The sequence below is a fragment of the Chryseobacterium sp. 1B4 genome, assembly GCF_036631475.1.
Classification (GTDB): Bacteria; Bacteroidota; Bacteroidia; order Flavobacteriales; family Weeksellaceae; genus Chryseobacterium.
In genome coordinates this window covers 115,343-173,013 of the sequence record NZ_JAPNUF010000005.1, presented here as the reverse complement: position 1 = coordinate 173,013, position 57,671 = coordinate 115,343, and the positions used below count along the sequence as shown (strand labels likewise).

Below are 57,671 nucleotides of genomic sequence, written 5' to 3'. Positions count from 1 at the left end.
TATCTTTTTCAGATCCTGATTCTTCAAAATACGGAGGATTAGATATAATAAGATCAAACCGGTCTCTCGTTTCAAAAGTTTTAAAATCCTGATGATTATTTTTCAACCTTACACGGAAAGGGGAATTTTCAAAATTAAGCCTGGTAAGCTGGGCTGCATCTTCATTAATATCCAGTCCTAAAAATTCAGCATGAAGATTTCTTTGGGCCAGCATAAGAGAAATCAGTCCTGTACCGGTGCCTACTTCCAAAACACGGGAAGCCAATTCTACGTCAGCCAAAGCTCCAAGCAGGACACCATCTGTACCCACACGGAAGACGTCTTTAGACTGCTGAATTTCAAATTGCTTAAATATAAAAGGTTTCACTATAAATTGGTAGGCAGTGTAATAATGAATGTGGATCCCTTCCCTACTTCAGATTTCACAGAGATCTCACCTTTATAATCTTCAATCATTTTTCTTACCATAGAAAGCCCAAGTCCCATTCCGCTGTTTTTAGACGTAAAGTTCGGTTCAAAGATTCTTTCATACATGTTTTCAGGAATTCCTATTCCGTTATCCTGGACAGAGATCATCACTCTTCTCTGATGCTGCTCCACATCTACATTAATGATCAGTTTTCTCTGGTCGCTTTCCGCCTGCTTTGCATTGGTAACAAGGTTTGTTATGATTCTGGAAAGATAAATCCTGTCCATATTGATCATAATATTGCTCTTATTGGCGTGCATGAAAATACTGTCATCATTGAATACCCGGAGAATATCTTCAACTTCTGTATTAAGGTTGATTACTTCATTATTTTTTTCAGGAAGTTTAGCAAATTCCGAGAAAGCAGAAGCTACGGTAGCAATCAGATCAATCTGATCTACAATGGTTTTACTCATCTGTTTCACCCTCTCTCTGATATTCGGATCTTCCGGATCAAATTTCCTTTCAAAATTCTGGATGGTCAGCTTCATCGGAGTCAGCGGGTTTTTCACCTCATGGGCTACCTGCTTTGCCATCTCTCTCCAGGCTTCTTCGGAGGCCTTAAATCTAAGCCTCTCTTTCTGATCCTGAATCTGCAGAATCATTCTGTTATAAGCTCTCGCCAGCGCATTAAGCTCATCATTCTTATAATATCTGATAGGACGCATTTCGTTTTCAAACAAGGTAATACGTGTAATCATATCAGAGAATTTCGTAATGGTTTTTGCAAGGCTGTTAGAGGTAACCCAGCTGATCCAGATACTAAAAAGTATGAGGAATATATCGACCAGAAGAATATATTTTACATATTGATGAAGAACATCCAGGTAAGCAGACTCGTTATGATATAAAGGAATATAAACAATCCCGATTGGCTCAAGCTCATTATTTTTCAGCAGAAGATAGGAAGAGGTCAGCTTGGCATCTTTAGCAGCATCATACCTTGTCAGGTCAACTCTTGCATCAGTAGAAAGAATTTTATTAATGATATCAATGGAAATCGTCTTCTGGTCTATCAGGCTTTCATCTTTGTTGGAAAGCAAGTAATTCCCCTTCAGATCATAAATAACAATATCATGCTGGTTAATATCTGCAATTTCAAAAATTTTGTTTCCCAAAACTGTGGGAAGATCCTCTGTTTCCACCAATGTACGGCTTACCGCATAGTCCAGATACCGCATTACAGCATTGGTCTTCTCCTGCATGTCAATATTACTTTGCTGCATGGAGTTATTCCTTAACACAAAATAAGGAACAAGCGAAGTGGCAACAACACTTAAGAAGCATACCAGCAGAAAACCGAAAAACACCCGATTCCTTAAGCTATATCCTTTATACTTATTAATTGACATTCTACTTTTTAATTAACCTAGCAATATACTTACCAATGATATCAAATTCCAGGTTTACTTTATCACCAATTTTCAAATGTTTCATATTCGTAAATTCCCAGGTATAAGGAATAATGGCAACGGAAAACTGAGCATCTTCGCTTTTAGCAACAGTAAGACTGATCCCGTTTACTGTAATGGAACCCTGAGGCACCGTTACAAAACTTCCGTCATTTTCATATTTCATGGTAATGAAATAACTTCCGTCCTTATTTTCAATACTTACCACTTCACCGGTTTTATCAACGTGTCCCTGAACAATATGACCATCCAGTCTTCCATCCATCTTCATGCAGCGCTCAAGATTCACAACAGTTCCCAGTTCCCATTTCCCAAGATTGGTTTTTTCCAATGTTTCGTTGATTGCTGTAACCACATAATGATTGTCTTTAATTTCTACAACCGTAAGGCAGCAGCCGTTGTGCGCCAGGCTCTGGTCAATTTTCAGCTCGTTTGTAAAAGGACATGTAAGGGTAAAATCTATATTGCTTCCTTTTTCTTCAATCTTCTCAATAACACCAACTGCTTCAATAATTCCTGTGAACATATTATTTTTTGCTAAATTTGTAAATTATAATCTTCAAAGATAATCAAAATGAGCCCAAAAAACCATAAAGTACGAGTAGGAATTTCAATCGGTGATTTCAACGGCATCGGTCCGGAGATCATTATGAAGTCTCTGAAAGACAAAACTATTACAGATTTTTTCACTCCTGTAATTTTTGGTTCGGGGAAACTATTCACTTATCAGAAAAATATTTTTAAGCTGAATCTCAATTTCAACTACATCAATGAATCTTCACAGGCCCAGGCCGGTAAGCTTAATATGGTGAATCTCACCAAAGAAAACGTGAATGTAGAATTGGGAGTTCCCACTGAAGAGTCTACTAAAATGGCGATTGATTCTCTGGAAGCAGCTACTGAAGCCTTGATGAGAGGTGATATTGATGTGCTGGTAACCGCACCGATCAACAAGGATGAAATGGTAAAGATGGGCTTTAAACATGCCGGACACACAGGATATTTTGAGGAAAAATTCAGCAAAAAAGGACTTATGTTCCTCGTGACTGAAGATCTTAAAGTAGCTGTTTCTACACATCATATTCCTATTGCACAGGTTGCTGAAAATATTTCCAAAGAAAAAATAAAGAAGCAGATCAGAGTATTGAACCAAACGCTTGTAGAAGATTTCTGTATTCAAAAACCTAAAATTGCCGTATTGGGATTAAATCCGCACGCTGGCGATGGAGGTGTTATCGGAAATGAAGAAATTGAAATCATCAGTCCGGCCATCAAAGAACTTTCTGACAACGGAATACTGGCATTCGGACCTTTCCCGGCAGACAGCTTTTTCCAGCCAAACAAATACAAAAATTTTGACGCAGTGCTGGCAATGTATCACGATCAGGGGCTGGCTCCGTTCAAAACATTAGCGTATGAAGAAGGGGTGAATTATACTGCAGGGCTTCCTTTTATCAGAACCTCTCCGGACCACGGGGTGGCTTATGATATTGCAGGAAAAAACATCGCTGACGAACAAAGCTTTACGGAAGCCATCTTCACTGCTATTAAAGTTTTCAAAAACAGAAGTGAATACAGCGAACTGATGAGCGACCGCCTGCAGCCTAGAAAAATGGCTGTAGACAACGGAATAGATGAAGATCTACCGGAGGAAACTGAAGCATAAATCTTTAAAACAAATTTTAAATTAATTTGTTTCAGATTTTATTTGTTATTATAAAAAAAATGCATATTTTTGCACACTCATTTTATGGACAAGTTAAGAAACTATGACGTAAGCTTTTCCGGACTTAAAAACGGAAGACACGAGTTCAAGTTTGAGATAGATAAAACGTTCTTTCAATTATTTGACACTGAGCAGGAATTTACAAATCCCAGAATAGAAGTGAATGTATCGCTTGATAAACACACGACTTTCCTGGAGTTTGATATTAAAATTAATGGGCTGGTTGAATTGGTTTGTGACATCACAAATGAAAATTTCGACTATCCTATAGAGAATGAGATCAAGATTCTGGTGAATTTCGGGGAAGAATATGATGACAGCAATGAAGATGTGATTACCATTCCTACCGGAGAGCATGCTTTCAATGTAGCACATTTGATTTATGAAAATGTAATGCTTTCTATCCCGATGAAAAAGATCTCACCGAATGTAAGTGATGAAGATCTTAAAATTCTTGACCAGTTCAGTCCTAAAGATATTGAGGTAGCAGAAGAGGAAGAACATGAAAGCGATCCAAGATGGGATGCTTTAAAAAAATTAAGAGACAATAATTAAATAGAATAATTTAAATATGATGAGATGATGAATCTCATCGCTCATCAATTAAAAAAGTTATTAGAAAATGGCACATCCAAAGAGAAGACAGTCGTCTACAAGAAGAGATAAGAGAAGAACTCACTACAAAGCTGTAGTTCCTCAATTAGCTAAAGATGCAACAACAGGAGAGCTTCACCTATACCACAGAGCTCACTGGCATGAAGGAAAACTTTACTACAGAGGTAAAGTAGTATTGGAAAAAGAAGTAGCTGCTACTGAAGAAAACTAAGAGTCGCTTTTCGCTGAAAAAGCCTCATTTTAATACAAAAACCGCCCAATTTTGATAAAATTTGGCGGTTTTTTGTTGTTTTTTACGTTTTTTTGGTATCTTTGGCATCAAATCAAATATCAAATTTATGGACATTAAAGACATACAAAATCTTATCAAGTTTGTATCTAAGGCTGAAGTTTCAGAAGTGAAATACAAAACTAAAGATTTCGAAATCACTATTAAAACTCCATTAGCTGGAAGCGATGCTGTTTATGCACAACCTGCAGTATATCACACTGCTCCGCAAGCGGTAGCTGCTCCGGCACCTGTTGCAACTCAGGCTGCTGCACCTGCTGCTGAAAAGGCTGAAGCTGCATCTGATGACAGCAAATATGTAACGATCAAATCTCCAATGATCGGTACTTTCTATAGAAAACCATCTCCTGATAAAGATGTATTTGTAAATGTAGGTGATGAAGTTTCTGCCGGTAAAGTAGTTTGCGTTATTGAAGCCATGAAACTATTCAACCAGATTGAATCTGAAATCAGCGGAAAAATTGTTAAAATTTTAGTTGACGATGCTACTCCTGTAGAGTATGACCAACCATTATTCTTAGTAGATCCATCTTAATTAAATATTGATTAATGATGATTGATGATTGATTATAAAATCAATTTCAAATTTCAAATTTTCAAATTTCAAATCGTATTAAGATGTTCAAAAAAATATTAATAGCCAATCGTGGCGAAATTGCAATGCGTATTTTACGTACTTGTAAAGAAATGGGGATCAAAACCGTTGCGGTATACTCTACCGCTGATAAAGACAGTCTTCATGTAAGATTTGCTGATGAAGCGGTATGTATTGGTCCTGCAATGAGTAAAGACTCATATCTTAAAATCCCTAACATTATTGCTGCTGCGGAAATTACCAATGCCGATGCAATTCATCCAGGTTACGGATTCTTATCTGAAAATGCTAATTTCTCAAGAATCTGCCAGAAGAACGGCATCAAATTCATTGGTGCTTCTCCTGAACAGATTGAAAAAATGGGAGACAAGGCAAATGCCAAGGCTACCATGAAAGCTGCCGGTGTACCATGTGTACCAGGTTCTGATGGATTAATTGAATCTTATGAGCATGCTGTAAAGATCGCTGAAGAAACAGGATATCCTGTAATGATCAAGGCTACTGCAGGTGGTGGTGGAAAAGGAATGAGAGCCGTTTGGAAAGCTGAAGACCTTAAAGACCACTGGGAATCTGCAATTCAGGAAGCTGTAGCTGCCTTTGGAAACGGAGGTATGTATATGGAAAAACTGATTGAAGAGCCAAGACATATTGAAATCCAGGTTGCCGGTGACCAATTCGGTAAAGCTTGCCACCTTTCTGAAAGAGACTGTTCTGTACAGAGAAGAAATCAGAAATTAACTGAAGAAACTCCTTCTCCTTTCATGACGGATGAACTTCGTGAAAAAATGGGTGCTGCTGCTGTAAAAGCTGCTGAATTTATTGGATATGAAGGTGTGGGAACTATCGAATTCCTTGTAGACAAGCACAGAAATTTCTATTTCATGGAAATGAATACAAGAATCCAGGTAGAACATCCTATTACTGAACAGGTAATTGATTATGACCTGATCAGAGAACAAATTCTTCTTGCTGCAGGAACTCCTATTTCAGGAATCAACTATTATCCTAAATTACATTCAATTGAGTGTAGAATCAACGCAGAAGATCCTTACGCAGACTTCAGACCGTCTCCAGGGAAAATCACAGGATTAAATATTCCTGGCGGGCACGGAATCAGAGTAGACACTCACGTGTATTCCGGATATACAATTCCTTCCAACTATGACTCGATGATTGCCAAGCTTATCACGACGGCCCAAACCCGTGAGGAAGCTATTGCAAAAATGAGACGCGCCCTTGAAGAATTCTATATTGAAGGAGTAAAAACAACTATTCCTTTCCACAGACAGCTGATGGATAATGAAGATTATCTTTCAGGAAACTATACTACAAAATTCATGGAAGATTTTGTAATGGATAGAAAATACGATAATCACTAAAAAGAATTATCATTTATATAAAAGAAGGCGTCTGAAAAGGCGTCTTCTTCAGTTTTATACTATCCCATTCTAATAAAGCAGGAAAAGTTATTTTTGCAGTATCACTTAAAATCAACATAGGCCGATGACATCAGCAATACAAGAGAAATTAGCAGAAACACTTCAAATTTCTATGAAGCGTGCGGAGGAATTTTTGGACATTTGCTACATCGTAACTTATGATAAAAACAAAATGATAGAGCCTCAAAATGGAATTTTTGATCGTTTAGGTTTCATTTTAAATGGCGCTGTCCGGACCTATTACATCAACGAAAAAGGTGAGGACATCAGCTACCTTTTACAGGTGAACAATGATGTTATCGGCGATTATGCAAGCTATATCACCGGAAAAAAACAATGGCGGTTATACAGGCTCTTCTAAAAACCGAAATTTTATATTTTAATAAAAAAGAGGTCGAAATTTTAATTCAGAAAGATATTTTCTGGCTTGGGCTGGCAAAACGCATATCCGATTTAGCTTTTCTGGATGCAAAACAAAGGCTGGACGATTTGTTTTTTTATACACCGGAAGAACGCTATATCAATCTCCTGAAAAAATCACCCGAAATTCTGAACAAAATTCCGCAGAAATATATTTCGTCCTATTTAGGAATTACGCCACAATCGCTGAGCAGAATCCGAAAAAGAATTTACTAATTCCAAAAAATTAACTTAGGTGAACGTTTTTGGTTTTCCCGGTCTTTAATTTTGTATCATAATATAAATGCAATCACAATGAAAATAGCAATTATCGGTGGCGGAATTGGTGGTTTGACAACAGCTTTAGCTTTACAAAAAAATAATCTGGACGTTACCATTTACGAAAGCGCACCCGAAATAAAACCTGTAGGCGCCGGAATCATCATGGCTAATAATGCAATGCAGATTTTTGACAAACTTAACATTCGCCACAAAATCGAAAAAGCAGGTCATAAAATTTCAACTATTAAAATTACTGATCCACAGCTCAAAACCTTATCGGATGTACAGCTGAATACATTCGAAAGTAAATACGGAGTAAGCAATATTGCCATCCATCGTGCTGATTTGCAAAGGATTCTGGCTGAGGAAACTGGTTTTGAAAATATTAAACTTTCTAAACGCTTATCCAAAATCGAACAGGGAAATGGTTATCAACTCACTTTTGAAGACGGAACTATCGCTGATGCAGACGCTGTTATTGGTGCAGATGGAATTAAATCAGTAGTTCGTCATCAGATTTTAAACATTGGAAAACTGAGATCTTCCAAACAAAAATGCTGGCGTGCCGTCATCGAATTCGATTGGACAGAAAAATATAATCATCAGGCTTATGAGGCCTGGGGAAAAGGAAGACGCTTCGGTTTCGTGAGAATTAATGATCACAAAGTTTATTGGTACGCTGTGGTTAACGAGAACCTTGTTAAAAATCCCAATAATCTTGCTGAGCTTTTTGCTGAATTTAATCCTGAAATTCCCCGAATGATTTCCGGAACACCCAGCGAGAAAATATTTGTCAGCGATATTATCGATTTGGAACCGGTTTATCAATGGCAAAAAGACCACGTTTGCCTGATTGGTGATGCAGCCCATGCAACGACTCCTAATATGGGGCAAGGTGCCTGCCAGGCCATTGAAGATGCTTATATCCTCGGAAAACTTTTTGGTGAAGGGAAAAACGTGGATGAAGTCTTCACTCAATACGAAAAACTGCGTATGAAAAAAGCACATTACATCGTCAATATAAGCTCAGCCATCGGTAAAATTTCTCATTATGAAAACAGTCTGGCAGTTTGGCTCCGCAATACTTTACTAAAGGCAACACCTAGCTCTATAAACGAAAAACAAATGGAAAAAGTTTTTGATATTTCATACCAGAGCAACTTATAAGAAAACCCGAAAGCTGCTTATTGAACAGCATTTAAAAATATAATAGTCCTGACAGAACAGCAAATCAATATCAGAATGATTGGGAATCTTAAAAAAATGTAGAATTGCCTTCTCAGTATAAATTTTATTATTCTTAAAGATAGAATACCTGCAACTGTTTATCCGTTAAGAAAATATTTTCCATTAAGGATTCATTTTCCATCAAAATATACTCTAATCACCGCCTTATACTCTACTCTATTTTTGTTTATGGGTCTCATTAATATTGTGTAAATTTGTTGAAAACCAAAATATATGTCAACAGCAGAACAAACAAAAAACTCACAGTATTTTATTGACCTTGAAGACAAACATGGAGCACATAATTATCACCCGCTTCCGGTCGTTCTAGACCGCGGAGAAGGTGTTTTTGTTTGGGATGTGGAGGGCAAAAGGTACTATGATTTTCTTTCAGCATATTCCGCTGTGAACCAGGGGCATTCTCATCCTAAAATTGTAGGGGCCTTAGTAGAGCAGGCACAAAAGCTGGCTTTAACTTCAAGGGCATTCTACAACTCCAAACTGGGAGAATACGAACAAAAGATTACCGATCTTTTTGGATTTGATAAGGTTTTACCTATGAACTCCGGGGCTGAAGCTGTGGAAACCGCTGTAAAATTAGCCAGAAAATGGAGCTATGAAGTAAAAGGAATTGCAGAAAACGCGGCAAAAATTATCGTGTGCGAAAACAATTTCCACGGAAGAACAACCACTATTGTTTCTTTCTCCAATGATCCGGATGCCAACCAGAATTACGGACCTTTTACACCGGGATTTATCAAAATCCCTTATAACGATATCGCAGCATTAGAAGAAGTTCTGAGCAGAGAGGCAGAAAATATTGCAGCATTCCTGGTAGAACCTATTCAGGGAGAAGCCGGAGTATATGTTCCGGATGAGAACTTCCTGAAAAACGCTTCTGAGCTGTGTAAAAAACACAATGTCCTTTTTATTGCTGATGAAGTTCAGACCGGTATTGCAAGAACAGGAAAACTTATTGCTTGCCACCATGAAGATGTACAGCCGGATATCCTAATCTTAGGAAAAGCCCTTTCCGGAGGAATGTATCCTGTATCAGCTGTTTTAGCGAATGACCGCATTATGAATGTCATTAAACCGGGACAACATGGTTCTACATTCGGAGGTAACCCTATTGCCTGTGCTGTAGCCGTTGCTGCACTGGACGTAGTAGCTGAAGAAAATCTATCTGAAAGAGCTGAAGAATTAGGGAAACTTTTCAGAGCTGAAATAGAGAAACTGATCGAAAAGACAGACCTGATCACCAAAGTAAGAGGAAAAGGCCTTCTAAATGCCATCCTTATCAATGATACTCCCGAAAGTTCCACTGCGTGGAATCTTTGTTTACAATTGAAAGAAAATGGATTGCTGGCAAAACCTACCCATGGTAATATCATCAGACTGGCACCACCATTGGTAATTACTGAAGAGCAATTACTGGATTGCGTGAAGATTATTGAAAAGACTATTCTTGAGTTTAAATAAAAATGGCTCTTTCCCTTGCAATCATTACTTATAATGAAGAAGAGAACATCGTAAGACTTTTAGATTCATTAACAGACATCGTTGATGAAATCATCATTGTCGACAGCTTTTCAACAGATAAGACAAAAGAGATTTGCACTCAAAAGTATCCTCAGGTAAAATTCTTCGAGAAAAAATTTAACGGGTATGGTGAACAAAAAAACCATGCCCTTCATTTATGCTCCCATGAATGGGTTCTGTTTCTGGATGCAGATGAAATTCCTGATATAACTCTGAAAAAATCCATACAAAAGATTGTTTCTTCAGAAAGTACAGCATGTAATGTGTATAAAGCAAAATTTAATAATCATCTGGGAATTCATCTGATCAGATTCGGAGGATGGGGAAATGTATACCGTGAAAGGCTGTTCAGAAAAAAGTATGCACGGTATTCCGATGATAAAGTTCATGAGTTTTTGATTACTGATCAGAAAGCCTGTCTTATGGAAGGAAAACTGGACCATTATACCTACAAAAGCATCCATCATCATGTCTCAAAAATCAATAAATATTCTGATATGATGGCTGAGAAAATGTTTGAAAGAGGGATGAAAGTCAAAAGATTTAAGATCATTGTAAGTCCGGTGTTCGAGTTTATTAAGGTCTTTATTTTCAGACTTGGGTTTCTGGATGGATTTCCCGGTTTTTATATCGCTAAAACAATGTCTTACTATACCTTTTTAAAATATATTAAGCTTCGTGAAAAAATAAGACTGTCGGAATTGAAAAAACACGGTAAATAGTATGATCCTATACCTTATTCCTGTTGTATTGACGATATTTATCGTTGTGTATTTCCGTCTGTATCTTTTTGTATTTCCGCATAACAGACTGGTCATTCTCATGTATCACCAGGTTGAGAAAGAAAGCCATGAAGACCTTACAGTCAGCTTAAACAATCTTGAGCAGCAGTTTTCTTACCTGAGCCGTAAAAAGTATACTCCGCAATTTTTTTCAGAACTTACTATTTCATCAAAAAAGAATATTATCATCACCTTTGATGACGGATACAGAAATAATTTTGAATACCTGCCTTCTTTACTGGAAAAGTATAATCTGAAGGCAACTATTTTCATTCCAACCGGATTTATAGAAAAAGGATATAAAAATTATCCTATGATGACCTTCGACGAAATCAGAAGCCTGGATAAAAAATACTTTGAGATTGCGCTTCATAGCCATGCCCATGAAAATCTGAGCAATGCTTCTGCTGATTTTACAGAAAAAGATCTAAAAAAACATGGAGGTACTGGAAGCCCAAAACATCAGCTATTCCAAGGTTCTGGCATATCCTTATGGTAAATATCCACAAAAAAAGAAGATAAATCCGCTTTTTTTCAATTTTAAAAAAATTAGGAATTGATTTTGCAGTAAGAATTGGAAATAAGGTGAATTATTACCCTACCCGGCATCCCTACGAGCTGTGTAGAATTGATATAAAAGGCAAAGATTCGATCATAAAATTCAAATTAAAACTTATCTTTGGCAGATTAAAACTATTTTAAAAAACAATATTAAGGGAAGTATTTCTGTACTTCTCTATCAAACAAAGCGTTGTGATGAATATAAGTGGTTTAATCATAACATATAATGAAGAAAAAAATATACAGGATGTCCTTGAGTCTTTTGATTTTTGTGATGAAATAATAGTCGTTGACTCTTTTAGTACGGATAAAACTGTAGAAATTGCAAAGAAATTCCCGCATGTAAAAGTGATTCAGAATAAATTTGAAGACTTTACAAAGCAAAGAAATCTGGCTCTGGATGCTGCAACCAACGACTGGGTTTTATTTCTGGACGGTGATGAAAGAATTACACCGGCCCTGAAGCAGGAAATCATCGATGAGCTGAAAAAAACCGGGCAAAAGGATGCCTACTATTTTTACAGGAAATTCTTTTTTGCCCAGAAACCCATTCATTTTTCAGGAACTCAGTCTGATAAAAACTTCAGACTTTTCAGAAAATCGAAGGCCAGATATATGGCAGGGAAAAAGGTACACGAAACTCTGGAGGTGAAAGGAACCATCGGAATTTTAAAAAATAAATTACTCCATTACTCCGTTTCAGATTATGAATCCTACAAAGAAAAAATGATTCATTACGGAGTTTTAAAGGGGAAAGAACTGGCTGCAAGAGGGAAAAAGTACAGTGTTTTAGTTCAATATCTTAAAACAGCTTTTAAATTCTTTAAAGCCTATATAATGAGACTTGGCATTTTAGACGGAAAAGAAGGGTACCAGTTATCATACCTGCAATCTTTAAGTGTTTATGAAACCTATGAATCATTAAAAAAAGAGCAAAATTAGTTGAATGAAGATTTGTATCATTAGTTATGATTTTTGGGATTATGATAAGTATATTGTTGAAACATTATGCAAACGCGGTATTGATGCTCATCATATAAAGATCAGTACCGTTACTCATTCCAACTTTAATGAAAGGGCTGTAAATGCTCTCAGCAAAACTTTTTTAAATAAAAATCTTAAGACCGAAAAAAGACAGAAATACGTTCTGGATTCCCTTGAAAAATTAGGACATCAGGATCAGATTCTGGTGATGAATCCTGACACATTTGATCTTTCCACCCTTAAAAAATCCGTAAATATACAGACCGCCTGGTAACCTACCTTTATGATAATCTTGAAAGAGTTCCTGTAGAAGATAAGCTGTATCTTTTTGACAAAGTATTTTCCTTCGATCATATCGATGTAAAAAAACACGGATTCGAAAAATTAACGAATTATATTTACCTTCCGCATTGCTCGGAAGAAACTCAGCAACCTGAAATGGACCTTTTCTACATTACTTCTTATGATAACAGAAGGGTTTCACTCATCAAATTACTGGCTAAAAAGCTGATTGAACAGGGGCTAAAGTTCCAGATTATGATCATCGGAAAAAATCATGGAAGCATCAGCTGACCAATATTTTCATGACGGTACCTAAAAATCTTTTTTTGATTTTCAGTATCAAAAAGATTCCACATAATGATCTTCCAAAATATTATAAAAACTCTAAAGTTTTGCTGGACCTCATGCGTGAAGGGCAATATGGGCTCAGCTTCAGGGTTTTTGAAGCCATGGCTCTGGATAAGAAAATCATCACTGATAATGAAGCTATTAAAACCTATGACTTTTACAATCCCAATAATATTTTGATTTTAAACAAAAATATTAGTAATCTTGACAAATCTTTTTTTGAAAAGCCTTACGAGAAAATTCCGGAAGAAATCTACTACAGATACACTTTGGATAGTTGGGTGAACAAAGTTTTTGAAATAAGTGATAATGGCAATAATTTATGAAAAAAAACTTTTATTTATCGCTCCCGGTTATTATGGGTTTAATGATGTTGTCTTTGAAGGTTTGAAAAAATATAGTGGTTATGATGTCGTACATATAAATTCAACTCTAAACTACCAATACAAAAATATTTTAGAAAAAATATATAATTTTTTCTAAAAACATTTCTTAAAAAGAATCTCAAAAATATAAAAAAAGGGGAGCATATTCAACGTATTATTAATCTTCATGATTATGATGTATTGTTGGTAAACAGACCTGATGTATTGAGTAATGAGGATCTAAATTCTGCTCTTAATAAATCTAAAAAGTCTATTGTTCTCTTTTGGGACAGTATTCAGAAAATACCTTCTCAGGAATCATATATTCAAAAATTTGATATATGCTGCAGTTTTGATACCGATGACTGTAAAAATTATAATTTAAATTATGTGACCAATTTTTACTTTATCAAAGAAAAAAACAACTACAAATTTTGATGTTAGCTATTTAGCAACCTATGATAAGAGAATAGCTGAAGCCCAAATTCTTTTCGAATATTTTAATGATAACAATATTTCAGCAAAAGGAAAATTGTTTACATATAAGTCTATTCCTATAAAAGAAAAGCTTCCTAAGAATATCCAGATCATTCATGAAATTATCCCTTTTTCAGATTCATATAAATACTATTTAGATAGTAAAATCATTCTTGATATAGCACATCCCCACCAGAAAGGATTATCATTTAGGCCATACGAAGCCATTGGTTTAAATAAAAAATTGATAACAACCAATCAGGAAATCATTACATATGATTTTTATAATCCAAAGAATATTCTTGTCATTAAAGATATTTCAAACTTTACAATCCCCGAGAGTTTTTTATCGGAAGATTACGAACAAGCTGAGGATTGGATAAAAGAAAAGTATTATATTAAGAACTGGATAAAAACAATACTTTCATTTCATGAAAACTAAAATTTATTTTGTATGCCCCACTAATAAATTTGCGAGCGGAGGTGTAAAACAAATCTACCGACAAGTCGAAACATTAAACAAAAATGGATTCGAAGCTTATTTGTTATTGAAAAAAAAGGGAAAAAGGAAAGCTGGTTTAATAATAATGTTCCAATAAAGGTTAACCCATATTTATTCAAGGAGCTCAAATATCTTTATAAAGGAAAAAAGATCAATTTTTAAAAAATTAACCTTAAGCTTTTAAAAACCCAAAGTGTTGATATTGAAAAAGATGCCATTCTTGTTTTTCCTGAAATTTATGGCCCGAATATTCATAAACTAGCACCTGAAAATTCCAAAGTGATATTTAATCAAAATTGTTATTATACATTTGGTTACTTTTCAATCTACGAAAACTATCGGGAGACTCCTTACACTCATTCTAAAACTCTGGCAACCATAGTAGCTTCAGAAGATGCTGAAAGATATTTAAAATATACTTTTCCCAACTCTACCGTTTTCAAAATGCGGCTAGGTATTGACAATCAAATATTTAATTACAGTGAAACAAAAAAGAAACAAATTTGTTTTATGCCGAGAAAGCTTGGTGATGATGTAACTCAGGTTATTTGTATACTCAAACAGAGAAATGCATTAAAAGGATGGAACCTCGTTGCTATAGATAATAAAACAGAGCAGGAAGTAGCAGAAATCATGAAAGAAAGTGCTATTTTCCTAAGTTTTAATCATAAAGAAGGGTTTGGGCTTCCTCCTGCTGAAGCTATGTCTTGTGGTTGCTATGTAATTGGATACTCCGGTCAGGGTGGAAAAGAATATCTAAAACCTGAGTTTTCTATGCCTGTAGAGGATGGCAATATTATCGAATTTGTGCAAAAAATAGAAGAAGCTATAAAAATATATGAGGAAAATTCTCAGGAAATATTAAGTAAAGGAAAACTTTCTTCTCATTTTATCTTAGAAAATTATAGCTTAAAAAATGAAATAAATGATACTGTGAATATTTGGAATAATATTAATAAATAATATTAATAACTGTATAAGATAATCACTATCCTATTTTAATTTAATTCTTTCTTATCACAGTCTTTATGTAAACAGAAATCCAAGTTTTTCATAAAAAAACCGCCTCATGCTAGGGCGGTTTCTTTGTTTTAAATATCAATATTTTTAGTATGCGTAGAATTCAATTCCTTCATATACATATCCGGAAGGTCTCACACTTGATCTTGAATAGTAGTGATCCTTACCATTCCAATATCTGTAGATAGGGACTGTATTAGGCTCCTGAGTAGCAAAAGCGTTAAATTCAATTCCTTCATCTACATATCCCTGGTAATACCCCGGAGTTCTTGTATAATAGTGATCTCTGCCGTTCCAGTATCTGTAAATAGGAATAGTGTTCGGAGCTTTATATAAGAAAGCATTAAACTCTGTTCCTTCAAAAGAATATCCGCTGTAGCTTCCCGGAGTTTTTGTATAGTAATGGTCTACTCCGTTGTAATATCTGTAAATTGGAATTGTATTAAATTCCATGTACACTTTATTGTCGATCAGATATTGGTCTACATAAGCTTTAAGCTGAGCTTTTTTAGCAGCATCCTTTACTAAGTCATAAATAATAACCAATCCGTTATTTCCGAAATCTACAAGGACTGAATTGCTCGCATTAGAACTGTTCTGCCAGTTGGAAATATTGATCTTAGGATTGGTCTGGTCAAGATTCAGGTCTCCCACAAGGCCTTTTGAAGGGTCTCCTCCTCTAGTTTTATAAGCTAATTTTTTAGAATAGTTCATGGACGATTCTGAAGTATTCACGTCATTGGTAACATCTACATCAAAGATATCCTTCATTCCTACCTTTACACCAATTCTTGCGGCACGGTCACGGCTTTGGCTTCTTGTTTCCGCCTGGAATAAAACATCCAGTTTCGCTCCTGTATAGATATCAACTGCTACGTGTGTTCCATAATCCTGTACAATCTGCTGCGGGGTCTTTGTCTGCAAATCCTGAGCAAATTCCGGAGTCAGGTAATCTCCCAGCATATCAGTAGTAGCATTGAATCTTACTTTTTTGTTTAATGGTAAGGTTATAGCTTCCGTAGATATACTTTCCTTCAAACTTATTGTTGGTAGTTACTGCAGAATTGAATCCTACTGAAAGTGTTTTCTTGAACAATGGAATACCGGCAGTAGCGTTAACTTTGGTGGAAACCATTTTAGAATATGATTCTGCATTTTCACCATATTCTTCAGTGTATTCCTGTGAGAATGTATTTTCGCTGATCAATCTGCTTGCCTGCTCCATTTTAAAACGATCAATGTCGATCACTTTAAAACCAGCAGCAGTAGCATTGGCATATTCACCGGCAACATTATAACCATGTCCCAGTACATCGTAAATTCCGTCTCCTGCAAATTTAGCAGCTGACAAACGATTGGTTTTAGCAGAATTTTCCGAAGTTACTTCAGGATTCAGATCTTCTGAAGAACATGAACTCATAAAAAGCATCAGTAGACTACTGAAGCAAAATAAAATTTGTTTTTTCATAGGTTATTTAAAAGTTTTCGCAAATATAATATTCAACAATCAGTGAAAAAGGATTTAACAATGATAAATATCATTGTTAAGTAAATTTAATGTATAAAGTCAATAACTTTTAGCCAATTTTAATAACAAAAAATCAGAATAGGAAAACTCCTACTCTGATTTCAGTACTTTAATCTGTAAACTAATCAAACTTTTAAAGGCTAGCCACATTACAATGTATTCAATAATACAATCCTTAATTTACAGGTGCATAAAACTCTAAATTCTCTCGAATCCAATAGCTAGATGGACCTAAATTTGGGGACGTAGAAAGATAATGATGTCCTCCGTTTATTCCTCTATAATTATATACAGCAACTCTTCCTACTCCAGGTTCTTTATAAGCATAAAATGCAACCCCCATGTATATATTCCAGTACGAACTAGGTTGCATAGAACTATTTTGAGAAAAGTAATGCTCTGTACCTGAAGTGCTTTTATAAGAATAAATTGGAACTGTATTGGGGGCCTTATATTTAAAAGCTCTAAAGGTTGGCCCTTCATTTGTCCAATAACTAGAAGGTTGTAAATTAGTCTCAAAGGAAAAATAATGGTCGCTACTTGGTTCATTCTTATAAGCATATAACAGCGAGCTAGTAAAATCTAAAGAAACCTGATTATCAATCAAATACTGATCTACATAAGCCTTAAGCTGGGCTTTTTTGGCTGGATCTTTTACTAAATCGTAAATGCGCATCAACCCATTATTTCCAAAGTCTACTAATACAGCATTGTTTATTGTAGAACTGTTTTGCCAAGTTGAAATATTAATTTTAGGATTGGATTGATCAAGGTTCAATTCACCGACTAACCCTTTTGAAGGATCTCCGCCTCTTGTTCTATATGATAATTTTTTAGAAAAATTTTTGTTAGATTCTGACGTACTAACTTCATTGGTCACATTCACATCAAAGATATCCTTCATTCCTACCTTTACACCAATTCTTGCAGCACGGTCACGGCTTTCATTAGTTGTTTCCGATTGGAAAATAATATCCATTTTAGCCCCTGTATAAATGTCTACAGCAACATGGGTTCCATAATCCTGTACAATTTGTTGTGGTGTCTTAGCTTGTAAATCCTGTGCAAATTCAGGGGTTATATAATCAGCTAACATATCGCTTGTTGCATTGATCCTAAGTCTTCTGTGTTTAATTAAAAGATTGTAACTCCCATAAATATACTTAGCATCGAATTTATTATTAGTCGTCACAGCAGAGTTAAATCCAACTGAAAGGGTTTTCTTAAATAATGGGATACCAGCAGTTACATCTACTTTATTGGATATCATTTTGGAATATGATTCTGCATTTTCCCCATAATCTTCTACATATTCCTGTGAAAATGTATTCTCAGCTAACAACCTTCCTGCTTGTTCAGATTTAAATCGATCAATATCAACCACTTTAAAACCAGCAGCACTAGCATTCGCATATTCTCCAGTAGCATTATAACCATGTCCTAAAATATCATAAACACCATCTCCTGCGAATTTCGCAGCAGATAAGCGGTTAGCTTGTGCCGGGCTATCCTGAGTGGATTCATTATTCAGATCTTCCGAAGAACATGACCCCATGAAAAGCATCAATGAAGCACCGAGACTAAATAAAATTTGTTTTTTCATTGTATTATTTTAAAATTCCCACAAATATAAACTTCAAAATCTAGCGGAATATAAAAACACAACTGACATATATCATTTACCAGTGATTTTATATCACGCATAAAGCCCCATGAATAATTAAAAAACCAACCTCTAACTAGTGATTTAAATAAAAATATAAATTATGAAAATCAACTTTTTCATTCTTGTAAAAAACATGTACATTAAATTCGACATTTATTATTTATGACTTAATATCCATAGTACAACCCATCACAGATTACAATCCATGAATTAAAATTATGATCAGAAATATAAGAGTGAGAACTTTAAAACAGTATTTATCTGTAGAAATACATAAAAAAGTTAGATTCAAAAAAAGAATACCAGGTCATAAATCATCTCTTAAACGCATAATTTTAAGTAAATTTGCAAAATTTAAATTGAAATGGAGAAAGTAAGAGTACGTTTTGCTCCAAGTCCTACAGGACCGTTACATTTGGGAGGCGTAAGAACCGCATTATATGATTACCTTTTTGCTAAAAATCAGGGTGGTGAGTTTGTATTGAGAATTGAAGATACAGATACCGCCAGATATGTAGAAGGAGCTGAAGAATATATTGAAGAAGCATTGGAGTGGTGCGGAATCATCCCTGATGAAAGTCCTAAGAAAGGCGGAAAATTCGCTCCTTACAGACAATCTGAAAGAAGAGATATCTATGACAGATATACTGAACAGGTCCTGAAAACAGATTATGCTTATATCGCTTTTGATACTGCAGAAGAACTGGATGCAATCCGTGCAGAATATGAAGCCAGAGGTGATGTTTTCTCCTATGATAATAAAACGAGAAACCGTTTGAGAAACAGTCTTGCTCTTTCAGAAGAAGAAGTTCAAAGATTGCTGGACGAAAAAACACCTTATGTGGTACGATTTAAGATGCCTGTTGACAGAGTATTGAATCTTGAGGATATTATACGTGGAAAATTCTCTGTCAATACAAATACCTTAGATGATAAAGTTCTGGTAAAGAATGATGGGATGCCAACGTATCATTTTGCCAATATTATCGATGACCATGAAATGGAAATCTCACATGTCATCCGTGGAGAAGAATGGCTTCCTTCTTTGGGACTTCATACCTTATTATATGAAGCCATGCAGTGGGAAGCTCCAAAATTTGCGCACCTTTCTTTAATTTTAAAACCTGAAGGAAAAGGGAAATTAAGCAAAAGAGACGGAGATAAATTCGGATTCCCGGTATTTCCCCTTGATTTTAAAGATCCTGCTACTGGCATAATTTCTAAAGGGTACAGAGAAAACGGTTATCTTCCTGATGCTTTCATCAATATGGTAGCGCTATTGGGATGGTCTCCGGCAGATGATAAGGAAATTCTTCCTTTGGAGGAAATGATTAAGGAATTTGATCTTCATAAAGTACACAAAGCGGGAGCAAGATTCAGTAAAGAAAAAGCGGAGTGGTTCAATCATCAGTATATTCAGATGAAGTCTGACGAAGAACTTCTTCAGATCCTGAAAAATACAGACTTTGATCTTTCCGGTGTATCTGATGAAAAATTATTAAAAGTCATTCACCTGATGAAAGAAAGAGCAACTTTCCCTAAAGATATCTATGAAAACGGAAAATTCTTCTTTGAAGCACCAACTTCCTATGATGAAAAAGCTTCCAAAAAGCATGGAATGATGAAACATCAGCTATTTTAGGTGAATTGGCTTCAAGGTTTGAATCTGCAGATTTTATTGCTGAGCCCCTGAAACAAACTGTGCATGACTTTGCTGAAAATAAAGGATTAGGCATGGGTAAAGTGATGATGCCTTTACGTCTTGCCTTAGTAGGAGAATTGAAAGGCCCGGACGTACCGGATATCCTGGAAACCCTTGGTAAAGAGGAAAGTATCTCCAGAATAAACATTGCTATAAATAATTTTAAATAGAATAACCATAATTTTTCATACATTTGAAAGATTTAATTTACTTCAAGAAATGGAATATTTAAGTTTCGAACTTCCTATCAAAGAATTGATGGACCAATACCAGACGTGTTCTTTAGTAGGAGAAGAAAGTGGTGTTGATGTAAAATTAGCATGCAGCCAGATTGAGGATAAGATTTTAGAAAAGAAAAAGAAATCTATGGAAATCTTACACCTTGGCAAAGAGTACAACTGTCCCGTCACCCGGATCGTCCTTATACATTAGACTACATCCACGGAATGGCAGATAAAGGCAGTTTCTTAGAACTTCATGGAGACAGAAATTTCGCTGATGATCCGGCAATGATTGGAGGATTGATTACCCTGGATGGTCAAAGAGTAATGATCATAGGGACTCAAAAAGGAAGAACGACAAAAGAAAGACAGCACAGGAGATTTGGAATGCCAAATCCGGAAGGATACAGAAAAGCTTTAAGGCTAATGAAGCTTGCTGAAAAATTCAATATCCCTGTGGTAACCTTAGTAGATACACCGGGAGCTTACCCCGGACTGGAAGCTGAAGAAAGAGGACAAGGAGAAGCTATTGCAAGAAATATTTTTGAAATGGTACAGCTGAAAACTCCAATCTTCACTTATATCATCGGGGAAGGAGCCAGCGGCGGAGCACTTGGGATAGGTGTCGGAAATAAAGTATACATGCTGGAAAACACATGGTATACGGTAATTGCACCGGAAAGCTGTTCTTCTATCTTATGGAGAAACTGGGATCACAAGGAAGATGCAGCCAATGCATTAAACCTTACTCCGGCAGATGCCTTAAGAGAAAAGTTCATTGACGGAATTATTGAAGAACCACTTGGTGGCGCTCATTATGATCAGGAAACAACTTATTTGAACCTGAAAAATTCAATTTTACAAAATATCAAAGCTTTCTCCAAATTCACAGGACAGGAGCTTGAAACCCAGAGACAGGACAAGTTCATTGCGATGGGACAGTTTAAGGGATAAAAATAAAAAAGGTTAAGAAAATTTCTTAACCTTTTTTTGCTTTAGTCTTCTTCTATTCTATTAATTTAATTCTATTCAACATTCAGTGCAATTTCTATATCCTGGGTGATTTTCTTCAAGGATGAATACTTTGCATCACATACCATTGTTGTCAGCACATATTCCCCTTTATCCACAAGAATAAAATTTTCACCTTTGGCAGGAACGCTGAGATTGTAATATTTTTTTCCGCTAATTTTTACAATAAGATTGCAGGATGACCTGTTTTTAATATTGACATACGCTTCGCTTTTATTGATATCATTATTAAATAAATGGGTAAGCATGGCAGCTCTTCTTTTATTTTCTTCACTTGGACCAGCTTTTGATCCTATAGAAGCACCTGCGCTTTTTGCTGCTCCTGCAGAACCTGCCGACGCATAGGTTGCCCGCCTTTCTTCTTTTAAAGCTTCAATAGCGGCAGCCGTATTTTTAGAGACCGTCTTACCGTTTACGGTAGTTGTATTATTCGCAGCTATGGTTTTACCGCTGTTCAGCTCATTGTTCTTTACAATATTCTCAATTTTTTCCTTACTGATAGGCTTAATGGTTGGTTTTGCTTCAGGGGAATTATCCGCCATAATAATATCAATCAGTTTTCTTTTGAAATAGTCTGTTTTGGCATGTCCGGGATTCTGTTTTAAAAAGCCGGCAATTACTCTTGCCTCTTTTGAAGTCTCAGCTTCCTGTTCTGTATAGATAATTACGGTTTCTTTCTCAACAACAGCTTTAGATTTTGTTTTTTTCTTTTTTGGGAAAAACCTAGAGCAAAAATGCATATAAATAGAAGGAAGAAGATTTTTTTCATTAATCAAACCTTTAAAATAGTATTAAATATATTAATAACGTGAAAAGTCATTTTTTAGTTTATCATTAAAATCATTATCTTTGCACTGCTCTAAAATTAAGCTAAAAATTAATACTAATCTTTAAATAAAAAATAATAGATATTATGTCTTATACACCAGTTGCTGCAGACGTAGCTAAATTAAGAAACCAAACAGGTGCAGGTATGATGGACTGCAAGAAAGCTCTAGTTGAAGCTGAAGGAGACTTCGAAAAAGCGGTAGATATCCTTAGAAAAAAAGGACAGAAAGTTGCTGCTAACAGAGCTGACAGAGAGTCTACTGAAGGTGCAGTAATCGCAAGAGTAAACGAAGACAACACTTTAGGTGCTGTAATCTCTTTAAACTGTGAAACTGACTTCGTTGCTAAAAATGAAGCGTTCATTGAGCTAGCTTACGAATTAGCTGAAATGGCAATCTTCGCTGCTACTAAAGAAGAACTTTTAGCTACTGACTTCCACGGAATTACTGTTGCTGAGAAATTAGTTGAGCAAACAGGAGTTATCGGTGAGAAAATTGAAATCGGTTCTTTCGAAAGAATCCAGGAGCTTTCTTAGGAGCTTATATCCACGCTGGAAACAAAATTGCTGCTATCACTTCTCTTTCTGCTAAAGTAGACGGAGCTGACGAAGTTGCTAAAGCTGTTTCTATGCAGGTTGCTGCAATGAACCCAATTGCTCTTGACGAAAACGCTGTTTCTCAGGAAACTATTGACAGAGAATTAGAGATCGAAAGACACAAACTTACAGAAGAAGGTAAGCCTGCAAATATTATCGATAACATCCTTAAAGGTAAAATGCAGAGATTCTACAAAGACAACACTTTGGTACACCAGGATTTCATTAAAGACGGAAGTATCTCAGTTGCTGATTATGTAAAATCTGTAAACGCAGACTTAAAAGTAACAGGATTTGTAAGAGTAAGTTTAGCTTAATCAACCTTTCCAAAAAGATATTGCATCCCGGTGAACTTCACCGGGATTTTTTTATTCTTAAACACATTCGTAATCAAAAACAATTCAGTATCTATATTATTATATAGCAGTAACCAGCCAAACTCTTAATTACAAGTTTCATACCCAATATCGCTTTTAGTTAAAAAATGATGCCGGTTTTTTAACATTTATTTAAATTTTATTAAAAGTAATTCATTTTTTATTTTATTTTTGTAGAAATCCTAATTCCATACTCATGAAAAGATTTCTACTCAGTCTGGTATTAATTTTTTTGACAATTAATACACTCTTTGCACAAAGGGATACCGAGCACTGGATTGCTCCCTATTATGACAGTTACGGAAGCTATACCAATATGATATATCTTTCCACTGACTCGCTGACACCTTTTGATGTAACGATCTATAACAACAATCTTCCTATTACTACAGTTACGATCAGCAAAGGTAACCCACAAACCTATAAGGTTGCCAACGGCCTTATTTCAACAGGCACAACAACTGATGCATTTACTGTTATCAATAAAGGACTTTATCTGAAAGGAGCAAAACCATTCTACTGCAGTTTAAGGCTTGCCCAGGATATCCACGGGGAAATTATTACCAGCAAAGGAAAGGCTGGAATCGGGAAAACTTTTTTTGTGGCTCAAAGTCCCAATACTGATACCAACCCTTATTATAACTTTACAGCCGGTATCCTTGCCACTGAAGATAATACCAACGTAACCGTAACATGGAACCCTACTGCCGGAGTAGTTTTTATCAACGGAGCTCCAACCAGTAATTCTCATACCTTTACATTACAGAAAGGACAATCTTTTATTTTCGCAGGCTCCGGATCACAATCTGCTAATAAAACAGGCTTCATGGGAGCCAAGGTGGTTGCAGATAAACCTGTAACTCTTACCAACGGGAGCTGCAACGGTAACTTCTCAACCCCAACATCCGGTACTGACCCTATTCTGGATCAATCAGTTCCGGTTGAAAGACTTGGAAATACATTTGCTATAGTAAAAACCAGATCTACAGCTCCTAACCTGAATATGGAAGGGGGACTTATTATTGCTACCGAAGATAACACTGAAGTTTATTTAAACGGCGGAACCACTCCTGTTGCAACCCTTGCTTCCGGACAATGGTACAGAATCAATGAAACAAGTTATGTAAGTCAAGGTACCGGACATTCCAATATGTTTATTTCAACTACCAAGAATGTATATCTTTACCAGTTTATAGGAATCGGATCAAACGCTGCAACCAACGGGTTCAACTACATCCCGCCATTAAACTGCTTCCTGCCAAGAATAATTGATGAAATTGGTAAGATTAATGAGATGCCTCTTGGTCCAGGCGGAGCAAGTACTACACAAGGAGACTTAGTTGTAAAATTAAATATTCTGACTGAGGCAGGAGCTACAGTAATGGTAAACGGTTTCCCTCCTCTGGCTGCAGACGGACCATTCCCGTTAACAGGAAACAGCAATTGGGTTACCTATGGAATAACAGGGGTAACAGGAAACCTTAAGATTACTTCTACAAAAGCCGTAACAGCGGGTATTAACGGAGGATATAGCACAGCAGGATACGGAGGGTATTTTGCCGGATTCTCATCCATTCCTGTTATTGCCAAGAAAGCAGGAGAATGTGTTCCGGGAATTATCCTGGAAGTAGATGACGGATATGAAACATACCAATGGTACCGCGACGGAGTAGCTATTTCCGGAGCAACTACTTATACTTACACCCCTACACAGTCAGGAAACTATACCGTAAAAGTAACAATGGGTACGTGTCCGCCTGTGACAACTCCGATCTATAAAGTACAAACCTGTTTGAAAGAAACAACTCAGGCATTAAATGCTTGTTCAACAAAAATTATAACCCCTACATTTACTTCTTCCACACAAACAGTGGTTCCAAGTACAGTAGTAATTTTAACTCCTCCTACGAAAGGAACAGCTGTAGTGAATCCAAACGGAACAATCACTTATACACCTAATCCCGGATATTTAGGGCCAGATAAAATAGTTTATAAATTCTGTGGAAACTCAGTTGAGTTTACAGATTGTGAACAGGTGACATTAAACCTTACTGTAGTACCATTCGTTGTTACGGATACCTCTATTAAAGCTTGCTGGTATGATGTAGCACCTTATGCTTATTTCGATCTTACGAAAGCTAAGGTAACAGACTATAACGCTGTTATAAAAAAATACTACCGTACCCTGAATGATCTTACTGCAGGTGTCAATGAAATCACAACCCGGAAAACTTCCCATCAACAGGAGGATTTGTATATGTAAAAGTAACAACTGCCGAAGGATGTACAGCAAATGCGAAAATTGAACTGATTGTACTTCCTATCAAAAAGTCACCGGTACTTGTAGATCAGTATATCTGTATGGATGCAAAAACTAATCTGGATGCAGGTCCTGGATACGATTCGTACCAATGGAGCACAGGTGCTACCACTTCAGGTATCAGAGATGTAGGCGTTGGAGAATATACAGTAATTCTTGGTAAGAGCGGGTGTTTCCTTACACAGACAGTAAAAGTTAAAAAAGTTGAAGATCCGGTAATCCAAACCGTTGAGATCAATAACAATACAGCAACTGTAATTGTAAACGGCGGTAAAGCTCCTTACAAATATGCAGTTGACGGAACTGCTAACTGGCAGGATTCAAATACCTTTACGGGCTTGACAAGAGGACAGCATACTTTTTATGTAAAAGATTTTTATAACTGTACCCCTATTGCTGTAGAACTTACCATTCCTAATCTGTTAAATGCCATTACCCCTAATGGAGATAATGTAAATGATTATATTGATTACAGTGAGCTTGCTTATAAAGAAAACCTAAGCTTTGTAGTGTATGACAGATATGGAAATATGGTATTCACCGGAAACAGATTCAATAATTACAGATGGGACGGAAAACACTTTGATAAGAAGCTGGGAACAGGAACATACTGGTATCACATTACATGGAATGAATCCAATAAGGAAAAGACTCCAATAAAATATACAGGTTGGATTCTTGTTAAGAACAGAGAGTAATAATTATTTTAAACCATATTGGTAAGCCACGATTTCATAATCGTGGCTTTTTTATTAATAGTATCCCTGCATCTTCAGTAATAATCTTGTACTGAATAGTATAAAAGTTTCTCCATCAGACTATAATAAATCATTTCTTCAGCATTCTCAATGAAGAGATAAAGAAATTAATGAAAAATATACAACTAAATGATTCTTTATAATTAATTTTTCAATCAAAACCACATATAATAAATCTATATACAACGAAATACTCAATTAATTGAACAATTACTATAAATCAAGGATTTATTATAATACATTTGCAATAAACCCACCACCAAAAAAAACACACATTGATTAGATTTATATTTCTAGCAATTACGACCTGGCTTACTTGCATTCTAACATTCCCTGCAAAACCATTCTTGTTTAGGCGGGATATTGTTCTTCTTTTTCAAAAATGATTTCATTTTTTATAAAAATCTATCTCTTCAAAAATTGATATTGGCATTGTATTACAGAACGAAACGGTATTTCAAACTATACCTTATTAAGTCTCTGCTATTGCAATTTTTATCTGCCTGCGAATCAAAATTATTTACAAAAAACACTGAAGATATGTTAAAAACATTAGTATTTAAGAAACTGCAGACAATAGCTGCACTCCGCCAAAAAACACTTATTTTCTTACTCATCATACTCACACTGAATACGGTCTATGCTCAAAGAGATACAGATCACTGGTTTGCCCCGATGATGAAAAGAAATATAAATGCAACAAAACAGCAGGGTTTATATTTTTCAACAGACTCTGCAGCTCCTTTTCCCATACAGATCTATAGCAACAATACTTTGATAGGAACAGTTACAGTAAGCAAGGGTAATCCACAGGTATTTAATGTTCCTTTTCAAAACATGATGACGACTTCTGTGGCAGATTTATTTAAACCTGTCCAAATGGGATTGTATACAAAGGGAACCCAACCCTATTTCGTAACCTTTAGATTTTCGTCAGCAAATCATGCAGAGATATTAACATCTAAGGGTAAGGCCGGAATAGGAAAAATCTTCTATGTTGCGACAGCTCCTATAACAGATGCGAACCCCGCCGCCGGTATAAATTTCACTACAGGAATACTAGCTACAGAAGACAATACCACGGTTACAGTCTCCGGATATTCGCCAGATGTAATATTTGCTAATAATATGACAGGTACCACGAATCCTACCATGACTTTTACTCTTAATAAGGGACAATCATACATCATTGAAGGTGATGGGACTTTAGCTCAGAACCGTAAAGGTTTTATCGGTGCAAAGATTACTGCAGACAAACCGGTTTCTGTTACCAATGGTAATTTCAACGGACAATTTACTCTTACTCCCAGTTCTTTTTTGGGTTTCGGAACGGATATTATTATGGATCAATCTGTTCCGGTGGATAGACTTGGCAATGAATTCGTGCTAGTAAAAGGAAATGCCAATATCAGTGAACGAATGGAGGATGCGCTGATCATCGCAACAGAAAATAACACGCAGGTATTTATCAATAATGCCGCCACGCCTGCAGTAACCCTTGATGAGGGACAAAGTTACAGGGTTAATGAGGTATCAAACACAAACTACATCAACCAGGGTAACAACCATTATAATATGTACATCAGAACGACTAAAAATGTTTATGTATATCAGCTGCTAGCAGGTGTTGTCAATGATAGCGAGGCTGCTACAGGCGGATTCAATTATATTCCTCCCCTCAATTGTTTCTTACCCAGAAAAATTGATGAAATCGGAATGATTAATATTCTTCCTCCTTCTACCAATACTGTGAAACTAAATATTCTAACAGAAACCGGAGCTACTGTTATGGTTAACGGGAATCCCCCTGCTGCTGCACAAGGTCCCTATCCGGTAAGCGGAACCAGTAACTGGGTTTCTTATTCGATTCCTAATATTACGGGAAATATAACAGTGACTTCCAATAAAGCAGTAACCGCAGGAATTGCCGGCGGAAGCGGTGCTGTAGGATATGGCGGATATTTTGCCGGCTTTTCTTCCATTCCCGTTATTTCCAAACAGTCTGGTGATTGTATTCCCGGAATCATACTGGAAGTAGATGACAGTTATGATACCTATCAATGGTATAAAGAAAACGTTCCTGTTCCCGGAGCTAATAACAATACCTACACCCCTACCCAATCAGGAAATTATACAGTAAAAATTACCATAGGATCATGCCCTCCTGTTGTAACTCCGGTATACAAAGCATACACCTGCCTTACTAACACAACAGTAAATGAAACTATGTGTGATGGAGTGAAGCAGATTATTCCTACGTTTACCAATTCTACACAAACTGTAGTTCCGGCAACAGTAAAAATCATTACCCCTCCTGCGAATGGCACAGCAACAATTGACCCAACTACCGGAGTTATAAGCTATTCCCCCAACCCTAATTATCAGGGACCAGAAACTATTGTTTATCAATTTTGCGGAAATAATCCTGATTTTACAGATTGTGAAAAAGTAACTTTGAATATAACAGTATCTGAAAAGCCCAAAGTAAATGATACATCCGTAAGAACCTGCTTCCTTGAGTCCAATATCGCAACAGGATTATTTAATCTTAGCAATGTGAATGTAACAACAGCTACAAACATCACTAAAAAATATTACCCTTCCCTTACAGATGCCCATGCGGGAACCAATGAAATTCTGACGCCGGGCAATTACATTGCTCCCAATGGAGTCGTTTATGTAAAGGTTATTAGCGGAAATGGCTGTTATAGTGTTTCAGTAATAACTCTGATTGTAATGCCTCCTGTAAAGTCTGATATTCTCGCAGATAAAACCATCTGTATGGAAAGTAAAACCACTCTTGATGCAGGTCCTGGTTTTAAAAGCTACGAATGGAGCACCGGAGCTACAACTCAGACCATTAAAGATGCTGGAGTGGGAACTTATTGGGTTAAACTTAAAACCGGTGAGTGTATTGTCACACAAACAGTGAAAGTTTATTCTTCAGAAAATCCGGTTATTTCAAATATTGATATCTCAAATAATACCATAACACTAAATGTGACCGGAGGTACACCTCCTTATAAATATTCTATTGACAATATTAACTGGCTGGATTCTAATGTATTCACCAATGTTGCAAAAGGAAATGCAAGTGTATATGTAAAGGATGATAACAATTGTGAACCTGTAAAAATAGATATCACCATTCCTAATCTGATCAATGTCATTACTCCTAATGAAGACGGGATTAATGATGTTATAGATTACTCTTCACTGGCAGTAAAAAATAATCTGGTAATTAATATTTTTGACCGCTATGGAAATAAGATCTTCCAGGCAGATAAGACGAACGGATACAAATGGAACGGAACGTTTGATGGAGGAAAGAGAGCTGCTACCGCAACATATTGGCATCAGATTTCCTGGAATGAATCCAATAAGGTGAAAACTCCAATAAAATATACCGGTTGGATTCTTGTTAAGAACAGAGAGTAATAATTAGTTTAAAACTATATTTAATAAGCCACGGTTATACAATCGTGGCTTATTTTTGTTTCAGTTCTCTGATAAATTTATTTGTTAGATCATACTCAACATAAAAATAATATAGATTTAATTTATTTTTAACCACAATTTCGAAATCATGTTTTTTTATTCTGTTTTCAAAAATTTAATACTTTTTATTACTAAATTTGTGAGAAAGACTACCGCTGAATGAAAAAAATTTTATCTTTTTTGTTTATGTTTTGCATTTTCACCTTTGCTTTTGCCCAGTTGGACCGAGAGCATTGGTTTGCTCCAATGATAGATAGAACAATCACCACTAATCCCTATCAGAAACTGTATTTATCTACCAACAGAACAACTCCTTTCCCTGTAAGTATTTATAATAATAATACACTGATCGGAACTGTAAACATAAGTAAGAATAATCCACAGAAATTTGATGTATTAAGAAGTTATATTATTACCAAACTGCAGACCGATTTATTTACTCCAACAACCAAAGGATTATATCTAAAGGCAGAATTTCCTTTTTATGCCAATCTAAGATTCTCAGTATTTAATCATGCAGAAATCATCACGTCCAAAGGAATTCCCTCTACAGGGCTAAAATTTTATGCAGCTTCGGCTCCTATTTCTGTAAGCAACAATATTCTTAACTTTATGACCAGCGTACTGGCCACTGAAGATAACACAACAGTCACCATTTCCGGATACAATCCTGCCGTTCAGTTTTCTAACGGAACAACCGGAGCTACCAACCCGACAATGACTTTTACTTTAAATAAAGGACAATCTTACATTATTGACGGAATCGGAAATATAGCTGGAAACTTTGATGGTTTTATTGGTTCAAAAATTACGTCAAACAAACCCATCAATGTCACTAATGGAAACTTTAACGGGCAATATGCCGGTAATTTTCCTTCCAGTTCAGATATTTTAATGGATCAGGCGGTGCCTGTTAACAGGCTTGGAAATGAATTTGCCCTTGTAAAAGGCAATGGCCCGATTGGTTCCCATATGGAAGGAGCCATTGTAATTGCTACTGAAGATAATACACAGATTTTTGTCAATAATGAAATTCCCCCTATAGCTACCATTAATGCGGGAAAATATTTTGTTATTCCTGATTCAAAATATATTCTCCAGGGAAACGGCCACTATAATTTATATCTCAAAACATCCAAGAATGCTTATGTCTACCAGCTTTTAGCCGGAGATTCAAATACAGGAAATCAAACCGCTACCGGAGGATTCAATTTTATTCCAGCCTTGAACTGTTACCTTCCCAAACAAATTAATGAGCTGGGACTTATTAATGAAAATTTTGTCCATTCCAATGGTAATCCCGGGGAATTCTGAACATTCCGACAAAACTGAACCTTATTACAGAAAGAGGGGCTAATATTACAGTAAACGGAGTGAATCCTCCTGCATTTACCGGACCTTATAATATGACAGGTACCACCAACTGGGTTACCTATGGGTTCCCCAATGTAACGGGGAATATTACTGTAGTTTCAGACAAGGCAATTATGGCCGGAATTACAGCAGGAAGTGATGCTGTAGGGTATGGAGGTTTTTTTGCAGGTTTTCCTACGCAGCCCGTTATTTTACAATCTGGCGGTGGTTGTATTCCTGGAGTAGTTCTTACTGTGGATCCACTCATCTATGATACCTACCAATGGTACAGAAACGGTACTATTATTTCTGGAGCTACTGCTTCTTCTATTACTCCTACACTACCGGGTTATTATACCTGCTCTGTAACAATGGGCAGTTGTGCGCCTTTAGTCACTGAGCAGTTTAAAGTTCTGAACTGTACCAAATTATCCAATATATCATACAATGTTTGTAATGCTAAAACTATAATTCCTGCATTCAGTAGTTCATCACAAACTCCGGATCCCGGCACTGTAGCAATTACAACTGCACCTTCGCTGGGTACAACTGCCATAAACCCCACTACAGGCGCTATTACTTACACTGTTAATAATCCTGGTACACCAGGAACAGATACATTTACGTATACATTCTGCGGAAATGATCCCGACTTTCCGGATTGTGAAACGGTAACTGTTACCATCAATATTCAGACTCTGTCAGTAACAAATACAACATTACATGCCTGCGACATCAATGGACAGGGAACTTTTAACCTGACTACAGCAAATGTCAGCAGCGGCTCTCCTGCTACCATTACCTATTATCCTACACTTGTAGATGCTCAGAATGAAAATGCAGCAGCTTTAATAACCAATGCAACAGCTTATACCGCACCTAATGGTACAATCATCTATGCAGTTGTAAATAACAATATTGGCTGTAAAAGTATTGCGCAAATAACACTATCTCTTTTCAATAAAGCTATTGTTCTGGATAACTACAATGGAGTTTTCTGTGATGATAATCTGGATGGGACAGTCACTGTTATACTTTCCAGTATTACCCCTGTTGTACTTAACAATCCAAATTATTTTACCAATGTAAGATATTATGCAAACCTGGCTGATGCCAACGCCGGAAACAATAATACACTGCCTAACAACTGGAGTTATACAGCTACTACTACGATTTACATCAGAGTAGATTCTCCGGATGGATGTGCTTCTGTAATCAAGCCGTTACAGTTCAGTATCGGGGCCAAACTAACACTGATTACCCAAAACGTTACAGAAAGCACCTGTGATGATGACCTGGATGGAACAAAAAGTGTCAATTTAGCTCAGTTTATTCCTCAGTTTACATTGGACCCGGGTGTTACTTTCACTTTCCATGCTACTTTAGCAGATGCCCAGAACAATGTAAATATGGTTTCATCACCTGTTAATATTACAAATTCACAGACTTATTATATCCGTTTTGAAAAAAACGGGGTTTGTCCTGAAGTAGGTACTCTTAAAATAAACATTAAAGTGCCTAAAAAATCAGATATATTAAAAGATAAAACTATTTGCCCTAACACCACTACGAAACTTGATGCCGGACCTGGTTTTGAAAGATACCTGTGGAGTACGGGCGCTACTACGCCTTCCATTACCAATGTTCCTCCGGGAAGTTATTGGGTAGAACTTACCTTTAATGGCTGTGTATATAAACAGTATGTAAACGTTACAGAATTACCCCTCCCTATGATTACGTCTATTGAGATTGACGGAACAACAGTAAAAATCGGGGTAAGCGGTGGCACCCCACCTTATCAATATTCATTGGATGGTGTGGTATGGCAGAGTTCCAATGTGTTCTACAATGTCCCGAGAGGAGCTCACAATGTATTTGTAAAAGATTCCAGAATGTGCGCAGATGTTAAGAAATCATTTGCTGTCATTAATCTGATTAACACCATTACTCCGAACGGAGATGGCCATAATGAAGGAATAGATTACTCAGCCTTAATGAAGAATGAAAATCTGGTATTCCGTATTTTTGACAGATACGGTGCGGAGGTCTTCAGAGGAACTCCTGAAAACAGATATACCTGGGACGGAAGAGTCGGCGGCAGATATGTTCCTACAGCAACTTACTGGTACTTTATCACCTGGACAGAATATGGCTCTACCCTACTGGTAAAATACTCGAGCTGGCTGTTGGTAAAACACAGACAATAGTAAAAAGCGAGAAGAAAAGAGTGAAGTATCTCAGTTGCTTTTTTCTTCCGGCTTTTTCACTTAAATCTTCCATTTTTTAAATGAATGGCAAATTTCTAACACTCCTTAACAATTAAATCCCAAAGTTTAATATAACTTTAACCACTATTCTTCATCTAACAAGGCAGAATTGCTTTATTTCTACGTAATTTTGCGCATTATATGAAGAAACTGTTTACTCTGCTGCTATTGGTTTTTCTGGCAAAAATTAATGCACAAATATATTCCGGCGAGGTATTTCTGAGAGACAACTCTATTTTATATCTTAATCAGGTTTATGTCACAAACCTGAATACACAGAAAACCGTTCTTACGGACTACAATGGTAATTTTAATATTCCTGCCAACGCAGGGGATATAATCCGGTTCACCTCTATTGTTACCGAAAGAAAAGATATTAAGCTGACTCCTCAGTTAATGCAACAAAAAAACCTTGTTGAGCTTAAAATCGCGTATTATGAAATTCAGGAAATCGTTCTCAGCAGGTTCAAGCCTACAGGGAATCTTCGCTATGATGTAAACGCTTTAAGAAAAGAAGACAAAGCATATGCACTTAAAAAAGTAATCGGTCTTCCAGAGCCGAAAGGTGACGGAACACCTCCTGAACTTCCTGTTGCCGGGCTGAGAGACGGAGGTCTTACCTTCAGCCTTGAAAGTATCTATGACATTCTTTCCGGGGAGAGAAAGAAAAAACAGCGTTATCAGGCTTATGAAAGAATGAACAGTTCTGTAGCACAGATCAAAAACTATCTGGGAAAAGACTATTTTGCGAAATTTAAAATTCCTGAAAATCTGATTGATAATTTCCTCCAGTTTGTTTATACGTCTGAAAATATTCAGGCTTATGTATTGGCGGGCAATTTTGAAGCAATAAAAATTCCTATCGAAAAATATCTTCCGATCTATCAGAAAAGACTTAGAAGTTCTCATCTCCAAGAGGTTGTAAGCAACAACTAGAAATTCGGATAAAATAAGACAGAAATATTTAATAATCCATGTTCATCACATGGATTATTTTTTTCAAACAACCGGAAAATACCTTCTAAAGCACTATCACAACACATATAATATGAATTATTCAACTTTACGATGTATAATTCTTCATTATTCAAAAATATGCTTAATTTTATCTCACAAACAAGTGTTTAAAATAAAAACACCGGATATTTCGTTATCCAAATAAAAACTAATCAATCAAAGCACAAATTAAGGGAGAGCACCGAATATCTAATTTAATATTAATTAATGAAAAAAGTACTTTTACTTCTTAGCTGCATGTTTTTATTTACTGTATCTGCCCAAAAAAAGGGGAAAGACTACAGTGATATTCTGAAAAGTAAAAATATCTATGAGATCAATGCCTTTCTAAGAGACGCTCATCCTGATGATCCCCGCAGATCTGTCCTGAAACCAAGGGTAATGGAAATGATGAAAGATTACATCAAAAATGCACATCCTGCTGATCAGAAAGTAAAAGATATGCAGGAAATGCTTGCCATGCTGAGAAGAAGACCTTCTACAAAGATTACCTTTGATGAAATGAACGCTATCATCAAACAAAAACAGATTGCGAAATACAAGGCTGAACTGGCAGCAAAACAACCCACAACGGTCTACACTCCAAGTAATGCTCAGAATACATTTGTTGTAAATGCAGCAGCTAATACAGCAATTCCCAATTCCGAAGCCGAAGAATTCAACATGCTAATGGCAGTGTCTCCGGTAGAGCATAAGAACAGAACCGTAAAGATCCTGAATTCTTTATTCGACAATGATCCTAATGCCAAGGAATGTATTGTTATGATTCAGAATAAATCAGATTGTAATATTATTGTCAGAATTGAAGGCGTGGGAACCACCAGATACAGGCTGGCAGTTCCGGCCCAGGGTGAAGGTTCTATTGTTGTGGAAAAAGGCCAGTATCTTTTCACCAGCCTGGTGTGCGGGGCTCAATATGCCTCACAAAAACCATTGAAAGACCAATTATGGTGGCATTAGGAAGCCATTAATCTTAATTCTAATTGAAGTATCTTCCTGTCTTTTTACCTTCAAAAGACAGAGATTCTCCATAAATTTTTAGTATTTTTGCACTCATTTTATAACTCAATGGGCAAGAATAAATTAGCAAGATTTGCAGAAAACAAAATATTACCAAATGTAATCCAACCTACAAGAGAAGATGCCTTAAAAGGGTTCGAACTCAGAGGAAAATGGAGAGAAGACTTTTTAAGAACGATAATCCAATCGTTTTGGAACTAGGATGTGGAAAAGGCGAATATTCTGTAGGACTCGCAAAAGCATTTCCTGAGAAAAACTTTATCGGAATCGATATCAAAGGCGCAAGATTCTGGTTCGGTGCTAAAGAAGCTGTAGAAAACAATATGAATAACGTTGCTTTCCTGAGAACCCAGATTGAACTTGTCGACTATTTTTTTGCTGAAAATGAAGTGGACGAAATCTGGATTACATTCCCTGATCCGCAGATCAAATTCAAAAGAACAAAACACAGATTAACTCATCCTGACTTTTTGAACCGATATAAAAAATTTCTGAAACCTGGTGGTATTATCCATCTGAAAACAGATTCAGAGTTTTTACATGGCTATACATTAGGGTATTTACAGGGAGCCGGCTATGAAATCATCAGTGCTCACCATGATATCTATGGAGCTCCGGAATATGATCCCAACACGGAACACCTGAGAGATATCAAAACTTATTATGAAGAACTTTTCTCAGCTAAAGGAAAAACTATTACTTATATCAAATTCCGGATAAGCTGATGAAATAAAAATAACGATTGATGAAAAAAGCTTTTAACCGTTTTATTCTTAATCTTCACATTTCTGTTCCCCAATCTGATATCTGCGCAGAAAAAAGGAAATAAAGACATCCTGAAAAGCACTGATATCAAAGAAATTGAAGAGTATATAAAGAATACTCATCCTGACGACCCGAAGAAAAGCGTACTGAAACCCAAACTCATCGCCTTAAAAAATGCGGAATGGACAAAAGGAGCCCGTACAGCCAAACCTATGGAAGCAAGGCCTGTTATCTCCGATATTCCTAAAAGCATCATGAGAAATCCTAATTCAGATGATGTTGAAGAGTTTAAAAAGCTTATCGCAGAAACTTCTGCTGAACATAAGGAAAAAACAGTGAAGCTTCTGAACGCAATGTTCAATGAAGATATTACACGCAAAGAGGCAATACTCTTATTTAAAAATAATTCAGATTGTAATATTGTATTGAGGGTTGAGGGAAAAGATTATTATAACCTTGCTGTTCCTGCTCACGGGGAAAATTTTATTGTGATCAATAAAGGTTCATACACGCTCAGCAGTAATATTTGTGATATAAAATACTTCTCCCAGAAAGATATTAAAAAGTATATTTGTGACGGTTGGCAGTCCGAAAACGGCAGAAACAGAAAACAGTACAACCGAAAAGAATGAAGTTCAGAAAGAGAAGCCAACAAACAAAAGAAAAATCAAAAAATAAAATAGTATGAAAAAGCTATTAGTTTTTGCCGGATTTTCAATAATCTTTGCCGGCTGTAATGTAAATTACGGCGGTTATCCGGGAAGAACCTCCTATCCTTACCCTACCGGTAGCCCAACAGGCAACAGAGCCAATACAGAACGAGAATATAATGAACTTATAAAGACCTACAAACCGGAAACAGCTGAAGTTCTTAATGATCTTCTTAACAATGATGACCCAAAGAATCCCCGTACCTCTATTTCAGTTGAAAACAAATCACCTTGCAATATGGTACTTACAGTAAGCGGAAATAACTTTTTCAAGAAAATCCCTATTGGTGCCGGAAAAATAGGATATACTATGGTTGCAAAAAATCAGAATTACAGATTATCAGGAGTCTTGTGTAACTCGACATACCAGTCTACAAAATTTATAACCACTTCTTATTCTATAAAGCTTTCAAACTAAATACAACCTGCAGGATTCTGCAGGTTTTATTTTTAATGGGGAGAGAGATAAACCAATACATCTAAAGTACCCTAAGACCGCTTATAGCTCCAATATAATATAGACAATAAAAAAACGCTGGACCTAAATCCAGCGTTTTTCCTATATTAAAGAAAATCTTCAATTATTCTGCATCGAAATCAGCATCTGTATCAGCAGATACTTTTTCTCCTTCTTCTTTAGACTTTTCTTTATCAGCTTTTCTTTGAGACTGACCTTCTTTGATAGATTCAGAAACTACGCTAAGGATCATATCAATAGACTTGGAAGCATCATCGTTTCCTGGGATAACGAAGTCAACTTTTCTTGGGTCAGAGTTTGTATCAACAATACCGAAAACTGGAATACCTAGTTTCTTAGCTTCAGTTACCGCGATGTGCTCTCTTAAGATATCAACTACAAATACAGCAGATGGAAGTCTAACCATGTCAGCGATAGAACCTAAGTTCTTCTCTAGGTTAGCTCTTTGTCTGTCAACCTGTAATCTTTCTTTTTTAGATAAAGTTTCGAATGTACCGTCTTTTTTCATTTTGTCGATAGCATTCATCTTCTTTACAGCCTTTCTGATAGTAACGAAGTTCGTTAGCATACCACCTGGCCATCTTTCTGTAATATAAGGCATATTAAGTTCAGAAGCGTGTTTTGCAACTACTTCTTTCGCCTGCTTCTTAGTAGCTACGAAAAGAACTTTTTTACCTGCAGAAGTTAATTTTTCTAAAGCGTTGCAAGCTTCATCCAATTTAACCGCTGTTTTATGTAAGTCTACAATGTGAATACCGTTTTTCTCCATAAAAATGTATGGAGCCATATTTGGGTTCCACTTTCTGGTCATGTGACCGAAGTGTACGCCAGCCTCTAAAAGGTCTTTTACATTTGCTTTTGCCATGTTTTCTGTTTTTGTTAGTTTACTTTCCGTCTTTTAAACAATCAACAACTTCTTTAGATGGGAGAAGCGTTTGGATGCTAAACGTAACGGGCAATTTTGCTTTAAGCTTCAGGCAGTAAGCCATAGGCTTTGAAGCGAATTAAAAATTTTAATAAGTTGTTCAAAAAGCTTATTGCATATTGCTTTAAGCTTACCGCAATTCTTAACGTTTTGAGAATTGGAATCTCTTTCTTGCTTTTTTCTGACCTGGCTTCTTTCTTTCCACCATTCTTGCGTCTCTTGTAAGTAAACCAGCTGGCTTCAATGCTAATCTGAACTCAGCGTTGATTTCGCATAAAGCTCTTGAAATACCTAATCTGATAGCTTCTGCCTGACCTGTATTTCCACCACCGAATACGTTTACGGTAACGTCATACTGACCAACAGTCTCAGAAAGGATGAACGGTTGGTTTAATTTGTAAACCATTACATCTGTAGAGAAATATTCTTTAGCGTCTTTACCGTTTACTGTAATAACACCAGAACCTGGTTTTACATAAACTCTAGCTACAGAAGTTTTTCTTCTTCCGATTTTGTGAACTATAGACATAATTAATTATTTAAATTCGTTAACATTAATTGTTTTAGGCTGTTGAGCTTCATGTTTGTGCTCAGTTCCTTCATATAAGTAAAGGTTCTTAAGGATAGCAGCTCCCAGTCTGTTTTTAGGTAACATCCCTTTTACAGACTTCTCCAATACCTTTAAAGAATCTTTCTTCTGAAGTTCAGCCGCAGTCATAGACTTCTGTCCACCAGGATATCCTGTATGCCAGATATAAGTCTTATCAGCCCACTTGTTTCCGGAAAGTGTAATTTTCCCAGCATTCAAAACGATTACGTTATCACCACAATCTACGTGAGGTGTATAGTTCGTTTTGTGCTTACCTCTCAAAATCTTTGCAACCGTAGAAGCTAATCTACCTAACGGCTGTCCTTCAGCGTCTACCACAACCCATTCTTTATTAGCAGTAGCTTTGTTCGCTGAAACAGTTTTGTAACTTAATGTATTCACACGTTTTAGTTAAAGATTAAACATAATTTACCCCTAAAAGGGTGTGCAAAGGTACAAATTATTTTTGTAACCCAAAAACATATTTTATTTAATCTATATATTATTCGTTATATAGCCCAGTATCAATAGATTTTAACACTATTTATAGTTTTGGCATAAATCTTGCGAACTGTAGGCCGATGAAAAAACACTTTCGAAGATTCTGAAAACACCAATGAAACAGTAAAGAGTTTATTCCCTCAACTCTTTCTTTTATTAAATTTACTTTAACGTTCCTCTTAAAATACATCAATATCATTATATTTTCACCGAAATAATTATATTTGTGGCAATCATATTCCATAATTCATGAGCCACGGAAAACTAAGAGATGATAAAACCTGTCTTAACTGCGGACATCAGGTTGAAGAAAGGTTTTGCCCCCACTGTGGGCAGGAAAACGTTGAGAGCAGACAGCCTTTTCATTTTCTTTTTACTCATTTCATAGAGGATTTCACCCATTATGACGGACAGTTCTGGAAAACCATACAGTATCTTTTTACCCGTCCCGGCAGACTTACCAAAGAATATCTGGAAGGGAAAAGACAATTATATGTAGCACCTGTAAAGCTATATATTTTCATAAGTTTCATCACATTCTTTCTTCCCAATATCATACCTCATGCCAAAGAGGAGGCTGAAAGACCCAGCCATATTAAAACGGAAGCAAAAGCAAAAAGGCAGAAAGAGATCTCTAAAGACGTTGTAAAAGATTTGCAGAAAGAAGGACTGTTATCTCATGAAACGGCTGCTACAGCACAAAAAACACTGGATACTTTAAAGATAAAAGACGGGCAGGAAAAAGATGAGATTTTTGACAGCACATTCGATACCAATGAAGCATCCGTTATGAAGGCCTACACGATGAAGCAGTATGATTCCATCCGTGCTAAAGATAATACGGGAATCTATACATTGATGCGCCCCATTGCGAATAAAGTGTTTGATTTAAAGGAAGAAGGATACAGTAAACATCAAATCTGGGAAAAATATAAGGAAAACTTTATTCATACTATTCCCAAAGCACTTTTTGTGTACCTGCCGATATTTGCATTCTTTTTGTGGCTGTTCCATAATAAGAAAAAATGGTGGTATTTTGATCACGGGATTTTCACCCTTCATTATTTTTCCTTTCTCTTACTGGGAGTGCTGATGTTTATCGTAGGAGAAAAAATCACCAGCTTCCTGCCGGACAATAATATACTTACCTTACTATATGTTCTGGCATGTCTGGCACTGGGTACCTATATGACAATCTATTTCTTTGTAGCGCACCACAGGGTATATGAAACCAAAAAAGAATAAGTATACTGAAAGGCTCCTTATTATTTATTGTTAATTATATCGGATTGCTTCTGATGTTCCTGGTGCTGATGTATCTGAGCTTTATTATGCTGCACTAGTTTCTAAGGGATTTATTACCTCTGAAACTTGCAAATAAATAATAGGCAACGAAAACTGTTGAAAACTTCAGAATAGAAGGGATTGCCTGTTCAAGCGTAAAAATCAAAGTTCCTAAAAGAACCAGAAGTCCCATAGCCACAAATGAAAGGCCTAATTTCTTTGGCAGTGTAAAATCAGGAGTATCCAGATAATAAGCAATTCCCCATGCTGAGCCAAAGGCAAAGGCATAATAAATGTCCAGTCCAATGTTTTCAGAACTTAAAAAGAAATAATTGATAAGGAAACTTACTACGGTCCCCAGGGCGAAATACATCAAAGCTTTTTGCATGTCTGTAGAAATATTCTGCAAAAGTAGAGAATTTAAACGGGCTATGGAATCGTTGTAAATATTTTAATGAATGAATTAAAAGCAGGCTTTATAACCTGATAAAACAAAATCCGGTTAACTTCATTATAGTATATTAAATAAATAGTACCCAAAAGGTAATTAACAACGAATACTGCAAACCATCAATTTGGAGTATAATCAAAACTAAAATTTCTTCCACCATTGGAAGATATGATTTGGAAGAGAATCAAAACCAAAATAACAGACATGAAAAAAATCCCTCAAAAAACAGTAAAAATTACGCACTTTAAAGAAAATAATGTTGAAGTGAATGTAATAATAAGTGCCAATACACAATTTGGCGACCCGCATTTTATCCTTAACGGAAAGAGAATAGATGATAACAATTCAAATGATGATAAATTTTCTTTTACCATTCCAAAAGCAGATTTAGCATCAGACAATTTACTTTTCGCTACTTCTTTCAATATTAATATGCAGGTGAACCATCTGCAGATCTTAATCAATACATGCAGGATAAAGTTTGAATTCCCTCAGATTCCCTCCAAAAATTTTCATTTCAATCCTTTTGAAGGTAAAACAACCGATGATCTATCCGGTAAATTTATCTATGGTGTTTATAAATACATAAAAGTTGAGCTATGAAAAAGACATTATTACTAGCAGCGCTGGTGTCTAATATGGCATTATTGTTTGCTCAGAACAAAGAGATCAACGCAGAGTTAAACAAACTGGAACTCTCCAATGCACCAAGTGTAATGCTTCTCGGCTTGGCAAGTTCTGATCTGGAGACCCCGAAATCAAAAAAGGCTTTTATGACCAGTATTGTCAATTCATTCAGTGAAAATGATGGTCTTCCCAATGCCTATGCTGTAGAACTTACTCCTACCCATTTATTTACGCTGACGGAAATGGATGCTTTAAAGTATGCCGGCATTAAAAGCATTAAAAAACCAGATAACAGCTATGAGTATAAAAATAACATTTTAAGTGAGGCAAAAAACGTTTCTGTCTCATTTGCTTTTCTGAGAAATTATAAAATTGAAGATCTTGACACGGAAAACCCTTCGGTATCTTTTTCTTTACGAACCACAGTATTTAAAATAAGAAATAAAAAATATAGAAGCTATTACCACTTCAAATGATAACATTTCAAAGCAATTAAACGATATCCAGGCAGTGTTTGAAAAATCAAAGGAGTATAATGATATAGAAGCATCCAATGCCAGCCCGGATGAAAAAAATGAAATGAAAGCAAAAGCACTAGAAAAGTTTGTCCCGGATTATTACAAGACTGAAACCGAAAATTATAAAAAGTATCTTGACGAAAAACCTGCTTTTCAATTAGATATTGCTTCTGCCTACAGTACTTTCTTTTTAGATAATCAGTTCAAAAATAATCAGTTTGGAAAACTAGGATTCTGGATGACCATGAGTTCCGGGATCAATCTGCAAAGAACAAAAACTCCAAAGAAAAAAGAAGATCAAAATAATGAAAAATCAAAAGTAATCATCAAAGAAGCCTTCACCACAGACGCCTCAAAAATTGAGAAAAGATTAAACTTCTATGCCGTCGCAAGATACCTGCAGGATAAGACGGTTTATGATGCAGCCAGCGGATTCAGCAGAACTGACAATTATGATGTCGGCGGGAAAATAGAGCTTGTATACAACAGGTTCTCTATTGGATATGAGTTCATCTACAGAAGCAGTGATCTGGATGACACTTATCGTTCCAACGGAATCATCAACTATAAAGTATCTGACAGTGTGTACATCAATGCTGCATTTGGAAAAAATTATGGCGACAAGAATAATCTCATTACATTTTTAGGATTAAACTGGGGACTGGACAGCAAAAGAAAAACACTTTTTTCAGAAAAATAAAACCATAAAGATCCTCCAGAAGAAGATCAGGCATCGGATTAAGACATGAAGAAATAGCGGCAGATTTTTTATCTGCCGCTATTTATACTTTAAAATCCGGACGCAACCTCCATCAAAGTCCGTCAGACTAAAACAGCAATTAATATAAACATTTAGAAACCAAACAATTAACTATAAAATACAGATTTTCATTTTATTACTATATTTGAGAACTTAGAAACTGTCTAGAATTTTTATGGAAACCCAAAAATATACTCCAACCAACAAGGTAAGAATCGTAACTGCTGCTTCATTATTTGATGGGCATGATGCTGCGATCAATATTATGCGTCGTGTTATACAGGGAACAGGATGCGAAGTGATCCACTTAGGACACGATAAATCTGCAGAGGAAGTTGTAAATACAGCGATCCAGGAAGATGCCAATGCCATTGCATTAACTTCATATCAGGGAGGTCACAATGAATATTTCAAATACATTTACGACCTGTTGAGAGAGAAGAACTCACCTCAGATCAAGATTTTTGGCGGCGGCGGCGGTGTAATCCTTCCGGAAGAGATCAAAGATCTTATGTCTTACGGAATCGACAGAATTTATTCTCCGGACGACGGCCGTGAGCTTGGTCTTCAGGGAATGATTGATGATCTGGTACAAAGATCAGATTTTGCTACAGGAAAAGATGTTACGGCAAAAGATCTTGATGATATCAGCTTTGAAAACCCTTCCAGCATTGCGCAGATCATTTCTGCGGTTGAAAACTTTTCAGAAGAGAAACCTGAGCTGGTAAAAGCCATCGATGAGAAATCCAAAGATTTAACCATTCCGATCATTGGTATCACAGGTACAGGAGGAGCAGGTAAATCTTCTTTAACAGACGAATTGGTAAGACGCTTCTTACGTTCAAATACCGATAAAAAAATAGCCATTATCTCTATTGACCCTTCGAAAAAGAAAACGGGAGGTGCTCTTTTGGGAGACAGAATCCGTATGAATGCGATCAATGATCCAAGAGTTTATATGCGTTCCATGGCAACAAGAGAAAATAACGTTTCTGTTTCTCCGTTTATTCATTCTGCACTGAATGTATTGAAACTGGCTCATCCGGACGTTATTATCCTTGAAACTTCAGGGATCGGACAGTCCGGTTCAGAAGTTTCAGATTTTGCTGATGTTTCCATGTATGTAATGACTCCTGAATACGGAGCTTCCACACAGCTGGAAAAAATCGATATGTTAGATTATGCAGATCTTGTCGCATTAAATAAATCTGACAAGCGTGGTGCATTGGATGCTCTTCAGGCAGTAAGAAAACAATTCCAGAGAAACCACCTTTTATGGGAAAGCCAGCTGGAAGATATGCCGGTTTATGCAACAAAAGCATCCCAGTTTAATGATCATGGTACTACTGAATTATACAACAGATTAGTTTCAAAAGTAAACGAAAAGTTTTCTGATCTACACTTAAATACTTTTGTAGAGCAGGAAATCACAGATGAAGTAACCATTATCCCTCCGAAAAGAGTCCGTTACCTTTCTGAAATTGTTGAAAACAACAAACAATATGATGCCAATGTTGAAAAGCAGGCTGAGCTTGCCAGAAAAATGTATCATATTGAAGGAGTAAAAAATATAATTTCCAATGAAGCTTTGGATGCCGAATACCAAAAGCAGAAAAAGAGCTTCAGCAGGAGAACATCGATTTCCTTAAAACATGGGATGATACGAAAAAAGCCTTCCATGCCGAGTTCTATTCTTATTTTGTGAGAGGAAAAGAAATTAAAGTTGAAACCTCAACTGAATCTTTATCTCATTTAAGAATTCCAAAAATAGCATTACCAAAATACAATGACTGGGGCGATCTGATCAGATGGAAAGGACAGGAAAACCTTCCGGGAAGTTTCCCTTATACGGCAGGAATTTATCCGTTCAAGAGAACCGGTGAAGATCCGACAAGGATGTTTGCAGGAGAAGGAGGTCCTGAGAGAACCAACAGAAGATTCCACTATGTTTCCGCAGAAATGCCTGCAAAACGTTTGTCTACAGCATTTGACTCTGTAACATTGTATGGTCAGGATCCTGCTTTACCACCGGATATTTATGGTAAGATCGGAAATGCGGGAGTTTCTATCGCGACGCTGGATGATGCTAAAAGCTGTATTCCGGTTTTGACCTTGTGAATGCACTGACCTCCGTTTCAATGACAATTAACGGTCCTGCACCGATGCTGCTGGCTTTCTTCATGAATGCAGCCATCGACCAGAATGTTGAAAAATATATCAAAGAAAACGGTTTAGAAGCTAAAGTAGAGGCTAAACTTAAAGAAAAATTTGATGATAAAGGTTTGGAAAGACCAAAATACAATGGTGAACTTCCTCCATCCAATAATGGTTTAGGACTGCAGCTTTTAGGATTAACAGGTGATGAAGTAATTCCTGCAGAAGTATATGCAGAAATTAAAGCCAAAACAATTGCCACCGTTCGCGGTACTGTTCAGGCAGATATCTTAAAAGAAGACCAGGCTCAGAATACGTGTATCTTCTCTACGGAATTTGCCCTGAGATTAATGGGTGATGTTCAGGAATATTTCATCAGAGAAAAAGTAAGAAACTTCTACTCTGTTTCCATTTCAGGATATCATATTGCTGAAGCAGGAGCCAATCCCGTTTCCCAGCTGGCATTTACCCTGGCTAACGGATTCACCTATGTGGAATATTACTTAAGCCGCGGAATGGACATCAATGATTTTGCACCCAACTTATCTTTCTTCTTCTCCAACGGTATCGACCCTGAGTATTCAGTAATCGGCCGTGTGGCAAGAAGAATCTGGGCAAAAGCAATGAAATTAAAATACGGAGCTGATGAAAGAAGCCAGATGTTGAAATACCACATCCAGACTTCCGGACGTTCTCTGCACGCTCAGGAAATTGATTTCAATGATATCAGAACAACCCTTCAGGCATTATATGCCATCTACGATAACTGTAATTCACTGCACACCAATGCTTATGACGAAGCCATTACCACACCTACTGAGCAGTCTGTAAGAAGAGCGATGGCAATCCAGCTGATCATCAATAAAGAGTTAGGTTTAGCTAAAAATGAAAACCCGCTTCAGGGATCATTCATCATTGAAGAATTAACGGATCTTGTAGAGGAAGCAGTATATGCAGAATTTGACAGAATTACGGAAAGAGGAGGTGTTCTCGGAGCAATGGAAACGATGTATCAGCGTTCAAAAATCCAGGAAGAATCTATGCATTACGAATGGCTGAAGCATACCGGTGAATATCCGATCATCGGAGTAAATACCTTCTTAGGAAAAGATGGTTCACCAACGGTTTTACCGGGAGAAGTTATCCGTTCTACAGAAGAGGAAAAACAGGCACAGATTGAATCTCTTCATAACTTCCAGAAAGCCAACGAAAACAAGTCTGAGGAAGCCTTAAGAAAACTTCAGCACGCAGCCATCAACCAGCAGAACTTATTTGAAGTGATGATGGATGCTGTGAAATACTGTTCTTTAGGACAGATCACCAATGCTTTATTTGAAGTGGGCGGTAAGTACAGAAGAAATATGTAAACCTTAATGGACATACATTTTTTATAAATCAAACCTCAAAGTAATTCTTTGAGGTTTTTATTTTGATAATCAACAGAATTACCCATCATTCATTTCACCTGTTTCCAAATCAATTCTTCAAATCAAAAATAATCCATTGAATCTCCTTATTTTTGGGAGATCTTTATTTACAATGAAACCAAAAGCTTTATTCAACTGGAGCAGCGGAAAAGATTCTGCTCTTGCCCTTTACAAAATATTACAGGAGGATCAATATGAGATCAGCACTCTACTTACCAGTATTAATCAGGAGTTCCAAAGGATTTCCATGCATGGAGTACCTATTTCTCTTTTAGAAAAGCAAGCTGAAAGCCTGGGAATTTCATTAATTAAAATGGAACTTCCTAAAGAACCATCTATGGAAGAATATCAGCAAATCATGAGTACAACGATGGCTAAGATCCAGGCTCAAGGAGTTACCCATTCCATTTTCGGGGATATTTTCCTGGAGGACCTGAGAAAATTCAGAGAAGACCAATTAAATGCGGTCGGTATGAAAGCCATATTCCCACTTTGGAAAAAAGATACATCCGACCTCATCCATGAATTTTTAGACCTTGGTTTTAAAACGATTGTAACGTGTGTGAACGGATCTTACCTTGATCAAAGTTTTGCAGGCCGGATTATTGATGAGAAGTTTATTGATGATCTTCCTGAAAATGTAGATCCGTGCGGAGAAAACGGAGAATTTCACACCTTTACTTTTGACGGTCCTGTTTTCAGAAAGCCGATCCGGTTTGAAATCGGAGAAACGGTAAAGAAAACCTATCCTAAACCCAAAACAACTCCTGAAGAGGAAGACGGGGAATATACCTTCTGGTTCTGTGATCTTTTAGCAAAATAAGCCTGTGGATTATTATTCACAGGCTTTTCAAGATGTTATCTTAATGAAGCGAAAATTTCGTTCATAATTTCAAATACGGTATGAATATCCTTTTCACTGGTCATCCAGTTAACAAAAGCTGCTCTTATTCCCTTATGATTATTGTAAAAAGTTGGAGTCATGAAGACTTTTCCTGTATCATTGACCTTTTCCAGAAATAAATCAACCTCATTCTGCTTTGCTTCATCTTTTAATGTAAAGCAAACGGTATTCAATCTTACCGGAGCGAGCAGTTTAAAATCATTACTGTTTTCAATCAGGCTTCCAAATTTTTCAGCCCAGGATATATTATCATCTACAATCTCCTGATATCCTTTTTTACCATAAGCCATGAGAGAAAACCAGGCCGGCAATGCCTTCAGCCTTCTTGAATTTTCAGGAAGGAAATTTAAATAATTGAAATTATCCAAAGGGTCTCCGAGATAAGGAGCATTGGAGTTCTGAAAAGTTTCAATCTGCAGGATTTTATATTGTTCTTTAATCAGAAATACAGCACTTTCATAAGGTACATTCATCCATTTGTGACAGTCTACTGTAATACTGTCTGCAAATTCCCAGTTCTCTACAAGATGCCTGTGTGTTGCTGAGCAGGCTGCAAAGCCGCCAAAAGCTGCATCAATATGCCACCAGAAATTGTATTTTTCTTTTAGCCTGCTGATTGCCTTAAAGTCATCAAAATCTACTGTATTCACCGTTCCTCCGCTGGAAATTAAGATAAATGGCTCTCCGTTCAGTTTCAGGATATTTTCCTCAAGATCCTGTAGGCAGATGGCTTCACTGTTTCCTCCTGAATTTTAATCTGAATCATGTTATTGCTCCCCAACCCTAATAACGAAAGTGACTTAATGGAAGAGGAGTGAGGAGTGGCACCCAGCACTTTTATTTTCTCAGAAACTCCTTCTCTGGCAATATCTTTTCCAAGTGCTTTCCCAAGCCATTGACGGGCAACAGCAAGACAGGTAAAATTGGACATGGTAGCACCCGTTACAAAGCCTCCCAAAAGCTTTCCGGGAGCTGAAGAAGCTCCTGCAAAAGCCGTATTGCTTCCACTTCTATGACTCCTGAAATATCACCCTGACCTTTCATAGTTTGGGTATTCTGATCATAAATAGTCGTAAGCCAGTCTCCCGCAACTGATGCCGGAGTAGCGCCGCCGGTTACAAATCCCCAGTATCTTGGCCCGGAAGAAGCTACCATTACCGGTTCAAATTTTTGATTGAAAATCCTCAGAGCCCCTTCTGTTCCATGTCCAGCATCAGGCAGTGCATGTTTTTCTAATGTATGATTGGTTACAGATGTAGGTCTTTCTTCAATAGAGTTCAGGTATTCTATTCCCTGTTCTTTGACAATATTCAGCAGATGGTGTACGTTTACTGAATCATTTTTCAAATGTTCATTCATAATTTTGTGACAAATATTATTCAAAAATATTAAAAGGGAACCATAAAATGATAAAGAGCCGGTATAAAAACCCTTTCTAGCACGCAATTTGCATCCTATAATGCCCTTTTGGATATTTTAGTATCTTTAAGAATACAATCATCATTTAAAAATACAACACCTGTGATCAAAAATTTAATATTCCTGCCCCTTTTCTGTTTTTTATTTTCCTGTACCACTGAAACTCCAAAAGCCACTCCCGTTGATAAAAAAGCAATTATAGACTCTACCATCTCAGCTTTTCAGAAAACACTTTTGGAACAACAGATTGATTCTGCTTTCAAAAAGTATCACTTCAATGGAAGCATTGCCGTTTTCAAGGATTCTTTACCTCTTTACAGAAGAGAAAACGGTTATTCGGATTTTAAAAGAAAAACAAAAATTGACAGCAATACTATTTTTGCCATAGGCTCTGTAAGCAAGCAATTCACTGCCGTTTTAATTTTACTGCAGATGGAACAGGGAAAACTGAACGTAACCGATAAAGTTTCAAAATATCTGAAGGAATTTCAGACCAAAGAATATCAGAATGTAACGATTCATCAATTGTTAAACCACACCTCAGGGTTAAATATCATGGGCGGAAAGCTGATGTTTAAGAGCGGATCAGATTTCTTCTACTCAAACGACGGCTTCAATACTCTTGGAAAAATTGTGGAAAAGGTTTCCGGGAAATCATATGATGAGAATGTTCAGGAACTTTTCAAAAAGGCAGGAATGGCACATTCTTCCACTGGAGATATTTTTAAAGGAAATAATTTTGCAAGTGCCTATATGGGGACACCCGGCAAATTTCAGGAAGTTCCCAACATGCCGAAAAGATTGGGAGGAAAGGAAATCGGGACTCCGGCCGGCGGAATATTGTCTACCATTCAGGATCTTCATGCATGGAACAATGCTCTGTATGGCGGAAAAATATTAAAAACGGAAACACTGAAACTTTTTATGGCCAAAAGTGCGGAAAGACATCATGCCATCTTTGGAAAAATGGGTTATGCCTATGGAATTATGCTGAATATCGGCCAGCCCAATTCTTATTTCCACAGTGGTTATGTAAAAGGTTCACCTTCTCTGAATATCTATTATCCGGACACCAAAACCTCTGTTATAATTTTGTCTAATATTGCTGATGAAGAAAGAGGAAAAGGAGTAATTTTCAGACCTCACATTGAAGTAAAAAAGATCACTGATCATCTTGAAAATACGCTTACACAACTGAGATCGAAACAATAATATCTGTGGTCAATTTGCTTATACTGACTTTAGAAATTCCTGCATTTTTACCAGATTCTTTTTGTGCTCAATAAAGTTAAGTACAGAAAAGCTAAGAGCAATCTGCAATATTAATGGGAGGATTAATGTAATCATAGCCGTTAAAATATCATTATAATTTTGTTCACGGATAAACTGATAAGCATAATGCCCGCTCTTTATTGCCACCTGTGTCATAGAACTGGCGCATACAACCATTAATCCAAGATTCTGCTGATACATTGTATAAAGACATTTTCCTTTGTATTTAAAGTTAGCTTTAATGTATTTCCATATTTCATAATTAAAAATCCAGATCAATACTGTTATCAATACAAATGATCCATTAAGAAGCCTGAAAAACAATGTATATTCCTCTTGGTCTCCTGCTATAAATAGTAACAATACATTAATTCCTGAAGCCAGTAATCCTACCATTAAAGATTTTTTGAAAAGTAAGTTGTATTTCTCGTGAATAATTCTTTTCGCAATCAAAGGAATTTTAGCCGGATAAAATAACAGATAATCCACCATCTTAAACTCGCCATTCCAGGATTCTTTCACTCTTAGAAAAGCTTCTTCAAAACTGACATTTTCATTGAACTGAATATCCGAAACCTGGCTAACCATATGATCTCTGATTTCTACCAGAATATCCAATGAAAGCTCCTGGGCTACCAGATAATCTGTAATCTTATTTTCCTGTGCTTCAGTAATCATATATTGAATATTGTCTGTAAATTGAATAAATAACTTTTCATCTCAGTTTCCTGTTCCGCCTGTTGTTTTTTCCCTTTTTCAGTCAGCAGGTAATATTTCCGGTCTCTTCCATTGATTTTCTGGATTTCGGAAGTGATCATTCCATCACTTTCCAGCTTATGCAATAACGGATAGAGTGCACCTTCAGTCATTTCAAGCTCACCCAGAGTAAGCTCTTTCGCTCTTTGGGTAATCTGATATCCGTACATTTTAACTTCTTTGTAAGAAGCTTCAAAATAATATTCTGAAGAGTACCTTTGTAAAGACTATTCTTTTTCATGGAACGGTTTATATACATTACAAACTTATGCATAATTTTCTTATGTATATGATTTTACTATAGAAAATTTTAATTTTCCTTATGAAAAAAATGTACTTCATAGCAATCTATCCTCCACAAGAGATTATTGAAGAAGTAAAAAACTTTAAAAGGGATCTGGCCCTTCATTATGACAATTCCAAAGCACTGCAGAATGAGGCCCATATTACTCTTCTCCCACCTTTTTCAAGAGAACTTGAACTGGAAGGTGATATTCACACAGCTTTCCAGAAAATCAATACAGAAATGGGTCCTTTTGAAATTGAACTGGATAGATTCGGGAGCTTTCCCAATCCTAAAATCCCGTACTTTATATTCATCCAAAGGAAAATGTACATTTAACAGAACTTTACCATAAGGTAAAAGAACATTTTAATTTTGGTCAATATTCTTTTAATCCACATATGACTGTCGGATACAGAAATTTAACCTGGGAGAATTATCTCAAAGCGTGGGAAAAATATAAAACAAAGGAATATAAAACGAAATTCTTAGTTGATAAAATATTACTTTTACGTCATGATGGAAGATGGGTTCCTATTGCAGAAAAGGGACTGGAAAAATAAAACCGGCTGCAAGAGCCGGTTTTTATAATTATTCTTTTATGACTTTCTGGGAAATGATAAGGTTTTTATTTTCTTTTACATTCAGCAGATAAGTCCCTGCAGGATAGTTTTTAATATCAACCCATATTACAGAATCTTTCAGTTCAAATCCGGATGGAATCAGTTTTCCGGAAGCATCATACACTTCAACATTCACATTTTTTGCAAATTCCTGTTTTCCTTTAATGAAAAATTCTCCGTCTGTAGGATTCGGATAGATACTGAATCGTCTCTCTTCTGCTTTCACTTCTGAAAGTTTTAGAGTTGATTTGCTCAGCGTCCAGGAAACATTGGTAACGTGAAGTGTGCTGTGGTTATCTACTTTCAAAAGCGGATTGTTATCCACTACAGAGAATGTTAAGGTATTATTTCCGCTATTAAGCTGTCCCGGAGTAATCGTAACACTGTTTCCTGTCGTTCCCAGTGTTGTTCCGTTTAAACTCCAGGTATTCACAAGAGTATTTGGAATAGGAAGAATTTCGTTGACCGTAAAAGTAACATTGGAAGCAGCATCAACAGTCGCATTATTTGCGGGTGTATAGGAGTCTACAGGAGAAACCAGAGTATGAATTCTTTCAATAATTGCCTCCTTACATACGGAACAGAACTGCTGGTTAAGGTATCTCATCTCACAGCTCTGATGTGGGCGGAACCATGTTGGGCTTTCTGCATGAGCGTATACTCCTACTCCATTCAATCCAACCCAATTTTTCCATTTAATCGTTGCAGGATTAGAATTCTGTGTTTTATTCGGAGACTCCAGTGAACCCGAGAACCAATATTCGTCGGCCAGTTTTCCAAAAGAATGCCCCAGCTCATGTACAACAATTTCATTGGAAGAACCGTTTAATGAAGCAAAAGCATAAGTACCTCCGCAACCTCCGTATTCTGTAGAATTACCCAACACATAGGTTATGTCGTAATCAGGGATATTAGCGGCCAGAACCTGTCCTACTTTGTTTGTTGTATTACTGTATATACATCTGTGAACTCCGACATCGAAGGTAGAACCCAGATAATTACCAGGATTGGTTACAGGAATTACAGGCTCTGTAACATCTGTTGCTGTTCCCGGATGTTTTACCCCGGATTCTGTAGAAATTACTTTTACTGCATAGGCATTAAAGTAATTCTTATATTCTGTATAGGGACTTTTTGTAAAAAGATAATTGACGGTATTTTGAGCTGATGTGGTAAAAGCAGACTGCTGTGCCGAGGTAAACCCGTCTCCTAACACTGCAATAACAATTCTTTTACTGTTATCTCCGTTCTGTAAAAGGGGAACGGTCTCAAATGTCTGGGCAAAACAGCTGCCGCCTATCAAAAGGGATAATAAAATTTTTTCATAATTATAGTTTTTGGGTGAATATTAGTTGTACACCATCATCAGTTGCCTTTTCAATTTTTACGGACTGAACATTTTCAGAATAAGAAAACCGGGTACTGAATTCTGTATTCTGAAGAGAAGCTTTATGTCTGGAAATCCCTTCTTTTTCATACACTTCCAATTCCGGGTTAAAAGGATCCTTTACAAGCTGTTTTCCCGATTCTTTACCATCAGGACCTGTAAGTGTGATGATGAGATCGCCTTGACGGACATTATCCCTTTCAAAAGAAGGCATATATTTTAATCTTCCTTCTGTAATTTTTGTGCTCTGGAGAGTAATTTTGTATTGCCCGACTGATCTTTACCAGCCTTGAAAAACAAGTAAATAATCCGGTCGCTCTTTGCTGTCACTTTTTCTGAATGTTTCTTTTGGGCTAAATTATTTTCTTTCTGAAAGCTGCATAACAGAAATACAGGAACAATAAGTACATTAAATACATTTTTCATGATTATTTTTCTTTAAAGTTACTAAACTTTAAGAATAAAAATCGTTGAAGATACTTTTTTATACTACAACATAGAAAGTCTTATCTTTGAAGCAATGATTTCAGAGAAAATAATTTTAGGGATTGACCCGGGAACAACTGTAATGGGATTTGGTATCATCTCCGTAAAAAAGGAAAATGGAGCTGGTTTCTATTCATGAACTGATCTAAAAAAATACCCCAATCACGAAACCAAGCTTAAATATATTTTTGAAAGGACACTGTCTCTTATTGATGAGTTTCATCCTGATGAAGTGGCCCTTGAGGCTCCTTTTACGGAAAAAACGTACAAGTATGCTGAAGCTGGGGCGCGCCCAGGGAGTTGCCATGGCAGCCAGTCTTTACAGGAATATCCCGATTACAGAATATTCTCCAAAGAAAATCAAAATGGCCATTACCGGAAACGGAAATGCCAGTAAGGAACAGGTAGCAGGAATGTTGCAGAATCTTCTTAAATTAAAAGAGTTTCCTACCAAATATTTAGATGCTTCTGATGGTCTTGCGGTTGCAGTATGCCATCATTTCAATTCCGGAACCATTACGGATACCAAATCATATTCCGGATGGGAAAGTTTTTTAAAACAGAATCCTGACAGATTGAAGTAATGCTTATTATTTCACAAATCTTTTAAAGAAAATTTAATCCTCTCAAAGACAGTATTTTATACAAACACATATAATTACTTGGTAAAACATAATACTATCTTTTACATTGGTATGATTTTTAGTACTACCTTTGTATAAATTTTCAGGTATGAAAACAAACCAACAAACTATAAATCAAGGGACTCATAAAATAAATTGGTTCCAAAAATTTCTGATGGTATGTTCAGGCGGGAACATCCATATCTTAAGAAAGACTCCAAGCGAATGGAATAAATTTTCCGGAATTGGGGGATTGTGCTTTTTACTGCAGTGTTCGCCACATTATCTGCAGGTTATGCCATGTATACGGTATTTGACAATATTTGGGCAGCCGTAGGATTTGGAATTCTGTGGGGATTGATGATCTTTAATCTTGACCGTTATATTGTTTCTTCCATTAAAAAAACCGGAACGTGGTGGAATCAGATTCTGATGGCCATTCCGCGTCTTATACTTGCTACATTTCTGGGAATTATCATTTCAAAGCCGCTGGAACTTAAAATTTTTGAAAAGAAGTAAACAAACAGCTGAACACCATTATACAAAGAAATAAAAAACAGCTTCAGGGAGAAATGAACGGGAGAATTCTTCAGCAAAGCGGCCCTTTTGAGACAGAAAAACAACAGATCTCAGGAAAAATAGCTCAGTATCAGAAGGCTTATGATTCTGCTTCTGTAGAACTTGAAAAGGAAATCCTGGGAAAGCAGTCCGGGTTAACCAGCGGAAAAGAAGGTTATGGCCCCAATGCCAAGCGTAAGCAGGAATTGAAAGAGCAACGCAGACAGGATCTTGAGAACTTCCAAAAACAGTCAGCTCCACGACTGGAATATTTAGACAAGGAAATTTCCAAAGTATACACCAATCTGGAAACAGAAAGAAAATCTACAGAAACTTTTGAAGATAAGTTCAACGGATTTGCAGCCAGACTTCAGGCATTAGATGAGCTTGGTAAAAATTCTGCTATTATAGGACTTGCTGCCGCCTTTATCATGGGGCTATTTATATGTCTTGAGATTTCTCCGGTTCTGGTAAAGTTAATTTCTCATATTGGACCTTATGACTATCTTTTAGAAAAAACAGAAAATGATTTCAGACTGTATTCCAAGGAAAAATTGAAAAAGGAAATGCACTGACAGATTTCAGAATTGAGGATTTTAAAGATAACTTGAAAAATCAGTAGAGTACATTAGCACTATTTGTTAGAGAAAAATCTATAATAATATCACTTTCAATAAATAAAATCTAACCTTTTACTTTATAGTGAAAGGTTTTTCTTTTATTTAAGTATTTTATGCGAAATATTTTCTAATTTTATATTACTTAAAATCCTTGTTATCATGAAAAACTTACTTTTGCATGTACGCTGCTGATATGCAGTGCATTTGCTCCTGCCCTAAAAGCTCAGGCATCAGAACCATTTTTAGGGCAAATAGCCTTTGTACCTTATAATTTTGCTCCAAAATACTGGGCAGAATGTAATGGGCAGCTCCTGCCCATCGCTCAGAATCAAGCACTTTTTCATTGTTAGGAACCACTTATGGAGGGAACGGAACTACCACATTTGCCCTACCTGATATGAGAGGAAGGGTACTTGTTCATAACGGACAGGCTCCGGGAGGACCTACTACCTATACAATGGGACAGACCGGCGGAACTGAAAGTGTAACCTTACTGATAACACAAATGCCGGCTCACAATCATACTGTAAATGCTGTAACGGCGGAAGGAAATCAAAGTACCCCTACCAATAATTTACCTGCTGATACAAAAGGTCTTGATAAAGAATATTCTGATACGGCTGCTAACACTACGATGAAAAGTACGATGGTAGGAAATACAGGAGGAAACCAGCCCCATGAGAACAGACCTCCTTTTATTACCCTGAAATGTATCATTGCATTGGCCGGAGTCTATCCATCACAAAATTAATTCCTATGAAAATTCTTTACTTATTATGTCTGATAACCGGAAGCACAGCTTTTGCTCAGACTATAACTTTTAAAGGATGCATTAATTTATTTGATGATCAAACTTTTATTTTAATAAAACCGGAGTTGACACAAATAACAAAAGCATCTATGTTACCACTCCTGTAGACGGAGAACCCTGCAGCGGCCTAGGCACCTGTGAATTTAAAATACAATGGAATAATACTTACAAGATGGGAGTTTCTTGCTGATGAGGGATATGGTACATTTACAAATCCTAAACTCATCTATTATAATTCAACAGGAAATAATACAGTTTCTTTTCCTCCTGGCAACAATATTGGTACCTGGATTGAGAATACAGCATTTACGACTGGGCTTTGTAATGGAAATCTTACCACAGCAAATTCTACAATGACGGGTGATGTGCAGACTACAACGCTAGGAACATCAGAATTTACGAAAAATAAAATTCAGGTATTCCCTAACCCTGTAACAGATTTTATCAGTATTTCCGGTATTGATAACGGTATGTCTGTCCAGATTTATAATATGGATGGGCGTCTTGTAAAATCAGATATTTTTGATTCCAGAATTGATGTTTCGCAGCTTGTGCCTGGCGGCTATATATTAAAAATAAATACCAGAAATTTTCAGACTTATCAATTTAAATTTTTGAAAAATAAGCTGTTTTTACACATAATTAAAGCTTCCGGTATTTCCGGAGGCTTTTTATTTTCAGGATAAGGAATATTTTTTGCATGGATCATACTATGCCATCAAGTGTTGTCAACCATTTCATTTATTTCCCTGAGACTGAAATATTGAGAATTATATATCAGTCAGGAGCGGTTTATGACTATCTGAAGGTCTCCGCAGATATTGTTGAAAAGTTCGGAAAGGCAAGATCTAAAGGGCAGTTCCTGAACAAAGTTATCAAGCCCAGATTTAAATATGTTAAAATTGAATAAAAAATGTCCCCATAAGAATGGAGACATTTATATTATTGTAAGTGATAATCAGCTTATTTAATAATCAATTTAGAAGATTTAGAATCTTTTCCATTAGAAACCTGAATCATATAAACTCCTTTTTCTAACTGCTGATCAACTTTGAAAACACCATTTCCTTCTTCAGTTACAGATGGAGCTGATATCAGTCTTCCTGACATATCAGAAATAGAAACTTTTAGGTTCTTACCATTTTTAGCTTTAATGAAGATTTTATCTCCGGTTGCAACCGGGTTAGGATAAATAGTTAAATCTCCGTTATCTGCTTTTACTTCGCTTGTTCCTAAGTTGGT

The 57,671-nt window shown here is 36.4% G+C and carries 55 protein-coding genes and 9 pseudogenes (2 of these 64 running past the window's edge); 44 read left to right on the top strand and 20 right to left on the bottom strand.

The window, feature by feature from the left end; genetic code table 11:
* The 3 genes in view from OWR28_RS04495 to OWR28_RS04485 are tightly spaced (at most 1 nt apart) and all read right to left on the bottom strand, a layout consistent with a single transcriptional unit that may run on beyond the window.
* On the bottom strand, positions 1 to 367 hold the 5' portion of the coding sequence (locus OWR28_RS04495; RefSeq protein WP_332385653.1) for a tRNA1(Val) (adenine(37)-N6)-methyltransferase. 326 nt of this gene lie to the left of the window's left edge; only the first 367 of its 693 coding nucleotides appear in the window; its start codon is at positions 365 to 367; its stop codon lies beyond the left edge, outside the window.
* Positions 367 to 1,821, bottom strand: a complete 1,455-nt coding sequence (locus OWR28_RS04490; RefSeq protein ID WP_233333649.1) for a sensor histidine kinase — start codon at positions 1,819 to 1,821, stop codon at positions 367 to 369. Before OWR28_RS04490 ends, OWR28_RS04495 begins: the two co-directional genes overlap by 1 nt.
* 1 nt (position 1,822) lies before the next feature.
* The gene (locus OWR28_RS04485; RefSeq protein WP_120232704.1) at positions 1,823 to 2,407 is read right to left on the bottom strand and encodes a riboflavin synthase; all 585 of its coding nucleotides are present in this window, start codon (positions 2,405 to 2,407) and stop codon (positions 1,823 to 1,825) included.
* A 48-nt stretch (positions 2,408 to 2,455) separates the two neighbouring features.
* Between OWR28_RS04485 and pdxA the strand changes: the two genes are divergently transcribed.
* The 17 genes and pseudogenes from pdxA to OWR28_RS04400 all read left to right on the top strand — a co-directional run bounded on the left by pdxA (position 2,456) and on the right by OWR28_RS04400 (position 15,259).
* The gene (pdxA, locus tag OWR28_RS04480; protein ID WP_332385652.1) at positions 2,456 to 3,547 is read left to right on the top strand and encodes a 4-hydroxythreonine-4-phosphate dehydrogenase PdxA; all 1,092 of its coding nucleotides are present in this window, start codon (positions 2,456 to 2,458) and stop codon (positions 3,545 to 3,547) included.
* An 84-nt stretch (positions 3,548 to 3,631) separates the two neighbouring features.
* The gene (locus OWR28_RS04475) at positions 3,632 to 4,162 is read left to right on the top strand and encodes a YceD family protein (RefSeq protein WP_332385651.1); all 531 of its coding nucleotides are present in this window, start codon (positions 3,632 to 3,634) and stop codon (positions 4,160 to 4,162) included.
* Between the two features lie 67 nt (positions 4,163 to 4,229).
* Entirely contained in the window at positions 4,230 to 4,433 is a 204-nt protein-coding gene (gene rpmF, locus OWR28_RS04470; protein ID WP_002976251.1) for a 50S ribosomal protein L32, read from the top strand.
* Positions 4,434 to 4,560: 127 nt separating this feature from the next.
* Positions 4,561 to 5,046, top strand: a complete 486-nt coding sequence (accB, locus tag OWR28_RS04465; RefSeq protein ID WP_332385649.1) for an acetyl-CoA carboxylase biotin carboxyl carrier protein — start codon at positions 4,561 to 4,563, stop codon at positions 5,044 to 5,046.
* Positions 5,047 to 5,129: 83 nt separating this feature from the next.
* On the top strand, positions 5,130 to 6,485 hold the full coding sequence (gene accC, locus OWR28_RS04460; protein ID WP_131436232.1) for an acetyl-CoA carboxylase biotin carboxylase subunit: 1,356 nt from the start codon (positions 5,130 to 5,132) through the stop codon (positions 6,483 to 6,485).
* Positions 6,486 to 6,657: 172 nt separating this feature from the next.
* A complete protein-coding gene (locus tag OWR28_RS04455) occupies positions 6,658 to 6,906 on the top strand; it encodes a hypothetical protein (protein WP_332385648.1) in 249 nt (82 codons plus the stop codon).
* A complete protein-coding gene (locus OWR28_RS04450) occupies positions 6,882 to 7,181 on the top strand; it encodes a hypothetical protein (RefSeq protein ID WP_332385647.1) in 300 nt (99 codons plus the stop codon). The genes OWR28_RS04455 and OWR28_RS04450 overlap by 25 nt, the downstream gene beginning before the upstream one ends.
* 78 nt (positions 7,182 to 7,259) lie before the next feature.
* Positions 7,260 to 8,393: an FAD-dependent monooxygenase gene (locus OWR28_RS04445; protein WP_332385646.1), complete on the top strand. Its 1,134-nt coding sequence runs from the start codon at positions 7,260 to 7,262 to the stop codon at positions 8,391 to 8,393.
* Positions 8,394 to 8,687: 294 nt separating this feature from the next.
* Positions 8,688 to 9,935: an ornithine--oxo-acid transaminase gene (gene rocD, locus OWR28_RS04440; protein ID WP_332385645.1), complete on the top strand. Its 1,248-nt coding sequence runs from the start codon at positions 8,688 to 8,690 to the stop codon at positions 9,933 to 9,935.
* A gap of 2 nt (positions 9,936 to 9,937) precedes the next feature.
* On the top strand, positions 9,938 to 10,717 hold the full coding sequence (locus OWR28_RS04435; protein ID WP_332385644.1) for a glycosyltransferase family 2 protein: 780 nt from the start codon (positions 9,938 to 9,940) through the stop codon (positions 10,715 to 10,717).
* Position 10,718: 1 nt separating this feature from the next.
* Positions 10,719 to 11,276, top strand: a complete 558-nt coding sequence (locus OWR28_RS04430; RefSeq protein WP_332385643.1) for a polysaccharide deacetylase family protein — start codon at positions 10,719 to 10,721, stop codon at positions 11,274 to 11,276.
* Positions 11,277 to 11,533: 257 nt separating this feature from the next.
* The gene (locus OWR28_RS04425) at positions 11,534 to 12,280 is read left to right on the top strand and encodes a glycosyltransferase family 2 protein (protein WP_332385824.1); all 747 of its coding nucleotides are present in this window, start codon (positions 11,534 to 11,536) and stop codon (positions 12,278 to 12,280) included.
* Between the two features lie 4 nt (positions 12,281 to 12,284).
* Complete coding sequence (locus OWR28_RS04420) at positions 12,285 to 12,596, top strand: hypothetical protein (RefSeq protein ID WP_332385642.1); 312 nt, start codon at positions 12,285 to 12,287, stop codon at positions 12,594 to 12,596.
* The gene (locus tag OWR28_RS26800) at positions 12,569 to 12,895 is read left to right on the top strand and encodes a WaaS/CpsH family glycosyltransferase (protein WP_494168429.1); all 327 of its coding nucleotides are present in this window, start codon (positions 12,569 to 12,571) and stop codon (positions 12,893 to 12,895) included. The genes OWR28_RS04420 and OWR28_RS26800 overlap by 28 nt, the downstream gene beginning before the upstream one ends.
* Positions 12,896 to 12,930: 35 nt before the next feature.
* Positions 12,931 to 13,278, top strand: coding sequence for a WaaS/CpsH family glycosyltransferase (locus tag OWR28_RS04410; RefSeq protein ID WP_332385640.1), 348 nt, complete (start codon positions 12,931 to 12,933; stop codon positions 13,276 to 13,278).
* A gap of 186 nt (positions 13,279 to 13,464) precedes the next feature.
* A pseudogene (locus OWR28_RS26795) lies at positions 13,465 to 14,236 on the top strand (WaaS/CpsH family glycosyltransferase).
* 339 nt (positions 14,237 to 14,575) lie between these two features.
* Entirely contained in the window at positions 14,576 to 15,259 is a 684-nt protein-coding gene (locus OWR28_RS04400) for a glycosyltransferase (RefSeq protein WP_332385638.1), read from the top strand.
* A gap of 144 nt (positions 15,260 to 15,403) precedes the next feature.
* Here the strand turns inward: OWR28_RS04400 and OWR28_RS04395 are convergent, their stop codons facing one another.
* The 3 genes from OWR28_RS04395 to OWR28_RS04385 form a co-directional block, all read right to left on the bottom strand.
* Positions 15,404 to 16,354 (bottom strand): MAC/perforin domain-containing protein, encoded by a 951-nt coding sequence (locus tag OWR28_RS04395; protein ID WP_332385637.1) that lies wholly within the window; start codon positions 16,352 to 16,354, stop codon positions 15,404 to 15,406.
* A complete protein-coding gene (locus tag OWR28_RS04390) occupies positions 16,281 to 16,736 on the bottom strand; it encodes a hypothetical protein (protein ID WP_332385636.1) in 456 nt (151 codons plus the stop codon). The genes OWR28_RS04395 and OWR28_RS04390 overlap by 74 nt, the downstream gene beginning before the upstream one ends.
* Before the next feature lie 283 nt (positions 16,737 to 17,019).
* Positions 17,020 to 18,447 (bottom strand): MAC/perforin domain-containing protein, encoded by a 1,428-nt coding sequence (locus tag OWR28_RS04385; RefSeq protein ID WP_332385635.1) that lies wholly within the window; start codon positions 18,445 to 18,447, stop codon positions 17,020 to 17,022.
* 427 nt (positions 18,448 to 18,874) lie between these two features.
* On the opposite strand from OWR28_RS04385, the pseudogene gltX reads away from it, so the two are divergent.
* Both gltX and OWR28_RS04375 read left to right on the top strand, forming a co-directional pair.
* A pseudogene (gene gltX, locus OWR28_RS04380) lies at positions 18,875 to 20,382 on the top strand (glutamate--tRNA ligase).
* 49 nt (positions 20,383 to 20,431) lie between these two features.
* Positions 20,432 to 21,387 (top strand): annotated as a pseudogene (locus OWR28_RS04375) (acetyl-CoA carboxylase carboxyltransferase subunit alpha).
* 71 nt (positions 21,388 to 21,458) lie between these two features.
* Here OWR28_RS04375 and OWR28_RS04370 read toward each other — a convergent pair.
* Complete coding sequence (locus OWR28_RS04370) at positions 21,459 to 22,241, bottom strand: DUF6759 domain-containing protein (protein ID WP_332385634.1); 783 nt, start codon at positions 22,239 to 22,241, stop codon at positions 21,459 to 21,461.
* A 137-nt stretch (positions 22,242 to 22,378) separates the two neighbouring features.
* Between OWR28_RS04370 and tsf the strand changes: the two are divergent.
* From tsf to OWR28_RS04315, 11 genes and pseudogenes are all read left to right on the top strand, one after another.
* Positions 22,379 to 23,205, top strand: a pseudogene (tsf, locus tag OWR28_RS04365) (translation elongation factor Ts).
* A gap of 256 nt (positions 23,206 to 23,461) precedes the next feature.
* Positions 23,462 to 25,528, top strand: a complete 2,067-nt coding sequence (locus tag OWR28_RS04360) for an Ig-like domain-containing protein (RefSeq protein WP_332385633.1) — start codon at positions 23,462 to 23,464, stop codon at positions 25,526 to 25,528.
* Between the two features lie 98 nt (positions 25,529 to 25,626).
* Entirely contained in the window at positions 25,627 to 26,283 is a 657-nt protein-coding gene (locus OWR28_RS04355) for a T9SS type B sorting domain-containing protein (protein WP_332385632.1), read from the top strand.
* A gap of 600 nt (positions 26,284 to 26,883) precedes the next feature.
* Positions 26,884 to 29,781 (top strand): T9SS type B sorting domain-containing protein, encoded by a 2,898-nt coding sequence (locus tag OWR28_RS04350; RefSeq protein ID WP_332385631.1) that lies wholly within the window; start codon positions 26,884 to 26,886, stop codon positions 29,779 to 29,781.
* A gap of 306 nt (positions 29,782 to 30,087) precedes the next feature.
* On the top strand, positions 30,088 to 31,155 hold the full coding sequence (locus OWR28_RS04345) for an IgGFc-binding protein (protein ID WP_332385630.1): 1,068 nt from the start codon (positions 30,088 to 30,090) through the stop codon (positions 31,153 to 31,155).
* Between the two features lie 59 nt (positions 31,156 to 31,214).
* Complete coding sequence (locus tag OWR28_RS04340; protein WP_332385629.1) at positions 31,215 to 33,401, top strand: FIDD domain-containing protein; 2,187 nt, start codon at positions 31,215 to 31,217, stop codon at positions 33,399 to 33,401.
* 201 nt (positions 33,402 to 33,602) lie between these two features.
* Entirely contained in the window at positions 33,603 to 34,397 is a 795-nt protein-coding gene (locus tag OWR28_RS04335; protein WP_332385628.1) for a hypothetical protein, read from the top strand.
* Between the two features lie 288 nt (positions 34,398 to 34,685).
* Positions 34,686 to 35,438: a DUF6759 domain-containing protein gene (locus OWR28_RS04330; RefSeq protein ID WP_332385627.1), complete on the top strand. Its 753-nt coding sequence runs from the start codon at positions 34,686 to 34,688 to the stop codon at positions 35,436 to 35,438.
* A 212-nt stretch (positions 35,439 to 35,650) separates the two neighbouring features.
* Positions 35,651 to 36,223 carry a tRNA (guanosine(46)-N7)-methyltransferase TrmB gene (trmB, locus tag OWR28_RS04325; protein ID WP_332385626.1) on the top strand — a complete coding sequence of 191 codons (573 nt, stop codon included), beginning with the start codon at positions 35,651 to 35,653 and terminating at the stop codon, positions 36,221 to 36,223.
* A gap of 252 nt (positions 36,224 to 36,475) precedes the next feature.
* Positions 36,476 to 36,895, top strand: coding sequence for a DUF6759 domain-containing protein (locus OWR28_RS04320; RefSeq protein WP_332385625.1), 420 nt, complete (start codon positions 36,476 to 36,478; stop codon positions 36,893 to 36,895).
* Between the two features lie 52 nt (positions 36,896 to 36,947).
* Positions 36,948 to 37,391: a DUF6759 domain-containing protein gene (locus OWR28_RS04315; RefSeq protein ID WP_332385624.1), complete on the top strand. Its 444-nt coding sequence runs from the start codon at positions 36,948 to 36,950 to the stop codon at positions 37,389 to 37,391.
* 163 nt (positions 37,392 to 37,554) lie between these two features.
* Here the strand turns inward: OWR28_RS04315 and rpsB are convergent, their stop codons facing one another.
* The 3 genes from rpsB to rplM all read right to left on the bottom strand — a co-directional run bounded on the left by rpsB (position 37,555) and on the right by rplM (position 39,367).
* Entirely contained in the window at positions 37,555 to 38,316 is a 762-nt protein-coding gene (gene rpsB / locus OWR28_RS04310; RefSeq protein ID WP_002976219.1) for a 30S ribosomal protein S2, read from the bottom strand.
* A gap of 202 nt (positions 38,317 to 38,518) precedes the next feature.
* A complete protein-coding gene (rpsI, locus tag OWR28_RS04305; RefSeq protein WP_002976218.1) occupies positions 38,519 to 38,905 on the bottom strand; it encodes a 30S ribosomal protein S9 in 387 nt (128 codons plus the stop codon).
* Between the two features lie 6 nt (positions 38,906 to 38,911).
* Entirely contained in the window at positions 38,912 to 39,367 is a 456-nt protein-coding gene (rplM, locus tag OWR28_RS04300) for a 50S ribosomal protein L13 (RefSeq protein ID WP_002976217.1), read from the bottom strand.
* Between the two features lie 348 nt (positions 39,368 to 39,715).
* On the opposite strand from rplM, the gene OWR28_RS04295 reads away from it, so the two are divergent.
* Positions 39,716 to 40,711, top strand: coding sequence for a DUF3667 domain-containing protein (locus tag OWR28_RS04295; protein ID WP_332385623.1), 996 nt, complete (start codon positions 39,716 to 39,718; stop codon positions 40,709 to 40,711).
* A 94-nt stretch (positions 40,712 to 40,805) separates the two neighbouring features.
* Here the strand turns inward: OWR28_RS04295 and OWR28_RS04290 are convergent, their stop codons facing one another.
* A complete protein-coding gene (locus tag OWR28_RS04290) occupies positions 40,806 to 41,138 on the bottom strand; it encodes a hypothetical protein (protein WP_332385823.1) in 333 nt (110 codons plus the stop codon).
* Between the two features lie 267 nt (positions 41,139 to 41,405).
* On the opposite strand from OWR28_RS04290, the gene OWR28_RS04285 reads away from it, so the two are divergent.
* The 5 genes and pseudogenes from OWR28_RS04285 (at position 41,406) to OWR28_RS04265 (ending at position 47,510) form a co-directional block, all read left to right on the top strand.
* On the top strand, positions 41,406 to 41,804 hold the full coding sequence (locus OWR28_RS04285; RefSeq protein WP_332385622.1) for a hypothetical protein: 399 nt from the start codon (positions 41,406 to 41,408) through the stop codon (positions 41,802 to 41,804).
* A complete protein-coding gene (locus tag OWR28_RS04280) occupies positions 41,801 to 42,304 on the top strand; it encodes a hypothetical protein (RefSeq protein ID WP_332385621.1) in 504 nt (167 codons plus the stop codon). Before OWR28_RS04285 ends, OWR28_RS04280 begins: the two co-directional genes overlap by 4 nt.
* Positions 42,305 to 42,338: 34 nt before the next feature.
* Positions 42,339 to 43,046, top strand: coding sequence for a hypothetical protein (locus OWR28_RS04275; protein ID WP_332385620.1), 708 nt, complete (start codon positions 42,339 to 42,341; stop codon positions 43,044 to 43,046).
* 235 nt (positions 43,047 to 43,281) lie between these two features.
* Positions 43,282 to 46,627 (top strand): annotated as a pseudogene (locus OWR28_RS04270) (methylmalonyl-CoA mutase family protein).
* A gap of 172 nt (positions 46,628 to 46,799) precedes the next feature.
* A complete protein-coding gene (locus OWR28_RS04265; protein WP_332385619.1) occupies positions 46,800 to 47,510 on the top strand; it encodes a Dph6-related ATP pyrophosphatase in 711 nt (236 codons plus the stop codon).
* Positions 47,511 to 47,545: 35 nt separating this feature from the next.
* Here OWR28_RS04265 and OWR28_RS04260 read toward each other — a convergent pair whose 3' ends face one another.
* The 3 genes from OWR28_RS04260 to OWR28_RS04250 are packed head-to-tail and all read right to left on the bottom strand — an operon-like array spanning position 47,546 to position 48,938.
* Positions 47,546 to 48,259, bottom strand: a complete 714-nt coding sequence (locus OWR28_RS04260; protein ID WP_332385822.1) for a pyridoxal-dependent decarboxylase — start codon at positions 48,257 to 48,259, stop codon at positions 47,546 to 47,548.
* A 26-nt stretch (positions 48,260 to 48,285) separates the two neighbouring features.
* Positions 48,286 to 48,549, bottom strand: a complete 264-nt coding sequence (locus tag OWR28_RS04255; protein WP_332385618.1) for a hypothetical protein — start codon at positions 48,547 to 48,549, stop codon at positions 48,286 to 48,288.
* Positions 48,534 to 48,938, bottom strand: a complete 405-nt coding sequence (locus OWR28_RS04250) for a hypothetical protein (protein ID WP_332385617.1) — start codon at positions 48,936 to 48,938, stop codon at positions 48,534 to 48,536. The genes OWR28_RS04255 and OWR28_RS04250 overlap by 16 nt, the downstream gene beginning before the upstream one ends.
* 174 nt (positions 48,939 to 49,112) lie before the next feature.
* Between OWR28_RS04250 and OWR28_RS04245 the strand changes: the two genes are divergently transcribed.
* Positions 49,113 to 50,222, top strand: coding sequence for a serine hydrolase domain-containing protein (locus tag OWR28_RS04245; RefSeq protein WP_332385616.1), 1,110 nt, complete (start codon positions 49,113 to 49,115; stop codon positions 50,220 to 50,222).
* An 18-nt stretch (positions 50,223 to 50,240) separates the two neighbouring features.
* On the opposite strand, the gene OWR28_RS04240 is transcribed toward OWR28_RS04245, so the two are convergent.
* Together OWR28_RS04240 and OWR28_RS04235 are read right to left on the bottom strand one after the other, a co-directional pair.
* Positions 50,241 to 50,960: a hypothetical protein gene (locus OWR28_RS04240; protein ID WP_332385615.1), complete on the bottom strand. Its 720-nt coding sequence runs from the start codon at positions 50,958 to 50,960 to the stop codon at positions 50,241 to 50,243.
* A pseudogene (locus OWR28_RS04235) lies at positions 50,957 to 51,279 on the bottom strand (PadR family transcriptional regulator). Before OWR28_RS04235 ends, OWR28_RS04240 begins: the two are co-directional and overlap by 4 nt.
* Positions 51,280 to 51,369: 90 nt before the next feature.
* Between OWR28_RS04235 and OWR28_RS04230 the strand changes: the two are divergent.
* The gene (locus OWR28_RS04230; protein WP_332385614.1) at positions 51,370 to 51,660 is read left to right on the top strand and encodes a 2'-5' RNA ligase family protein; all 291 of its coding nucleotides are present in this window, start codon (positions 51,370 to 51,372) and stop codon (positions 51,658 to 51,660) included.
* Positions 51,633 to 51,884, top strand: coding sequence for a 2'-5' RNA ligase family protein (locus OWR28_RS04225; RefSeq protein ID WP_332385821.1), 252 nt, complete (start codon positions 51,633 to 51,635; stop codon positions 51,882 to 51,884). Before OWR28_RS04230 ends, OWR28_RS04225 begins: the two co-directional genes overlap by 28 nt.
* A gap of 28 nt (positions 51,885 to 51,912) precedes the next feature.
* On the opposite strand, the gene OWR28_RS04220 is transcribed toward OWR28_RS04225, so the two are convergent.
* The 3 genes from OWR28_RS04220 to OWR28_RS04210 are packed head-to-tail and all read right to left on the bottom strand — an operon-like array spanning position 51,913 to position 53,757.
* Positions 51,913 to 53,247, bottom strand: coding sequence for a M64 family metallopeptidase (locus OWR28_RS04220; RefSeq protein ID WP_332385613.1), 1,335 nt, complete (start codon positions 53,245 to 53,247; stop codon positions 51,913 to 51,915).
* Positions 53,248 to 53,272: 25 nt separating this feature from the next.
* A complete protein-coding gene (locus tag OWR28_RS04215; protein ID WP_332385612.1) occupies positions 53,273 to 53,545 on the bottom strand; it encodes a hypothetical protein in 273 nt (90 codons plus the stop codon).
* 5 nt (positions 53,546 to 53,550) lie between these two features.
* On the bottom strand, positions 53,551 to 53,757 hold the full coding sequence (locus OWR28_RS04210; protein WP_332385611.1) for a hypothetical protein: 207 nt from the start codon (positions 53,755 to 53,757) through the stop codon (positions 53,551 to 53,553).
* A gap of 94 nt (positions 53,758 to 53,851) precedes the next feature.
* Between OWR28_RS04210 and ruvC the strand changes: the two are divergent.
* From ruvC to OWR28_RS04175, 5 genes and pseudogenes are all read left to right on the top strand, one after another.
* Positions 53,852 to 54,401 (top strand): annotated as a pseudogene (ruvC, locus tag OWR28_RS04205) (crossover junction endodeoxyribonuclease RuvC).
* A 148-nt stretch (positions 54,402 to 54,549) separates the two neighbouring features.
* Positions 54,550 to 55,620 (top strand): annotated as a pseudogene (locus tag OWR28_RS26790) (DUF4407 domain-containing protein).
* Positions 55,621 to 55,803: 183 nt separating this feature from the next.
* Positions 55,804 to 56,369, top strand: a pseudogene (locus tag OWR28_RS04185) (phage tail protein).
* 197 nt (positions 56,370 to 56,566) lie between these two features.
* The gene (locus OWR28_RS04180; RefSeq protein WP_332385607.1) at positions 56,567 to 57,115 is read left to right on the top strand and encodes a T9SS type A sorting domain-containing protein; all 549 of its coding nucleotides are present in this window, start codon (positions 56,567 to 56,569) and stop codon (positions 57,113 to 57,115) included.
* Between the two features lie 14 nt (positions 57,116 to 57,129).
* A complete protein-coding gene (locus OWR28_RS04175; RefSeq protein WP_332385606.1) occupies positions 57,130 to 57,339 on the top strand; it encodes a KTSC domain-containing protein in 210 nt (69 codons plus the stop codon).
* 53 nt (positions 57,340 to 57,392) lie between these two features.
* Here the strand turns inward: OWR28_RS04175 and OWR28_RS04170 are convergent, their stop codons facing one another.
* Positions 57,393 to 57,671 carry the final stretch of a GEVED domain-containing protein gene (locus OWR28_RS04170; protein ID WP_332385605.1) on the bottom strand. It continues 1,572 nt past the right edge of the window, so 279 of the gene's 1,851 nt are visible here — the last part of the coding sequence; the start codon falls outside the window, past its right edge; it ends in the stop codon at positions 57,393 to 57,395.

What these genes read in the sequence shown, in the direction of transcription:
- OWR28_RS04490 (WP_233333649.1), bottom strand. Translation starts at nt 1,821, where the DNA reads ATGTCAATTAATAAGTATAAAGGATATAGCTTAAGGAATCGGGTGTTT.
- OWR28_RS04485 (WP_120232704.1), bottom strand. Translation starts at nt 2,407, where the DNA reads ATGTTCACAGGAATTATTGAAGCAGTTGGTGTTATTGAGAAGATTGAA.
- pdxA (WP_332385652.1), top strand. Translation starts at nt 2,456, where the DNA reads ATGAGCCCAAAAAACCATAAAGTACGAGTAGGAATTTCAATCGGTGAT.
- OWR28_RS04475 (WP_332385651.1), top strand. Translation starts at nt 3,632, where the DNA reads ATGGACAAGTTAAGAAACTATGACGTAAGCTTTTCCGGACTTAAAAAC.
- rpmF (WP_002976251.1), top strand. Translation starts at nt 4,230, where the DNA reads ATGGCACATCCAAAGAGAAGACAGTCGTCTACAAGAAGAGATAAGAGA.
- accB (WP_332385649.1), top strand. Translation starts at nt 4,561, where the DNA reads ATGGACATTAAAGACATACAAAATCTTATCAAGTTTGTATCTAAGGCT.
- accC (WP_131436232.1), top strand. Translation starts at nt 5,130, where the DNA reads ATGTTCAAAAAAATATTAATAGCCAATCGTGGCGAAATTGCAATGCGT.
- OWR28_RS04455 (WP_332385648.1), top strand. Translation starts at nt 6,658, where the DNA reads ATGAAGCGTGCGGAGGAATTTTTGGACATTTGCTACATCGTAACTTAT.
- OWR28_RS04450 (WP_332385647.1), top strand. Translation starts at nt 6,882, where the DNA reads ATGGCGGTTATACAGGCTCTTCTAAAAACCGAAATTTTATATTTTAAT.
- OWR28_RS04445 (WP_332385646.1), top strand. Translation starts at nt 7,260, where the DNA reads ATGAAAATAGCAATTATCGGTGGCGGAATTGGTGGTTTGACAACAGCT.
- rocD (WP_332385645.1), top strand. Translation starts at nt 8,688, where the DNA reads ATGTCAACAGCAGAACAAACAAAAAACTCACAGTATTTTATTGACCTT.
- OWR28_RS04435 (WP_332385644.1), top strand. Translation starts at nt 9,938, where the DNA reads ATGGCTCTTTCCCTTGCAATCATTACTTATAATGAAGAAGAGAACATC.
- OWR28_RS04430 (WP_332385643.1), top strand. Translation starts at nt 10,719, where the DNA reads ATGATCCTATACCTTATTCCTGTTGTATTGACGATATTTATCGTTGTG.
- OWR28_RS04425 (WP_332385824.1), top strand. Translation starts at nt 11,534, where the DNA reads ATGAATATAAGTGGTTTAATCATAACATATAATGAAGAAAAAAATATA.
- OWR28_RS04420 (WP_332385642.1), top strand. Translation starts at nt 12,285, where the DNA reads ATGAAGATTTGTATCATTAGTTATGATTTTTGGGATTATGATAAGTAT.
- OWR28_RS04390 (WP_332385636.1), bottom strand. Translation starts at nt 16,736, where the DNA reads ATGAGTTCATGTTCTTCAGAAGATCTGAATCCTGAAGTAACTTCGGAA.
- OWR28_RS04385 (WP_332385635.1), bottom strand. Translation starts at nt 18,447, where the DNA reads ATGAAAAAACAAATTTTATTTAGTCTCGGTGCTTCATTGATGCTTTTC.
- OWR28_RS04360 (WP_332385633.1), top strand. Translation starts at nt 23,462, where the DNA reads ATGAAAAGATTTCTACTCAGTCTGGTATTAATTTTTTTGACAATTAAT.
- OWR28_RS04355 (WP_332385632.1), top strand. Translation starts at nt 25,627, where the DNA reads ATGGATGCAAAAACTAATCTGGATGCAGGTCCTGGATACGATTCGTAC.
- OWR28_RS04350 (WP_332385631.1), top strand. Translation starts at nt 26,884, where the DNA reads ATGTTAAAAACATTAGTATTTAAGAAACTGCAGACAATAGCTGCACTC.
- OWR28_RS04345 (WP_332385630.1), top strand. Translation starts at nt 30,088, where the DNA reads ATGATAGATAGAACAATCACCACTAATCCCTATCAGAAACTGTATTTA.
- OWR28_RS04335 (WP_332385628.1), top strand. Translation starts at nt 33,603, where the DNA reads ATGAAGAAACTGTTTACTCTGCTGCTATTGGTTTTTCTGGCAAAAATT.
- OWR28_RS04330 (WP_332385627.1), top strand. Translation starts at nt 34,686, where the DNA reads ATGAAAAAAGTACTTTTACTTCTTAGCTGCATGTTTTTATTTACTGTA.
- trmB (WP_332385626.1), top strand. Translation starts at nt 35,651, where the DNA reads ATGGAGAGAAGACTTTTTAAGAACGATAATCCAATCGTTTTGGAACTA.
- OWR28_RS04320 (WP_332385625.1), top strand. Translation starts at nt 36,476, where the DNA reads ATGGAAGCAAGGCCTGTTATCTCCGATATTCCTAAAAGCATCATGAGA.
- OWR28_RS04315 (WP_332385624.1), top strand. Translation starts at nt 36,948, where the DNA reads ATGAAAAAGCTATTAGTTTTTGCCGGATTTTCAATAATCTTTGCCGGC.
- rpsB (WP_002976219.1), bottom strand. Translation starts at nt 38,316, where the DNA reads ATGGCAAAAGCAAATGTAAAAGACCTTTTAGAGGCTGGCGTACACTTC.
- rpsI (WP_002976218.1), bottom strand. Translation starts at nt 38,905, where the DNA reads ATGTCTATAGTTCACAAAATCGGAAGAAGAAAAACTTCTGTAGCTAGA.
- OWR28_RS04295 (WP_332385623.1), top strand. Translation starts at nt 39,716, where the DNA reads ATGAGCCACGGAAAACTAAGAGATGATAAAACCTGTCTTAACTGCGGA.
- OWR28_RS04290 (WP_332385823.1), bottom strand. Translation starts at nt 41,138, where the DNA reads ATGCAAAAAGCTTTGATGTATTTCGCCCTGGGGACCGTAGTAAGTTTC.
- OWR28_RS04285 (WP_332385622.1), top strand. Translation starts at nt 41,406, where the DNA reads ATGAAAAAAATCCCTCAAAAAACAGTAAAAATTACGCACTTTAAAGAA.
- OWR28_RS04280 (WP_332385621.1), top strand. Translation starts at nt 41,801, where the DNA reads ATGAAAAAGACATTATTACTAGCAGCGCTGGTGTCTAATATGGCATTA.
- OWR28_RS04265 (WP_332385619.1), top strand. Translation starts at nt 46,800, where the DNA reads ATGAAACCAAAAGCTTTATTCAACTGGAGCAGCGGAAAAGATTCTGCT.
- OWR28_RS04240 (WP_332385615.1), bottom strand. Translation starts at nt 50,960, where the DNA reads ATGATTACTGAAGCACAGGAAAATAAGATTACAGATTATCTGGTAGCC.
- OWR28_RS04230 (WP_332385614.1), top strand. Translation starts at nt 51,370, where the DNA reads ATGTACTTCATAGCAATCTATCCTCCACAAGAGATTATTGAAGAAGTA.
- OWR28_RS04215 (WP_332385612.1), bottom strand. Translation starts at nt 53,545, where the DNA reads ATGCCTTCTTTTGAAAGGGATAATGTCCGTCAAGGCGATCTCATCATC.
- OWR28_RS04210 (WP_332385611.1), bottom strand. Translation starts at nt 53,757, where the DNA reads ATGAAAAATGTATTTAATGTACTTATTGTTCCTGTATTTCTGTTATGC.
- OWR28_RS04175 (WP_332385606.1), top strand. Translation starts at nt 57,130, where the DNA reads ATGGATCATACTATGCCATCAAGTGTTGTCAACCATTTCATTTATTTC.